This is a genomic window from Pseudomonas sp. RIT357 (genome assembly GCF_000632245.1).
In the GTDB taxonomy this organism is placed as follows: Bacteria; Pseudomonadota; Gammaproteobacteria; order Pseudomonadales; family Pseudomonadaceae; genus Aquipseudomonas; species Aquipseudomonas sivasensis.
The window spans coordinates 1-57671 of record NZ_JFYX01000016.1 but is presented as its reverse complement, the minus strand read 5'-3'; the positions used below and the strand labels follow the sequence as shown (position 1 = coordinate 57671).

Below are 57671 nucleotides of genomic sequence, written 5' to 3'. Positions count from 1 at the left end.
ACCTGGTGTTCGAAGTGGCGTCGTGCGGCCTGCTGTTTTCACCCGGCCGCCTGCTGGTGATCGCCACCGATGAGACCCCACTGAGTGGCCTGGGCCAGCGCCGGCCGTTGCACACGCCGCTGGACGTATTGCTCGACCTGTTGCTCAACAACATCCACCACTACCTGGGCCACCTCAAGGTGATCAAGCTGGTTGCACGGGAGTTGCAGCAGCAGTTCAACGCGTCCATGAGCAATCATCACCTGATGCAGATGTTCAGCCTCAGCGAAAGCCTGATTTATTACATCAACGCGCTGCACAGCAACGGCGCCGTGCTGTCGCGGCTGCGTAACCATGGGGAAAAGGAGCACTTCAGTGCTGAAATTCTCGGCCTTATCGATGACCTGATCATCGAGAACCACCAGTGCTACAAACAGGCGGAGATCTATTCCAACGTGTTTTCCGGCCTGATCGATGCGCGCGGCAACCTGATGAACAACAGCATGAACAACCTGTTGCGCAAGCTGACGCTGATCAACGTGGTGTTCTTGCCGCTCAACCTGATCGCCAGCATTGGCGGTATGTCGGAGTTCAGCATGATGACCGCGGGTACGCCGTGGTGGGTGTCGTACCCATTGTTCCTGGCAGCGATGGGGTTGGGCGCCGGCTTGATGGTACTGGCGCTCAAACGGATGGCGGGCGCGACGATGTAAGGGTGGCGAGGGAGTACTTCTTCGACAAGCCCGCTCACCACCGTTTATTCGCCTGGCTGTGTTTGCAAGGTCAGCACTTCAAAGCCATCCGCCGTCACCGCCACCGTGTGCTCCCACTGCGCCGACAGGCTGTTGTCCTTGGTCACCACCGTCCAGCCGTCTTTCAGGCTGCGCACTTTGGAACTGCCCTGGTTGAGCATCGGTTCGATGGTAAACACCATGCCTTCGCGCAGTTCCAGCCCGGTGCCGGGTCGGCCGAAGTGCAGGATTTGCGGTTCTTCATGCATCTGCTTGCCGATACCGTGGCCGCAGTATTCACGCACCACGCTGTAGCCGTTGGCCTGGGCGTGGCTCTGGATCGCGTGGCCGATATCACCGAGGCGTGCGCCGGGCTTGACCTGGCGGATCCCGGCCCACATCGCCTCAAAGGTCATTTCCACCAGGCGCCGCGCCTTAGGGGCGACGTTGCCAATCATGTACATCTTGCTGGAGTCGGCGATAAAGCCACCTTTTTCCAGGGTGATGTCGATGTTGATGATGTCGCCGTCCTTGAGGATCTCCTTGGGGCTGGGCATCCCATGGCACACCACTTCGTTGATTGAGGTGTTGATGGAGAAGGGGTAGTCGTATTGCCCGAGGCTGGCGGGACGGGCTTTAAGGTCGTTACGAATGAAGGCTTCGACGGCGGCGTCCAGCTCCAGGGTGGAGCGGCCGGCGGCGACAAACCCGTCGAGCATGTCAAACACTTGAGCCAGCAGGCGCCCGGATTCGCGCATCACAGCCAGTTGAGCGGCAGTCTTGATCATCAGCTGCGCCCCCGGATCAGGTCGGGCTTGTCCAGCAACAGTTTGTTGATCAGCTCGTTGTACGGCAGGTTGGGGTTGAGTTCGGCGAGCAGGCCGATCTTGATCCAGAACTCGGCCTGGGCGTTGATGGAGCGGTCCATGGCCGCGCTGGCCAGGCGGAGTTGTTCATGCAGTTGGTCGGTGATTTTGACGATGCCCATGGGGTTCACTGTTTAAAAATTGATATACAAAGCGTATATGTTTCGTATATCCATCGTAAACCCCCAAACGCTAAATGGCGCTTGGCCATTGACTTGCCCGGTGACGCCCGGTTAATTTCGTGACATGACATTTCAAACCTTCCGCAGCCAGCCAAGCATTATTACCGCCATTCCTCATTTGGCGGGATAGCACACGGCTGCACCCAAACCCGCCTTAGAGGCGGGTTTTGTTTTTCCGTCTCCAGGGCCCTTGAAAACCAGGAGACACCCATGAGCACGTGCCCCGTCCCCCACACCGCTGATACGGCATTGCTTGAACACTATGTAAAAAAGATCCTCGCTGCCCCGGTCTATGACCTGGCGTTGCGTACGCCCCTGCAAGCCGCGCCGGCATTGTCGGCGCTGCTGGGTAACCAGGTGCTGCTCAAGCGCGAAGACCTGCAACCGACCTTTTCCTTCAAGATTCGCGGCGCCTACAACAAGCTGGTGCAGCTCACCGCCGAGCAAAAGGCGCGCGGTGTGGTGACCGCATCGGCGGGGAACCATGCACAAGGCGTGGCACTGGCGGCGAAGGAGTTGGGGATCAAGGCGCGGATTGTCATGCCGTGCAGCACGCCCGAGTTGAAGGTGTTGGGCGTGCGCTCCCGAGGCGCCGAAGCGGTGTTGCACGGGGAGAGCTTCCCGTTTGCCCTGGCCCATGCGCTGCAACTGGCCGAGACATCCGGATGCACGTTCGTTTCGCCCTTCGATGATCCGGACGTGATCGCCGGCCAGGGCACCGTGGCCATGGAAATCCTGCGCCAGCAACAGGGCCCGTTGGACGCCATCTTCGTGCCGGTGGGTGGCGGCGGTCTGATCGCAGGTATCGCGGCCTACGTCAAATACCTGCGGCCTGAGGTGCGCATCGTCGGTGTCGAGCCCGAAGGCTCCAGTTGCCTGCTGGCCGCCCTGCGTGCCGGTGAGCGGGTGGTGTTGCCGAGCGTCGACGGGTTTGCCGACGGTACCGCCGTAGCGCAGATCGGCGCCTACGGTTTTGAAATCTGCCGGGAGTGGGTGGACGAAGTGATCACCGTGAGCAATGACGAACTGTGCAGCGCCATCAAGCTGATCTACGACGACACCCGTTCCATCACCGAACCCTCTGGCGCGTTGGCGGTGGCGGGCATTCGCAAGTACGTGGCGCAACGAGGCGTGCATGGGCAGACACTGGTGGCGGTGAATTCCGGGGCGAATATTAACTTTGATAGTTTGCGACATGTTGCTGAAAGAGTGACGGCATACGCACACGAAGTGCAGGGTTAAACGTTTAATCGTGGCTGTTCGACGATGTTATAAACACTACGGACGGGGACCTGTTTAAGTTATATAAACTTTCGCGTTCCTTATGAGGAATGGTTACAACGCAAGCGTATTTTGCCGAGTAGGCTGGTAGTTGAAACGTCTTCCAAGGTCGGCAAGACGCGGCAGGCAGGCGTCTGCCACACCCATAAGACTCTGTTGGCAGTCTCAAAAAAGGAGAGGTTGGCCATGCTTTCGGAATTAGAGCTTCGCAGCATTATTGAAGGAAGTTTCCTGCCCAAACGGTGCGAATGCACCAAAGCCGAAGATGCTTCGCTGACGATCAAGATCTATGACGATCGCGACCGTGACCGGGTGGATTTGGAGGTCAAAGGCATCAAGACGGACAAACTCGACAGCAGTCGAGCGATTTGCAACCTGATCGCCGGGTTGCGTGAAGATCTGAAAAATACCCATGCACCCGCCCTGCAAAGAGCGGGAGGTCGAGCCTATTACTAGGCAGAAGCCTGAGGGTGAACCACCGAAGACCTGTGGGCTTGGATAAACGCCAGGCCCAATACGGTTTCGGTCGCCACGGCCAGGAAGATCCCCGGCCCGGCGTTGCCATTGAACCACTCACTCAAGCCCAGCACAGCCAGCACCAGGCAACCGATGGCAAAGCCACTGGTCATGGCGCGACGCGTGTCCGAAGGCGGCGCATGGCGGGCCCGGTAAAACATGATGCCGATGGCCAGGAACAGCGCGGCGCTGCGGCGGGCGACCAGGCCTGTGGCGTCTGAAGAATTCACTCCCCACATACCGAGCAGCAGATCGGGGCGTGACCCCCAGACCAGTGCGAGGGCAAAGCACAGCAGGGCGGTTGTGGTGGCGAGGGTACGAAAACTGAACGGCATGGCGATTCCTTTCGGCCTTGGGACAAGCCCGCAAGAATACGCCTATCTACGCGGGCTTGCTGTGTGACAGTGCAACGCTCAATTCTGGAAGCTGCACGCGTCGGACAGCTTCCGATAGCCCACATCTTCGACTTTCCCAGCCTTGTCCACGAACTTGATATCGGCGTCGATGACTTTGCAGTCATTGGTCGGCGCTTCGTTCATGGCGATCACATGCTTGATGTTCAACGGCATGCCGTATTGGTAAGGCACGGGTTTCTGGTTGTCGGCCTGGGCCAGGCCCGAGACGGCTGCCAGTGCCAGCGCGCCGCCACACAGTAAAGTAAGTAGTTTCATGAAGGTGCTCCGCAAGTGGGTTCGACTTCACTGTCGGCTTGCGGGATTAACCATCGATTAATCGAGGCCTGGCTGACAAAACCTTCATGAAACCGGGTGTTCAGCCCAACTGTTTACGATACGGCAGGTCCGGGCCGGTTTTGGTGCAGGTCATTGCCGCCGCGCGAATCGCGAAGCCCAGCATGGCGTCAATCTGCGCGCGGGTGAGTTGTTGCAGGCCGTTGACCGAATCCAACTGCTGCTCGGTCAGCCAGGCAATCAACGCAGCCTGGAAGGTATCGCCGGCGCCCACGGTGTCGGCCATCAGCACCTTGACCGCAGGTTGCGACCAGGTGCCATGTTGGCGGCTGAACACACTGGCGCCGTCGCCGCCACGGGTGAGGAATACCAACTGGCAGCGGTGTTGCAACCAGCCTTGCAGCACGCTTTCCGGCGACTGGTCGGGGTACAGCAGGTGCAGGTCTTCATCGCTGACCTTGATCAGGTCGGCATGTTTGACCAGCTCGGCGACGCGGTCACGCCACAGCTGGATGTCGGGTTGCGGGTTGAGGCGCACGTTGGGGTCGAGGCTGATCAGGCGCTTGCCGCTTTCGCGCTGTACCAGGGCCAGCAGGGTGTCGCCAATCGGTTGCACCACCAGGGAGAACGAGCCGATATGCAGCCCACGCACGTCATCACCGAGTACCGGCAAATGCTCGGCTTGCAGCAGCCGGTCCGCACAGCCCTCACCCCGGAAGTTGTACTGCGGTGAACCATTGGCACCCACGGCGACCATGGACAGGGTGGTCGGCGCGGCGAATTCCACCAGGAACTGCTCGCTGACGCCTTCATCTTTCAGCACCTGCAATAAGCGTCGGCCGAGGAAATCGGTGGACAGGCCGCCGAACAACCCGGCCTCGATGCCCAGGCGGCGTAACCCCACCGCGACGTTGAACGGTGAGCCACCCGCAATCGCCTTGTAGTTGACCTTGGAGGCCTGCCCGCTGGCATCTTCCTCGCTGAAAAAATCGAACAGCGCTTCACCACACACCAGATACATAGTCGTTCGCTCTTAAAGGGTTGCCACGTGCTGTTGATAGCGTTCGTAAGCCAGTTGATAGGCGCTGACATGGGCCGCCACCGGCAGGGTACGGCTGGCCGGGTCAACGCTCACGCATTTGTCGCAGAGGCTGGCCAGGGATTCGCCGGACTGGCTCCACGCAGCCTGGATCGCCGCGCCGAGGGCGGCGGCTTCGCTTTGTTCGGTGCAGATCACTTCGGTGTTCATGATATCGGCGACCATCTGCCGCCACACGGGGCTTTTCGAGCCGCCGCCGATCAGGCGGATACTCTGGCTTTGCAGGCCGGTCTGGCGCAGCAGGTCCAGCCCGTAGCGCAGGCCGAAGGTGGTGCCTTCAACCACGGCGCGGCACAGGTTGGCGCGTGTCAGGTTGGTCATGGTCAGGCCGTGCAGGCTGCCAGTGGCGTGGGGCAGGGCGGGTACGCGTTCGCCGTTGAGGAACGGCAGCATGCTGACGCCGTCGGCGCCAATCGGCGCTTGCTCCACCAGGCTGTTGAACGCGTTGAGGTCGAGTTCGAACAGCTCGCGTATCACGCCTGTGGCGTTGGTCAGGTTCATCGTGCAGATCAACGGCAACCAGCCGCCGCTGGATGAGCAGAATGTGGCGACCGACGCTTGGGGGCTGACGTTGGGTTGGTCCGAAAACGCATAGACGGTACCCGATGAGCCCAGGCTCATGGTGATCACGCCGGGCGCGATATTACCGGTGCCGATCGCGCCCATCATGTTATCGCCGCCGCCGCTGGCGACGATGGCGTTGGGGTTGATGCCCAGGCGCTCGGCGATGGCAGGCAGGATGCTGCCCACGGTTTGATCGGCTTCGATCAGTTGCGGTAAGGCTTGTTCCAGGCGACCACTGGGGTCGATGTGCTTGAGCAGTGCCACATCCCAGTCACGGCTGCGCACGTTGAAGTAGCCGGTGCCGGACGCATCGCCGTATTCTGCGACGGCACGGCCGGTGAGCCAGTAATTGAGGTAGTCGTGGGGCAGCAGGATATGGGCGATTTGCTTGAAGATGTCCGGGTGTTGTTCGCGCGTCCATAGTAGCTTGGACACGGTGTAGCCCGGTGCGATGGCCACGCCCAGCCGTTCGAGTGAACCGCTTTCGCCGCCCAGATGTTGCAGCAGGCGGTCGTTCTCCGGCGCGGTTTCGGTGTCGCACCACAGCTTGGCCGGGCGCAAGACCTGGCCTTGGTCATCCAGCAGTACCAGCCCGTGCTGCTGGCCGGAAACCCCGATACCAAGGATGTCCTGGCCGTCCACGCCAGCCTGTTGCAGGGCGCGGTGGGTGGCTTCGGTAAAGGCGTCCAGCCACTCCTGGGTGTGCTGTTCGCGACGGCCATTGGCGCCGCTGATCAACGTGTGCGCGGCGGCGCCCAGGCCCAGCACCTTGCCGCTGGAGGCGTCGAGGACGATGGCTTTGGTGCCTTGGGTGCCGCAGTCGATGCCGAGGAACAGGTTTTGCTGGGTCATGATGGTGTGCTCAGCAGTGTTATTTTTTTTGGATTGGCAACCCGGTCCAGTGTGGGAGGGGGCTTGCTCCCGATGGCCGTGGGTCAGTGAAAGATATTTGACTGACACACCCTCATCGGGGGCAAGCCCCTTCTCACATTTAAACCGGTTTCTTCAGGAGGTGCTTCAGGGTAGTGGTGACGCCGTTATCACGCAGACTCTCATAGCACCGCTCGAACGCTGCCACAAACGCCGGCGAGTTGGGAATAGCCGTGCCAAAAATCTCTTCTACACCCAGTAGGCGTTTGCTGATCAGCGCATCGTCAGTCACCAACCCCTGGCAGAATTCCGCCCGCGGATCGGGGATTTTGTAGCTCACCCCATTCTCATCCACACCCTTCAAATACAAGGCCCAGGCTGCGACGACCAGCGCCGCGCGCTCTGTTTCACGCCCATCGGCAATCAGATGATTGATGGTCGGCACGGTGAACTTGGGAAACTTCGACGAGCCGTCCGAACACACGCGCTCCAACTGGTCGGCAATCGCCTGGTTGGAGAAGCGATCCACCAGCGTCTGCTTGTAGTCGGTCAGGTCGATGCCCGGTACCGGCGCGAGGTTTGGCGTGACGTCGAGGTCCATGTAGGCACGCATGTAGGCTACGAACAGCGGGTCGTTCATGGTCTCGTGCACAAACCGATAACCCTTGAGAAACCCCAGGTAGGTCAGGGCCAGGTGGCTGCCGTTGAGCAAACCGATCTTCATCTCTTCATAGGGCGTCACATCGTCGGTGAACTGCACGCCGACCTTTTCCCACGCCGGGCGGCCGTTGACGAATTTGTCTTCCAGCACCCACTGCACGAAGGGTTCGCACACCACTGGCCAGGCATCGTCAATGCCGTGTTCATCGTGCAATTGCAGGCGGTGGGCGGTGCTGGTCATGGGAGTGATGCGGTCGACCATGGCATTCGGGAAGCTCACATTGGCCTCGATCCAGTCATGCAACTCGGCATTGTGCAGGGCGGCAAACGCCAGCAATGCCTTGCGCGTGACGGCGCCGTTGTGGGGCAGGTTATCGCAGGACATCACGGTGAACGCGGGAATGCCGGCGGCGCGGCGTTGGGTCAGCGCCGCGCAGATAAAACCGAACACGGTTTTCGGCGCCGTGGGGTGCGCCAGGTCGTGCTGGATCTGCGGCAGGTGGGCCATGAACTCGCCGTTGCTGTCGTCGATGCAGTAACCGCCCTCGGTGATGGTCAGCGAGACGATGCGGATTTCAGGGCTGGCGAGCTTGTCGATCAGGGCTTGGGCGCTGTCTTCGGCCAGCAGCATGTCGCTGATGGCACCGATTACGCGCACTTCGGTGTCGTCGGTGTCGCCCAGTTCATACAGGGTGAACAGGTAGTCCTGGCCGGCCAGATCGTCGCGGGCCTTGCGGTCCTCGGCCCGCAGTCCGACGCCGCAGATGCTCCAGTCCAGGCCTTCACCGGTGTTCATCAGCGCATCGGTGTAATACGCCTGATGCGCGCGGTGGAAGCCGCCGACGCCGATATGGGCGATGCCCTGACGGGTGTCGGCAATGGCGTAGGCCGGGATTTTCACCTGCTCAGCCAGTTGCGTGAGGTTCTGTGTGTTCAATTTCATAACGTAATACTCGCGAAATCAGGCGGCAGCGCGCAGTGGACGGGCCACGGCCACGCCATCGGTGTCGAACAGATGGCAGTGCGCCGGGTCCAGGTGCAGGTGCAGGGTTTCACCGTACTGGCTGGCCATGTCGCCGCGGATGCGCATGGTCAACGGCTCGCCGTTGGCGGTGTTGACGTGGCAGAAGGTGTCACTGCCCAGGCGTTCGCCGACGTCGGCGGTGACGGTCAGGGTGGTTTGGCCAGGCGACGCGATTTCCAGGTGCTCCGGACGAATGCCCAGGGTGACCGCGCTGCCGACGCTCAAGGTCGGACCACTGAGCGGCAGGTTGATCAAGGTGCCGGCGTCCAGTTGCACTTCGCAGGTCTGGGACTCGACACGCGTGACCTTGCCCTTGAGGAAACCCATTTTCGGCGTGCCAAGAAAGCCCGCCACAAACAGGTTCGCGGGTTGGTGATACAGCTCCAGCGGCGAACCTACCTGCTCGATACGGCCGCTGTTGAGCACCACCACCTTGTCAGCCAGGGTCATGGCCTCGACCTGGTCGTGGGTCACGTAGATCATGGTCGCCTGCAGTTCTTTATGCAGGCGCGCCAGCTCCAGGCGCATTTGCACACGCAGGGCGGCGTCGAGGTTGGACAGCGGTTCGTCGAACAGGAAGATCTTCGGGTTGCGCACAATGGCGCGGCCAATCGCTACGCGCTGACGCTGGCCACCGGAGAGTTGCTTGGGCTTGCGCTCCAGCAGCGGGCCCAGTTCGAGGATGCGCGCCGCTTCGTTGACCTTCCTCTCCACCAGCTTCTTGTCGACGCCGGCCAGGTCCAGGGCAAACGACATGTTTTTGCGCACGCTCATATGCGGATACAGCGCGTAAGTCTGGAACACCATCGCCAGGTCGCGCTTGGCCGGGGTCACTTCGGTGATGTCGCGGCCATCGAGTTCGATGGTGCCTTCGGTAACTTCTTCCAGGCCGGCGATCAAGCGCAGCAGGGTGGACTTACCGCAGCCCGACGGGCCGACGAAGACCACGAACTCCTTGTCGTTCACTTCCAGGTCGATGCCTTTGATGATCGAGAAACCTTCGAAGCCTTTTTGCAAATTCTTGATTTTGAGGTTGGCCATGATGGGCCCTCCGCTAGAAATTATTATTTAACTGCGCCGAAGGACAAACCGCGCACCAGCTGTTTCTGGCTGATCCAGCCAAAGATCAGGATCGGCGCACAGGCGAGGGTCGAGACGGCCGACAATTTGGCCCAGAACAAACCTTCGGGGCTGGAGTAGGAGGCGATCAGCGCGGTCAACGGCGCCGCGTTCGATGAGGTCAGGTTCAGCGACCAGAACGCCTCGTTCCAACACAGGATCAGCGACAGCAACACCGTGGAAGCGAGGCCGCCCTTGGCGATCGGCAGCAGTACCCGGACCATTTCCTGCCAGAGGGTGGCGCCGTCCAGGCGTGCGGCTTCGAGGATGTCTTTGGGGATGTCTTTGAAGTAGGTGTAAACCATCCAGACCACGATCGGCAGGTTGATCAGGGTGTAGATGATGATCAGCGCAATGCGCGTATCCAGCAGGCCAAAACTCTTGGCCAGCAGGTAGATCGGCATCAGCACGCCTACCGGCGGCAGCATCTTGGTGGACAGCATCCACAGCAGCGTGCCCTTGGTGCGCTTGGTTTCGTAGAACGCCATGGAGTAGGCCGCCGGCACCGAGATCAGCAGGCACAGGGCGGTAGCGCTGAAGGAAATCAGCACCGAGTTCCAGGCATAGCTGAAGTAGTTGCTGCGCTCGTTGATGTGCAGGTAGTTCTCCAGCGTCGGCGTGAAGATGAACTGCGGCGGCGTGGCGAACGCGTCGATTTCGGTCTTGAAGCTGGTCAGCACCATCCAGAAGATCGGGAAGAAAATCAGGATCGCGATGGCCCAGGCCAACGTGCCGAGCAACAGGCTTTGCAGGCGGCGGGATTGTTGAAGCGTCATGGCGCGGCCCTCAAGGCTTGTCAGTCAGGTTTTTGCCGATCATCCGCACCAGGATGATCGCCGCGATATTGGCGATGACCACGGCAATCAAGCCGCCGGCCGAGGCCATGCCCACGTCGAATTGCACCAGCGCCTGGTTGTAGATCAGGTAGGCGAGGTTGGTCGACGCGTAGCCGGGGCCACCGTTGGTGGTGGTGAAGATTTCGGCGAATACCGAGAGCAGGAAGATCGTTTCGATCATCACCACCACGGCAATCGGGCGGGCCAGGTGGGGCAGGGTCAGGTGCCAGAAAATCGCAATGGCGCCGGCACCGTCCAGACGTGCCGCTTCCTTTTGTTCCTGGTCGAGGGACTGCATGGCGGTCATCAGCAGCAGGATCGCGAAGGGCAGCCATTGCCACGACACAATGATGATGATCGACAGCAGCGGGTAGTGCGCCAGCCAGTCAACAGGTTCTGCGCCAAAGAACTTCCACACGGCAGCGAGGATTCCCGACACCGGGTGAAAAATCAGGTTCTTCCAGATCAGCGCACCGACGGTGGGCATGATGAAGAACGGAGAAATCAGCAACACCCGCACCAGGCCGCGACCGAAGAATTCACTGGCTTCCAGCAGCGCGCTGATCAACACGCCGAACACCACGCTGATCAGCAATACGCTACCTACCAGCAACAGGGTGTTGGAGGCACCGGGCAAGAAGCCCGAGTCGGTGATGAAGTAGGTGAAGTTCTCCAGCCCCACGAATTGGTTTTCGCCGGGGTAGAGCAGGTTGTAGCGGATCAGGGAAAAGTACAGGGTCATGCCCAGGGGCACGATCATCCAAAGCAACAGCATGGCGACCGAGGGCGTGACGAGGAACCAGCCGGGGTTGGCCAGGCGGTTTTTGGGTGCTGTATTCATGATAATCAAGGCCATTGCGAAGCAAGGATCGGAATGCGGTCAGGATGGGAGAGGGCTTGCCCCCGATAGCGGTGTATCAGTCACTGAATCATCAACTGGTAGATGGCTATCGGGAGCAAGCCCCCTCCCACATTTGACTGTGGTGAGACCCGGGTTATTTGGGGTAACCCGCCCGCTTCATTTCACGCTCGGTGGTGGTCTGCGCGGCGGTCAGTGCAGCATCGACCGTTTGCTGACCGGTCAGTGCACCGGAGAAGAACTTGCCGACCTGGGTACCAATCGCCTGGAACTCAGGAATGGTCACCAACTGGATACCGATATACGGCACCGGCTTGAGCGTCGGTTTGGTCGGGTCGGCGACTTTCAGCGATTCCAAGGTCACCTTGGCGAATGGTGCAGCCTTCATGTACTCGTCGCTGTAGGTCGACTTGCGTGTGCCAGGCGGTACGTTGGCCACGCCGTCGGTCTTGGCGACCAATGCGCCATATTCCTTGGAGGTTGCCCAACTGGTGAACACCTTGGCGGCGTCCTTGGCCTTGGAGCTGGTCGGGATCGCCAGGGACCAGGAGTACAGCCACGAAGTGCCTTTGTCGGTCTTCTCGTGGGGCGCGAAGGTGAAGCCTACGCTGTCGGCCACCTTGCTTTGGGACTTGTCGGTGACAAACGAGCCGGCCACGCTGGCGTCGACCCAAATTGCACACTTGCCGCTGTTGAACAGCGCCAGGTTTTCGTTGAAACCGTTGCTGGACGCACCCGGCGGGCCGGATTTCTTCATGTTGTCGACGTAAAAGTTAAGCGCGTCTTTCCATTCGGGGCCGTTGAATTCAGGCTGCCACTTTTCATCGAACCACCGCGCGCCATAGCCGTTGGCCAGGGTGGTGATCAGCGCCATGTTTTCACCCCAACCGGCTTTGCCGCGCAGGCACAGGCCGTATTGCTCTTTGGTTTTGTCGGTGAGTTTGGCCGCGAATTCGCCGATCTGGGTCCAGGTCGGATGCTCGGGCATGGTCAGCCCGGCGTCCTTGAACAGGTCGGTGCGGTAATACGTGATCGAGCTTTCAGCGTAGAACGGCAGGGCGTACAGCGAGCCTTTGACGGACAAACCGTCACGCACAGAAGGGAAAACGTCGTCGAGGTCGTAGGAAGCCGGAAGATCCTTCATCGGTTCCAGCCAGCCTTTGGCGCCCCAGAGTGCGGCTTCGTACATGCCAATGGTCAGCACGTCGAACTGTCCGCCTTGGGTGGCGATGTCGGTGGTCAGGCGTTGGCGCAGCACGTTTTCTTCGAGCACCACCCAATTCAGCTTGATCTCTGGATGCTCGGCCTCGAAGGTCTTCGAGAGCTTTTGCATGCGGATCATGTCGCTGTTGTTGACGGTGGCAATGGTCAGGGTCTGCGCGCCAAAGCTGACGGCGCTGAGGGTCATGCAGGTTGTCATGCAGGTGGAGACAAGCAGTGCTTTTGCTGTGAACTTCATCGCGCACTCCATTTCCGCGCCCAGGGGCTACAGAAGGACAGTTATTGTTGTTGTGTCTTCCTACGAGGAGTCAGGAAGAGTGTGCGTTGATTACAGCCTTCAAATGGGGTTGTGACAAATCCTTGGGAGCACTTGGACTGATACTTTTTTGCACTCGGTCACACAGCCTTTGAAACCTTCAAGCCAGGTTCTGCTCGGTCAGCCGTTGCACCGCCAGGCGCCGGTAGTGGGAAGGGGTCATGCCTTTAAGCTGCTGAAAACGTCGGTTGAAGTTGGAGATATTGTTGAAACCCGACTCAAAGCACACATCGGTGACGGCCTTGTCGCCATCTGCCAGTAACTCGCATGACTTGCTGATGCGCAGTCTGTTGACGAATTCGATAAATGTGCGCCCGGTGGCCTGCTTGAACACCCGGGAAAAATACGTGGGCTTCATGCCCAAGTGTTCCGCCACTTCCTCCAGCGGCAACTCCCGCGCGTAGTGGGCGAAGATGTAATCCACCGCCCGGTTGGTGCGGTCGATGCTGTGTTCATCGGCCAGTTGCGGCGTGGTCACGCCGGACAGCAGTTGGTAGTCCTCACAGGTACTCAAGACTTCCAGCAAGATAAAGAAGTGCCCCAGGCGCGCCATACCCTGGGCGTCCTCGATGCGTTGCATCAGGGTCATGGCTTGGGCAATGGTCTTTCTGCAACGAAACTCGATGCCGTACTGGGCGCGTTCCAGCAGTGGGGTGAGGGTTTTCAGCTCGGTGAAGATATGGCTGCCGTTTTCCAGTAATTCTTCGGTGAAGTTCACCAGCATGTCGCGCTTGGGCACCACCTCGTCTTCTTCCACCTGGCTGATCCAGTTATGGGGCAGGTTGGGGCCGGTGAGGAAGAGGCTTTCAGGGTAGAAATTACCGATGTAGTCGCCGATAAACACCTTGCCCGAGCTGGCGACGATCAGGTGCAGTTCGTATTCCTTGTGGAAATGCCAGCGCACCAGCGGACAGGGGAAACCATGCTGGCGATAGATGATGGACAGACCGTTGTGATCGTCCATCAGTTCGTAGGAAGGGTCGGTGATTCGCGCTGCTCGGGTCATGCTGCCGTCGCTTTTATTGTTGGTTGCGACCCGAATAATGCCCCCTTGTGCGCGCCCCTGCCAGCGTCGGTGTTTACAGCACGCGGTTTTTTGCCTCGATCCACTGGGACATGTACTGGGTACTTTTGTGGGCGTGATGGCGCAGCATGCTGCCGGTAAAGTTGTCGCGGCGATGGGCGGCGAGGTGGCGACGGCAGTGCTCCAGGCATTCCATCAGCGCAGGCCCGTGGACGTTCTGGTCATAGCGGCGGGCAATCAACTGGCGGCCGTCTTCCTGGGCCTGGGTCCAGCGCTCGCGGTCCTGGTACAAAGCCACGGCAGCGGCGGCCAAGGCAGGCGCGCTGGTTTCGATCATGCCGGGCCATGGTTGCTCATCGCCCATGGCCTCGGCGCCGATCGGCGTGCTGATGCTCGGCGTACCGCACAGCATCGCGTCCGCCAGTTTGCCCTTGATGCCCGCGCCGAAGCGCAGGGGGGCCAGGCAGATGCGTGCAGCGCTCATTACCTGTAGCGCGTCTTCAGCCCAGTTCATCATATGAAAGCCCTGGGCCGGGTTATGCAGGGCGGTGGCCTTGGGTGGGGTGTAAGCGCCATAGATATGCAGCTGCGCGCCGGGTAATTGTTGTCGAATCAGCGGCCACAGGCTGTTCTTCATCCACAGCACAGCGTCCCAATTGGGCGCGTGACGGAAGTTGCCGATGCTGAGGAAATGCGCGCGGTCGTCAAACGGGACGAAGTTTTCGGTCACGGGCTCCAGCATCAGCGGGCACCAGTGGAGCAGGGCGGCCGGCACCTTGAACTGCTCGGTCAGGAGGCGCATTTCCACGTCGGAGATCATCAGGTTGATGTCACAGCGGTAAATCGCCGCGATCTCGCGCTTGGCCACGTCGGTGTCGGCCATCAGTTGGAACTCATCTTCCAGGGCGGGCGCAAACAGAGCGCTGAAGTCGTCGCTGTCGGGATGGGTCTTAAGGTGGTTCTTGAGCCGTTGCTGGCGGGCGTCGCGCAGGCTTTGCAGGTCGCAGGTTTCCAGCACGCGCAATGCGTCGGGGCAACACTTCTCCACGCGCCAGCCGAACTGCTCTTCCATCATAAAACGGTCGAACAGCACGATATTCGGAGCGAGCTCGCGGATAAAATCGTCGAAACTGCTGTTATTGAGCTCGATGGCGCATTCGGCAATGCCGAGGGCGAGCAGGTCGGCTTTGTGCTCGCCGAGTGCAGCAGGGCTGCTGAAGGTAATGTCCCAACCTTGTGTAAGAAAGGTCTCAAGAATCTGCATCATATGCCCGCCAGCGGCCGAAGAACGCGGCTCCGGCCAGACATAACCAATGACCAGAACTTTGGTGGCAGGCGGATTCATCGACGACGGTTTCCTTTAAGGGCAGGCGAAAAGCGCGCAATTAAACCACAACCTGTGGACATGACAATTTGTGTCTGGCGGTAGGTAGGCACGGCACTTTGTGGTTAACTTCCGCCTCTCGAATTCGTTTAACTAAACCCAGCATAAGGATTCTGTTCATGGCTCAAGTCACCCTTAAAGGCAACGCGGTCAAGGTTGAAGGCGAATTGCCGCAAGTCGGCACCCAGGCTCCAGACTTCATCCTGACTGCCAACGACCTGTCGGACGCCACCCTGGCGACCTTCGCCGGCAAGCGCAAAGTGCTGAACATCTTCCCAAGCGTTGATACCCCGACTTGCGCGGCGTCGGTTCGCAAGTTCAACGCCCAGGCCAACGAACTGAACAACACCGTTGTACTGTGCATCTCCACCGACCTGCCATTCGCCCAAGCACGCTTCTGCGGCTCCGAAGGCCTGGAAAACGTGAAGAACCTGTCGGATTTCCGCGATCCTGCTTTCGCTCAGGACTTTGGCGTGGCAATCGCTGATGGCCCGCTGCGCGGCCTGACCGCCCGCGCCGTGGTGGTTCTGGACGAAAACAACAACGTCCTGCACACCCAACTGGTTTCTGAAATCGCTGAAGAACCAAACTACGAAGCCGTTCTGGCTGTTCTGAAGTAACTGTTTGCGTGGATGCTGTCGTTTTGCAGTAACACGCGTGATACATGATTGCGGCCTGGCCTAGTCCAGGCCGTTTTCATTTGTGCTTCAGACGTTTAGGCAAATAGCCGACGGACTAGACCCAGACGTTAAAAGTTGTAAGCCCAAGGTAAATAGCCGGTAAAGGCGCTTTTCTTAATGCGCCCCAGTGCTTATCTTTCAGCCTCCCAAAGAAGAAGCTCTCGCGCCCAATGGTTGATCATTCCATGCAATCCTCCCCCCGCAACTCCCGTCGCTGGCTGTTCGGCCTGCTTGTGCTGCTGGTTATCGCCGGTCTGTGCTGGAAATTCTGGCCCGGCGGCGCGGCCCAAAAAGACGCACCGGCCGGGCACACCAGCAAAACCGGCATGGCACGCCCTGGTTTCGGCGGTTCCACGGGCCCGATACCGGTGCGCGTGGCGCCGGCGGTGTTGGGAGAGTTTCCGGTGTACTACAAGGCATTGGGCACTGTTACTGCGCTCAACACCATTAATGTACGCAGCCGGGTGGGCGGGGAATTGATGAAGATCGCCTTTGAAGAAGGGCAGATGGTCAAGGCCGGTGATCTGCTGGCCGAGATTGACCCGCGCAGCTACCAGAACGCCTTGCTCCAGGCCCAGGGCACGCTGATGCAGAACCAGGCCCAGCTGAAAAATGCCCAGGTCGATGTGGAACGCTATCGTGGGTTGTATGCCCAGGACAGTATCGCCAAGCAGACCCTGGACACCGCCGAAGCGCTGGTCCTGCAATACCAAGGCACGGTCAAGACCAATCAGGGCGCGGTCGACGACGCCAAGCTCAACCTTGAATTCACCAAGATCCGCGCGCCGATCGCCGGTCGCGTCGGCTTGCGCCAGCTCGACGTCGGCAACCTGGTGGCCGCCAACGACACCACCGCCCTGGCCGTGATCACCCAGACCCAGCCGATCAGCGTGGCCTTTACCCTGCCGGAAAACACCCTGGAAACCGTGCTCGCCCGTTACCACGCTGGCAACAAACTGCCCGTGGAAGCCTGGGACCGTGGCGACGTGAAACAGCAGGCCGTCGGCGTGTTGCAGAGCCTGGACAACCAGATCGACGTCACCACCGGCACTCTGAAATTCAAGGCGCGTTTCGATAACAAGGACAAAGCGCTGTTCCCCAACCAGTTCGTCAACGTGCACCTGCTGGCCGACACCCTGCACAACGTGGTGCTGGCGCCGTCCGCCGCGATTCAGTTCGGCAATGCTGGCACCTTTGTCTACAAGCTTGATGGCGACAAGAAGGTCAAGGTACAGCCCCTTGTGGTCGGTGATACCGACGGTGAAAACACCGTGATCAAGGAAGGCTTGGTCGCTGGCGACCGTGTGGTGCTGGAAGGCACCGACCGCCTCAAGGAAGGCAGCGAAATCGAAGTGGTCAACGACAGCACTGAAGTCCCGACCACCCCGACTGAGCACCTGCAAGGCAAACCAGCAGCGAAAGGGGAGACCGGCGCTGACGCTGGCAAGGCGCAAAAGGTCGGCGCATGAACCTGTCGCGGCTGTTTATCCTTCGCCCGGTCGCCACCACGCTGAGCATGCTGGCCATTGTCCTGGCCGGCATCATCGCGTACCGCTTGCTGCCGGTCTCGGCTTTGCCCCAGGTGGATTACCCGACCATTCGGGTGATGACCCTCTACCCCGGCGCCAGCCCCGACGTGATGACCAGCGCGGTTACCGCGCCCCTTGAGCGCCAGTTCGGGCAGATGCCCGGCTTGACCCAGATGGCGTCCACCAGTTCCGGCGGCGCTTCGGTACTGACCCTGCGTTTTAACCTCGACATTAATATGGATGTCGCCGAGCAACAGGTGCAGGCCGCGATCAACGCCGCCACCAATTTGCTGCCCAAGGACCTGCCGGCGCCGCCGGTGTACAACAAGGTCAACCCGGCGGATACCCCGGTGCTGACCCTGGCTATCAGCTCCAAGACCATGTTGCTGCCCAAGCTCAATGACTTGGTCGACACGCGCATGGCGCAGAAAATTGCCCAGATCAGTGGCGTCGGCATGGTCAGCATCGCTGGTGGCCAGCGTCAGGCCGTGCGTATCAAGGTCAACCCCGAAGCCCTGGCGGCTAATGGCCTGAACTTGTCGGATGTGCGGACCTTGATCGCGGCGTCCAACGTCAACCAACCCAAGGGTAACTTCGACGGCCCGACCCGGGTGTCGATGCTCGACGCCAACGACCAGTTGGTCTCGCCCCAGCAATACGCCGAACTGATCCTGGCCTACAACAATGGCGCGCCGTTGCGCCTTAAAGATGTGGCGCAGATCGTCGACGGCGCCGAAAACGAGCGCCTCGCGGCTTGGGCCAATGAAAACCAGGCGGTGCTGCTGAACATCCAGCGCCAGCCGGGTGCCAACGTCATTGAGGTGGTGGACCGCATCAAGGCGTTGCTGCCGAGCATCACCGACAATCTGCCTGCCGGCCTCGACGTCACCGTCCTCACCGACCGCACCCAGACCATCCGCGCCTCGGTCAAGGACGTACAACATGAATTGCTGATCGCCATTGCCCTGGTGGTGATGGTGACCTTCCTGTTCCTGCGCCGGGTCAGCGCCACGATTATTCCGTCCATCGCCGTACCGTTGTCTCTGGTGGGCACCTTCGGCGTGATGTACCTGGCTGGGTTCTCCATCAACAACCTCACGCTGATGGCCTTGACCATCGCCACCGGGTTTGTGGTGGACGATGCCATCGTGATGCTGGAGAACATCTCCCGTTACATCGAAGAAGGCGAGACCCCCCTGGCCGCCGCCCTCAAGGGCGCCAAGCAGATTGGTTTCACCCTGATTTCCCTGACCCTTTCGCTGATCGCGGTGCTGATTCCGCTGCTGTTCATGGCCGACGTGGTGGGGCGCCTGTTCCGCGAATTTGCCATCACCCTGGCGGTGGCGATCCTGATTTCCCTGGTGGTGTCCCTGACCCTCACTCCGATGATGTGCGCGCGGTTGCTCAAGCGTGAGCCGAAAGAGGCAGAACAGGGCCGCTTCTACAAGGCCAGTGGCGCCTGGATCGACTGGATGATCGAAGCCTACGGGCGCAAGTTACAGTGGGTGCTCAAGCACCAGCCGCTGACCCTGCTGGTGGCCATCGCCACGTTGGGTCTTACCGTGGTGCTGTACCTGGTGGTGCCCAAGGGCTTTTTCCCGGTGCAGGACACGGGGGTGATCCAGGGTATTTCCGAGGCGCCGCAGTCGATTTCCTTTGCGGCCATGAGTCAGCGCCAGCAGGCGTTGGCCAAAATCATCCTGGCGGATCCGGCGGTGGAAAGCCTGTCGTCCTACATCGGTGTGGATGGCGATAACGCGACCCTCAACAGCGGACGCTTGCTGATCAACCTCAAGGCCCACGGCCAGCGCGACTTGAGCGCAGCCCAGGTAATCACGCGTCTGCAACCGGAAATCGACAAGTTGGTGGGTATCCGCCTGTTTATGCAGCCGGTGCAGGACCTGACCATCGAAGACCGTGTGAGCCGCACCCAGTACCAATTCAGCATGTCCTCCCCGGACTCTGAGTTGCTGGCGCTGTGGAGTGACAAGCTGGTGCACGCCCTCGGCCAGTTGCCGGAGCTTACCGACGTCGCCAGCGACCTGCAGGACAAAGGCCTGCAGGTGTACTTGGTGATCGACCGCGATGCGGCCTCGCGCCTGGGCGTCAGTGTGTCGACCATCACCGACGCGCTGTACGACGCCTTCGGCCAACGCCAGATTTCCACCATCTACACCCAGGCCAGCCAATACCGCGTGGTGTTGCAGGCCCAGTCCGGTGAGACCCTCGGCCCGGATGCACTGAACCAGATCCATGTGAAAACCACCGACGGCGGCCAAGTGCGGCTGTCGAGCCTGGCCCGTGTGGAACAGCGTCAGGCGCAGTTGGCCATTGCCCATATCGGCCAGTTTCCGGCCGTGATGATGTCGTTCAACCTAGCCCCCGGCGTGGCGCTGGGCAAGGGCGTGGAGCTGATCAACCAGGCGCAGAAAGACATCGGCATGCCCGTGGGCGTGCAGACCCAGTTCCAGGGCGCAGCCCAGGCGTTCGAAGCCTCGCTGTCGAGCACCTTGCTGCTGATCCTGGCGGCGGTGGTCACCATGTACATCGTGCTCGGCGTGCTCTACGAGAGCTATATCCACCCGATCACCATCCTGTCGACCTTGCCTTCGGCGGCGGTGGGGGCATTGCTGGCCCTGCTGCTCAGTGGTAATGACCTGGGCATGATCGCGATCATCGGCATCATCCTGCTGATCGGTATCGTGAAAAAGAACGCGATCATGATGATCGACTTCGCCCTCGACGCCGAACGCAACCAGGGTCTCGACCCGCAGACCGCGATCTACCAGGCCGCGCTGTTGCGCTTCCGGCCAATCCTAATGACCACCCTGGCCGCGCTGTTCGGTGCGGTTCCGCTGATGCTGGCCACCGGCTCCGGTGCTGAATTGCGCCAGCCGCTGGGTTTGGTGATGGTCGGCGGTCTGCTGGTGAGCCAGGTGTTGACGCTGTTCACCACGCCGGTGATCTACCTGTATTTCGATCGCCTGGGTCGTCGCTGGCGCAAAGAGCCGCAAAGCCTGGAGCCGGTTGAGTCATGAACCTGTCCGGACCTTTCATCCGCCGACCGGTAGCGACCCTGCTGCTGAGCCTGGCGATCATGCTGCTGGGCGGGGTGAGCTTTAACCTGTTGCCGGTGTCGCCGCTGCCGCAGATCGACTTCCCGGTGATCGTGGTCTCGGCCAGCTTGCCGGGTGCCAGCCCCGAGGTGATGGCCTCGACCGTGGCCACGCCGCTGGAGCGCTCCTTTGGCGCGATTGCCGGCATCACCACCATGAGCAGTTCGTCGAGCCAGGGCTCTACCCGAGTGATCCTGGCGTTTGACTCCGACCGTGATATCAACGGCGCGGCGCGTGAAGTGCAGGCGGCGATCAACGCGTCACGCAACCTGCTGCCCAGCGGCATGCGCAGCATGCCCACCTACAAGAAAATCAACCCGTCCCAGGCGCCGATCATGGTGCTGTCGCTGACCTCGGACGTGTTGCAAAAGGGCCAGCTCTACGACCTGGCCTCGACCATCCTGTCCCAAAGCCTGTCCCAAGTGCCGGGTGTGGGCGAAGTGCAGATCGGCGGCAGTTCCCTGCCAGCGGTGCGCATCGAGCTGGAGCCCAAGGCCCTCGACCAGTACGGCGTGGCTCTGGACGATGTGCGCAACACCATTGCCAACGCCAACCAGCGGCGGCCCAAGGGCTCGCTGGAAGACAGCGAGCGCAACTGGCAGATCCAGGCCAATGACCAGTTGGAAAAAGCCAAGGACTACGAGCCGCTGCTGATTCGCTACCAGAATGGCGCGGCCTTGCGCCTGTCGGATGTGGCGAAGATTAGCGACGGCGTTGAAGACCGCTACAACAGCGGCTTCTTCAACAACGAGCCGGCGGTGCTGTTGGTGATCAACCGCCAGTCCGGCGCCAACATCATCGAGACCGTCCGACAGATCAAGGCTCAACTGCCGGCGTTGCAGGCGGTGCTGCCGTCCAGCGTCAAGCTCAGCCTGGCCATGGACCGCTCGCCGGTCATCACCGCCACCTTGCACGAAGCCGAGATGACCCTGCTGATTGCCGTGGGGCTGGTGATTCTGGTGGTTTACCTGTTCCTCGGTAACTTCCGCGCCTCGCTGATCCCGACCCTGGCGGTGCCGGTGTCGCTGGTGGGCACTTTCGCGGTGATGTACTTGTACGGGTTCTCGCTGAACAACTTTTCGCTGATGGCGTTGATCCTGGCCACCGGCCTGGTGGTGGACGATGCCATTGTGGTGCTGGAGAACATTTCCCGGCATATCGACGATGGTGTGCCGCCCATGAAGGCGGCGTACTTGGGCGCCCAGGAAGTCGGCTTTACCTTGCTGTCGATGAACGTGTCGCTGGTGGCGGTGTTCTTGTCCATTCTGTTTATGGGCGGGATTGTCACCAACCTGTTCCGCGAGTTTTCCATCACCTTGTCCGCAGCGATCATTGTGTCGTTGATTGTCTCGCTGACCTTGACCCCCATGCTCTGCGCTCGCTGGCTCAAGCCCCACGTCAAAGACCGGATGACCGGTTTGCAGCGCTGGAGCCAGAGGATCAACGACCGGATGGTTGCCGGTTATGCCACCAGTCTGGACTGGGTACTGCGCCATCGACGCCTGACCTTGCTCAGCTTGTTGCTGACCATCGGCATGAACGTGGCGTTGTACGTGGTGGTGCCGAAAACCTTTATGCCCCAGCAGGACACCGGCCAGTTAATCGGCTTTGTGCGCGGCGATGACGGGCTGTCGTTCAGCGTGATGCAGCCGAAGATGGAGACTTTCCGCAAGGCGGTGCTCAAGGACCCGGCGGTGCTCAGCGTGGCGGGCTTTATCGGCGGCAACAACGGCACCAACAACGCGGTAATGCTGGTACGCCTCAAGCCCATCAGCGAACGCAAGATTTCTGCCCAGGCGGTGATTGAGCGCCTGCGCAAGGAAGTGCCGCTGGTGCCGGGCGGGCGCCTGTTCCTGATGGCTGACCAAGACCTGCAATTTGGCGGCAGCCGCGACCAGACCAGCGCGCAGTACTCCTACATCCTGCAAAGCGGTGATCTGGCCGCATTGCGCCTGTGGTACCCGAAAGTCGTCGCTGCGTTGCGTGAACTGCCGCAACTCACCGCCATCGACGCCCGTGAAGGCCGGGGCGCAGCCCAGGTCACGCTGATAGTCGACCGCGACCAGGCCAAGCGCCTGGGCATCGACATGGACATGGTCACCGGAGTGTTGAACAACGCCTACAGCCAACGGCAGATTTCTACGATCTACGACAGCCTTAACCAGTATCAGGTGGTCATGGAGGTCAACCCCAAATACGCCCAGGACCCGATCACCCTCAACCAGATGCAGGTGATTACTGCCGATGGCGCGCGGGTGCCGTTGTCGACCATTGCCCATTACGAGAACAGCCTGGCCGATGACCGGGTCAGTCACGAAGGCCAGTTCGCCTCGGAAAACATCGCCTTCGACATGGCCGAAGGGGTGACGGTGGAGCAGGGCACGGCCGCCATCGAACGGGCGATTGCCAAGGTCGGTTTGCCCGAAGACGTGATCGCCAAGATGGCCGGCACTGCCGATGCCTTCGCAGCCACCCAGAAAGGCCAGCCGTTCATGATCCTCGGCGCGCTCGTGGCGGTGTACCTGGTGTTGGGCATTCTGTATGAGAGCTACATTCACCCGCTGACGATCCTCTCGACCCTGCCGTCGGCCGGCGTCGGCGCCATGCTCGCGATCTACCTGACAGGGGGCGAGTTCAGCCTGATCTCCTTGCTGGGGCTGTTCCTGCTGATCGGCGTGGTGAAGAAAAACGCAATCCTGATGATCGACCTGGCCCTGCAACTGGAGCGTAACGACGGCTTGGGCCCCTTGGAATCGATTCGCAGCGCTTGCCTGTTGCGTCTGCGGCCGATCCTGATGACCACGCTGGCGGCCATCCTCGGTGCCTTGCCCTTGCTGCTCGGCGCTGGCGACGGCGCCGAAATGCGTCGCCCCCTGGGCCTGACCATCATTGGCGGCCTGGTCTTCAGCCAGGTCCTGACCCTTTACACCACCCCGGTGGTTTACCTTTATCTCGACCGCGCGCGCCATCGTTTCAATAAATGGCGCGGCGTGCGTACCGATGCTGCCCTGGACACTGCGCTATGACCGATTCAACCTTTGCCAAATTGGCCATGACCCGCGGTTCCCGTGTCGCGAGCCTGGTGCTTTGCGGCGTATTGCTCAGCGCCTGCGCCGTCGGCCCGGACTACAAGCGCCCGGATGTTATCGAACCCGTGCAATTCAAGGAGGCCCAGGGCTGGCGTCAGGCCACGCCGAGTGATTCCTTGGCCCGTGGCGCTTGGTGGGAGTTGTACGGCGACCGCCAGCTCAACGACCTGGTGGTGCGCCTGAATACGGCTAACCAGACGGTGGCACAGGCCGAGGCGCGTTTTCGCCAGGCCCAGGCACTGGTGCGCAGTTCGCGCGGGGCGTTTTACCCGACGGTCGACCTGAGCGCCGGTAAAACCCGCGCCAGCCAGGGCACCGGCAGCAGCAGTGCGAGCCTCAGCAGTTCCAGCAGTGGTATCCGCGACACCCTCAACGCGCAATTGGGCGTGAGCTGGGAAGCCGACATCTGGGGCAAATTGCGCCGTGGTCTGGAAGCCAATGAAGCCAGCGCCGAAGCCAGCTCGGCGGACTTGGCGGCCATGCGCTTGAGCCAGCAATCGGAACTGGTGCAGAGCTACCTGCAATTGCGCGTGATGGACGAACAGACCCGCTTGCTGCAAGCCACGCTGGACACTTACCAGCGCTCCCTGCAAATGACCGAAAACCAATACCGCGCTGGTGTCTCCGGCAAAGATGCGGTGGCCCAGGCGCAAACCCAGCTCAAGAGCACCCAGGCGAGTCTGATCGACCTGATCTGGCAGCGTGCGCAGCTGGAAAACGCCATTGCAGTGTTGATCGGTGAAGCGCCGGCCAACTTCAACCTGGCCGTGAGCAAGGACATCCCGGCACTGCCACAGATTCCGGTGAGCCTGCCGTCGCAGTTGCTGGAGCGCCGCCCGGACATCGCCTCGGCCGAGCGCTCGGTGATCGCTGCCAACGCCAATATTGGCGTGGCCAAGGCCGCCTACTACCCAGACTTGAGCCTGAGCCTGGCCGGTGGTTATTCCAGCAGCACGTACGCTGACTGGATCAGCCTGCCAAACCGCTTCTGGTCAGTGGGCCCGAAGCTGGCCATGACCTTGTTCGACGGCGGCCAGCGCTCGGCGGAAGTCGACCGCACTGTGGCGTCCTACGACGAAACCGTGGCCAAGTATCGCCAGACGGTGCTCGACGGCTTCCGTGAAGTGGAAAACTACATGGTGCAACTCAAGGTGCTGGAAGACGAGGCGGTGGTCAGTAACGAAGCGCTGGAAGCGGCGCGCGAATCCCTGCGCTTGACTCAGAACCAGTACAAGGCGGGGTTGATTGCCTACCTGGATGTGGTGACGGTACAGGCGACCGCACTCAGCAATGAACGCACGGTGTTAACGCTGCTGCAGAGCCGGTTGGTAGCCAGCGTGCAACTGATTGCCGCGTTGGGGGGCGGTTGGGATGGGCAGACGTCAATAGCCGAGTAGGCGTGAGGGGGAATAATGCTACGTGGTCAGGACTCGTTGCGCGCACTTGGTGCGGTCTTAGCCAATTGAGTCTGTAGTTGCTGAGCGAAGATCAACAGGCCAACGCGCGATAGCCGAACGAAAGGGCTCTTTGTTCGGCTCACTCATCATTGTTTGCCAACCTGAGTTAAATGGCTCTGAGAGATATTAAATCAGCAAATTTGTATGACTTGGAGTTGTTCTCAACATGCAGCTCTAAAGAGTCTTGGTTATACGATATCAAACTCCCAAATTCTGTTGTAGAGCGACCTTTGTATTCCAGAATTATTTTTGTGTACCGTTGTAGGTATTTTAGAATTTGGTCAACTTTACAAGCGACTCGAAATTTCAATACTCGGTTATCTCCGTCGGTTAATTGGTATTCTTTTCCACCGGGAAAATGATAGGTAATGACCGTGTCCTCGAAAGCGTCGATTCTCCCCCAGACTTCATATATTTTTTGTTTTTCATAACATATTTGTTTGTCATAACATAGATGAGTGCTTACTACGTACTCGCCATCGTCAATGGGGAAAGTGCCGCGTTCAGCAATTTTTCGCTCTACATAGGGTGTTATATCGGTCACTGCTTGAGCATCTCCGATGTTTTCGATTCTATAAGACTTGATTTCGCCGCCTTTGTCTCGAATACATTGAGTGCCTTTCAGGTGGCCAGTGTTCTCAGTGTTATTAGGGTATAGAAGTGCGATGATGGCCATTTCTGAAACTCCGAATGTCATGTGGAGTAAAGTTTATCGCTCTCAGCATGAAAGTCACCTGTAAGATATGACAGTTTTATATATCCTTACGGAATAAAAATTTTATTTTTATGGAGTGCAGGATGCTGGGAGTTTGTGTTAAACCCGATTTCTAAATACGGGCGTCTATACTGGAAAAGGGGTAACAATCCTCTAAAATTTTTAGTTTTTGTTATCCCGAGACCCGCCAACACTGAAGCGACACACTGCCTTTGATACGCAGGTGACGTCGCACACGAGCTATAGACCACTCCGGACCTGGCCAGTAGTTTGACGTCAAATTACAGGTGATGGCCCTATGATAATTAATCACCTGCACCAGAATTAATCTCGCTACAATCGCGCGCTTTGCCACCCTGGCACGGACGTCTCAAAACTGTTGCCCGCGAGAAATCCCATGCTCATCGGTAGTTATTCAACCTCCCTCGTCGTGATCTCCCTGTGCGTTGCGATCCTGGCCTCTTATACCGCGCTGGACCTGACCGGCCGCATTGCGACCGCCAAGGGCCGCGCGGTTTATTTGTGGATGGCCGGCGGGGCATTGGCCATGGGCGTGGGCGTCTGGTCGATGCACTTCATCGGCATGTTGGCCCTGCGCCTGCCGTTTGCCTTGGGCTTCGATATCGGCATTACCGCGCTGTCGTTGTTGATCGCGGTGATGTCCAGCGGCTTTGCCTTATGGCTGGTCAGCCAACCGCGCTTGCCCGCCTGGCAATTGGTGTTTGGTGCGCTGGTCATGGGCACCGGCATTGCCACCATGCATTACACCGGCATGGCCGCGATGCGCATGACCCCCGGTATCGACTACGACCCCACCTTGTTTGGAGCTTCTCTGTTAATAGCGATGGTGGCCTCGGGCGCCGCTTTGCAGATAGCTTTCAACCTGCGGCGCAACACGCCGTATGTACGCCTGGCACGCGGCGGGGCGGCGGTGGTGATGGGGTTTGCTATCGTCGGTATGCATTACACCGGAATGGCCGCAGCACGCTTTGCCGATGAAAGCTACTGCGCTGCCGCGTTGGACGGCTTGACCGGTAAGGGCCTGGATAACCTGGTGCTGGTCACCACCCTGGCGGTGCTTGCCATCGCGTTGCTGACCTCGTTGCTCGACGCGCGGCTGGAGGCCCGCACCGCTGTGCTCGCCGACTCCCTCAGCCTGGCCAATCAGGAACTGACCCACCTGGCCCTGCATGACATGCTCACCGGTCTGCCTAACCGCACGTTGCTGGCCGACCGGATTCAACAGGCCATACAGGCCGTTAACGAGCAGGGCGGTTGCTTCGCCTTGATGTTTATCGACCTGGATGGCTTCAAGCCAGTCAACGATGCCTTTGGCCATCACATGGGCGACCAGTTGCTGCGCGAAGTCGGCCTGCGCCTGCGCGAAGACTTGCGCGGCCACGACACCCTGGCGCGCATCGGCGGTGATGAATTTGTGCTGTTGGTGCAACTGAGCCAGCCAGACGATGCCCTGCGCTTGGCCGAGCGGCAGGTCGGGCTGATCAACCGCTCATTCCAGGTGGCCGAGCATGAGCTGAAAATCTCGGCCAGTATCGGCATCGCTGTGTTCCCAGGTAACGGTGGCAACCCCCAGGAATTGTTGATGAACGCCGACGCCGCGATGTACCACGCCAAGGGCATGGGCAAGAACGGCTACAGCTTTTTCGACGTGTCGATGAACACCAATGCGCGCAAGCAATTGCAGTTGTTGCAGGACCTGCGCAACGCCCTCGACCAAGAGCAATTTCGCTTGTACTACCAACCCAAGTTCGATGCGGTCAGTGGTATTGCGGTGGGCGCCGAAGCGCTGGTGCGCTGGGAGCATCCGCAGCAGGGTCTGTTGTTGCCGGCCACCTTTATCGAACTGGCGGAAAAGACTGGCTTGATCATTCCCATCGGCGAGTGGGTGCTTAATGAAGCCTGCCGTCAGATGAGCGTGTGGTACGCGCTGGGTTATGAGCATTGGCGCATCGCCGTGAACCTGTCGGCGTTGCAGTTCTGCCATGCGGGGCTGGTCAAGAGTGTGGCCGACGCCCTTGATCGTCATCAGTTGCCGGCCAACAGCCTGACCCTGGAGATCACCGAAACCACCGCCATGAGCGATGCCGACGCGAGTATGACGGTGTTGCAGCAGCTCTCGGACATGGGCGTCGACCTGTCCATCGATGACTTCGGCACCGGCTATTCCAGCCTGATGTACCTCAAGCGCCTGCCGGCCAACGAGTTGAAGATCGACCGCGGTTTTGTGCGCGACCTTGAGCACGACAGCGATGACGCCGCCATCGTTTCGGCCATCGTTGCCCTCGGCCAGGCCTTGGGATTGCGGATTGTCGCCGAAGGCGTGGAAACGGACGTGCAGCAGAGTTTCCTCACGCGGCTGGGCTGTAACTCCCTGCAGGGTTACTTGCTGGGGCATCCGCTGCCGGCCGATGGTTTCATGGCGGATATTCTGCGGGCCGAGGACGCACAGGCGCCTGACAAAAACAGTGCCTGACGGTTAGTATCGGATCCAACCCTAACGCCAGGTTGGATCAGGAGACCGTACGCATGGACAAAGTTGTCATCATCACCGGGGGCAGTCGCGGTATTGGCGCCGAAACGGCACTGCTGGCGGCGCGCGAAGGCTATCGCATCTGCATCAACTACCGCTCCGATGAAAAAGCGGCCCTGGGCGTTCTGGAACAGGTCCGTGGCCTGGGTGCCCAGGCGATTGCTGTGCGGGCTGATGTCAGCATCGAAGATGAAGTGATTGCGTTGTTTCATCGCGTCGACGCCGAGTTGGGCCGCGTGACCGCCCTGGTCAACAATGCCGGCACCGTGGCGCACAAGTCGCGGGTCGATGAGATGTCCGAATTCCGCATCCTTAACATCATGAGGACCAATGTGCTGGGGCCGATCCTGTGTGCCAAGCACGCGGTGTTGCGCATGTCGCCCAAACATGGCGGGCAGGGTGGCAGCATCGTCAACGTGTCCTCGGTGGCGGCGCGCCTGGGTTCGCCGGGTGAATACGTGGACTATGCAGCCTCCAAGGGCGCCCTCGACACTTTCACCATCGGCCTGTCCAAAGAAGTGGCAGGTGAGGGTATTCGCGTCAACGCAGTACGCCCCGGCTATATCTTTACCGACTTCCACGCCCTCAGCGGCGACCCGGATCGGGTCAGCAAGCTGGAGTCCGGCATTCCCATGGCCCGTGGAGGGCGGCCGGATGAAGTGGCGGAAGCGATTATCTGGTTGTTATCGGATAAGGCGTCGTATGCCACCGGGACTTTTTTAGATTTGGGTGGCGGCCGTTGAGTCGGTAGCGTCTGTGCGGGCGCCATCGGGAGCAAGCCCCCTCCCACATTTTGATCGGGTTCACACAGTCCAAGTGTGGGAGGGGGCTTGCTCCCGATGCCGTCAGAAAGAGCAACCCCACTCCCTCAAAACGACCGCACAATCCGCCCCAACGTCTCCATCGCCTTCTCCGAGGCCTCGGTCCACGGGCTGCCATAGTTCAGGCGAATACAGTTTCTGAAGCGCTGGGTCGCCGAAAAAATCGGCCCCGGTGCAATGCTGATGCCTTGCGCCAGCGCCATCTGGAACAACTTCAATGAGTCCGTTTGTTCCGGCAATTCCAGCCACAGGAAATACCCTCCGGCCGGCTGGCTGACGCGGGTCTGCGCCGGGAAATACCGAGCGATGGCGGCGAGCATGGCGCTTTGTTGTTCTTCCAGGGCATAACGCAATTTGCGCAGGTGGCGGTCATAGCCGCCATGTTGCAGGTAGTCGGCAATCGCCGCCTGGGCTGGCATCGACGGGCACAGCGAGGTCATCAGCTTGAGACGTTCGACCTTTTGCGCATAGCGCCCGGCGGCGACCCAGCCGACGCGGTAGCCGGGCGCCAGGCTCTTGGCAAAGGAACCGCAGTGCATCACCAGTCCTTCGGTGTCGAAGGCTTTGGCCGGCTTGGGCGCCTGTTGCCCGTAATACAGCTCGGCGTAAACATCGTCCTCAATCAGCGGCACCTGGTGACTGCGCAACAGCTCAACCAGTGCCTGCTTCTTTTCTTCCGGCAACGTTGCGCCCATGGGGTTCTGGAAACTGGTCATGGTCCAGCAGGCCTTGATCGGATAGCGCGCAAGGGCTTGCGCCAGGGCGCCGAGGTCGATGCCGTCGCGCGGGTGCACCGGAATTTCCACCGCCTTGAGCTTCAGGCGTTCCAGCACTTGCAGGCAGGCATAGAACGCCGGGGCCTCGATGGCCACCAGATCGCCCGGTTCCGTCACGGCTTGCAGGCACAGGTTCAGGGCTTCCAGGGCGCCATTGGTGATCAGCAGTTCTTCCATCGGCAGCATCAGGCCGCCGACCATGTAGCGCAGGGCAATTTGTCGACGCAACTGCGGATTGCCCGGCGACATGTCGGTGACCACCAGGCGCGGGTCCATTTCACGGCTGGCGCTGGCCAGGGATCGGGCCAGGCGCTGCAACGGGAACAGCATCGGGCTGGGGAACGCCGAGCCGAAGGGCACTGTATTGGGGTCTTTGATCGAGTCGAGCACGGAAAACACCAACTCGCTGACATCCACCTCGGTGGACTCGTGCACCTGCTCGCTCACCGCCGGCTCAGAGAACGGGCTCGGTGCATGGGTGTTGACGAAGTAGCCGGAACGCGGCCGCGCACGGATCAGGCCACGGCGTTCCAGCAGGTAATAGGCCTGGAACACCGTGGACGGGCTGACGCCGTAGGTTTGGCTGGCGTAGCGCACCGACGGCACACGTTGGCCAGGCCCCAGGACGCCAGAGCGGATCAGTTCGGCAATGTCTTCGGCGAATTTTTCGTAGCGTTTCATAGGGGCCTTAACAATGTTTATACGAGCGCAGATCCAATCCGGGAGGGGGTAAGCCGCTCCCACATTGGATTCTCACTGATTTAGATAGATCTCAGCGGTTCAACGGCGCCACAAAGCGGCTGTCGGCAACGCTATGGATCCCTGGCTCATCTACATCCATCACTTTGAAGCGCAACGTCTGGGAACTGCTCGCGGGTTTCTCCGCGAGCAATGCCACCGACACCGGCACATCTATGATTTCCCCCGGCGCCAGGCTGATCTCGGTCTTGCCTTGCAGTTGGAAACCGTCGGCCTCCACGAGCTCCACCCGATAATCCTGGCGTTGCTGGGTCTTGTTGATGACCTTGAGGCTGTAGATATTTTCGATCTGGCCCTGGGCGTTCTCGCGGAACATGCCACGGTCTTTGGTCACGTCCAGCGACACCATCGGCCGCTCCACCAGTGCTACTACCAGCGCGGCAATCATCACCAGCAGCACCGCACTGTAGCCGATCAGACGGGGCCGTAGCAGACGGGTTTTGCCGCCTTGCAGTTGATGCTCGCTGGTATAGCTCACCAGACCACGGGCATAACCCATTTTGTCCATGATCGAATCACAGGCGTCGATGCAGGCCGCGCAGCCGATGCATTCCATTTGCAGGCCATCGCGGATATCAATGCCGGTGGGGCAGACCTGCACGCACAGGTGGCAGTCAATGCAGTCACCCAGGCCGACATCGGCCGGCTTGACCTCGCGTTTGCGCGGGCCACGGTTCTCGCCACGGGCGCTGTCGTAGGAAATGGTCAGGGTGTCTTTATCGAACATCACGCTCTGGAACCGCGCATACGGACACATGTGCATGCACACCGCCTCACGCAGCCAACCGGCATTGATGTAGGTCGCGGCGGTGAAAAACAGCACCCAGAAAAGGCTCACGCCCCCCATTTGCCAAGTCAGCAGTTCCTCGGCCAACGGGCGGATAGGCGTGAAGTAGCCGACAAAGGTCAGCCCAGTCAGCACGCTGATGCCCAGCCACAGCGTGTGCTTGGCCGAGCGCCTTGCCAGTTTGTTGAGGCTCCAGGGCGCGGCTTGCAGCTTGATGCGTTGGTTACGCTCGCCCTCAGTGACCTTTTCGCACCACATAAACAACCACGTGAACGAGCTTTGCGGGCAGGTATAGCCGCACCACACGCGGCCGGCGAACACGGTGATCGCGAACAGGCCGAAGGCGCAGATAATCAGCAGCGCCGACAGCAGGATGAAATCCTGGGGCCAGAACGTCGCGCCAAAAATATGGAATTTGCTTTCCGCCAGATCCCACAGCACGGCTTGGCGCCCGCCCCAGTTCAGCCACACGGTGCCGAAAAACGCCAGGAACAGAAAGCCGGCACCGGCTACGCGCAAGGTGCGGAACAGTCCGGTGAAGCTGCGGGTATGGATCAGGGTGTCGCTGGATTTGGCCTTCACCTTCTTTGGGTGTATGGGCTCAAAGGCTTCCACGGTTGGGATTCGTTCGCTCATGGTCGTTCGCTCATCAGCCTCCATCAGGCGGATGAACTATGGGCCGGGGACTGTTTGCATAACAGACTCAGCTAGCGCGATAAAAAGCGGATCAGATGGTCGGTGTGGTGAGCTCTGCGACAATCTGCTGCACCCCGGCGCGCCTGGGGTGCAGGGGCATTTCAGCGGTAATGATACAGATCAATCAAATCAGCGAACCAGGCTCCGTGGCCTTCACATGGTTGCGTCCGTCTGTCGCGCCTTCGACGGTCAAGGCGTCTGCTTCAGCTTCGGTGATGTAGGTGCGCTCGCCCGCAAGTTCTACGTAGGACATGGACTTGTCATCGTCCGTCAATATCTTCACTCGGGTGGCGGGGACGCTCTGTTCCTGGCCATTGTCGTCGAGCGTGAAATAGCACAGGTGGTTTTCAATACGCAGGGTCATGTCGAACTCCTTTCTCATCGGCTATGAACCTTAGGGCATGGTGCCGTGGCGTGGTTCAAGGCAACTGACTGGCGGTAGGCGCTGTCCATGACTTAACCGCTTCTTTAAAGGACAGGATCCATGGACGCTTGGTGGCATGAAGTGTGGCAAACCCTGCAGGCCGAGTTCGCCGATATCGGCGATGCCAAACAACTGACCCAGATCACCGTGCGCCTGCTGATCGCCGCCGTACTCGGCGGCATCCTGGGTTTTGAGCGCGAGAGCAAGGGCAAGGCCGCCGGGGTACGGACCCACATGCTGGTGGCGTTGGGCGCCGCGCTGTTTGTGATGGTGCCGCAGATGTCAGGTAATCAGGCGGATGCTATGAGTCGCGTCGTGCAGGGCGTTATCGCGGGGATCGGCTTTCTCGGCGCAGGCACGATCATCAAAGGCAAGGATGATGAAGAGGGGCATGTCAAAGGCCTGACCACCGCCGCCGGCCTGTGGATGACCGCTGCGATTGGGGTCTCGGCCGGGTTGGGCCGGGAATCGACAGCGGTCCTGAGTACGTTGCTGGCGTTGGCGGTGTTCAGTGTGATGCCGAAAATCGTCAAGCGTTTCGAGAAGGACTGACGATCACAGGGGGCATGGTTGTCGGCGGCTCTTCCACCGGTGGTGGCTCATTTTCGGGCGGCTCTTTTTCTGGAATCGGCTCCGGTTCGGTGGGCGGCAGGGTCGGATTGTCGATATTAGGATCAGGGGTTTCAGCCGGGATCGGGATATTCATCGGTGTGGCCTCCTTTGTGCTTTGCTCTACCGGTGGACAACCGCCCGGGCGATTTGATTCCCCGCTCAATGGCGGAACATCCACCTGAACTTTTGACCAAGCCTCAGGCTCGGACCTATTACGGCCTTGCTCAGGGAGAGCGTCGCCGTCTCAGAATTCGGATCAAGCAAAGAGCGTCCACAGGGCGTAAGGGGAAGATGCTCGATGACTGCTGAAACTCAGGTTCCAGATGTTTCCTTATTGCCGCTGTCCCAGGCGCTGTTGCTGCCCAGGATTGCAATCGAAAGCACCATGCCTGTGATTGATGGCGGTGAATTCGCCGTTAAGGCCGCAGTGGGCCAGCGGGTCACCGTGACCAGCAAGGTGTTCGCCGATGGCCACGACAAACTCGCCGTATTGATCCGCTGGCGCCCGCTGCAGGACGAAAGCTGGCACAGCGTGGTGATGGCGGATGTGGGCAACAACGGTTGGGAGGGCGCGTTTACCGTCACCGATCAGGGCCCTCACGAATACTGCATCGAAGCCTGGATCGATACCTTCGCCAGCTTTTGCTACGAGCTGCGCAAAAAGCAAGAGGCCGGTGTGCCGGTCAGCCTGGAGTTGCAGGAAGGCCGCAGCCTGGTGTTGCAGGCCGCGGAACGCAGTGACAACGAACTGCGCGATCGCTTGATGCTGCTGCACCACGAACTGTCCGGCCTGCTGGAAACCGAGCAGGTCGCACTGTTTCTGCACGAAGACAGTGCACATTTGATGACTCAGGCCGATCACCGCGCCTATTTGAGCATCAGTGCCGTATACCCGATCGATGTGGAGCGTGAAGCGGCGCAATTCGCCAGTTGGTACGAGCTGTTTCCGCGCTCGATCACTGATGATCCGGCCCGTCACGGCACCTTCAACGATGTGCACGCACGCCTGCCGATGATCCATGACATGGGCTTCGACGTGCTGTACTTCCCGCCGATCCACCCCATCGGCCGCAGCCACCGCAAGGGCAAGAACAATTCCCTCACCGCCGGCCCTGACGATCCGGGCAGCCCGTACGCCATTGGCAGTGAGGAGGGCGGCCACGAAGCCATCCACCCGCAACTGGGCAGTCGCGATGATTTCCGCCGCCTGGTCCAGGCTGCCGCCGATCATGGCCTGGAAATCGCCTTGGACTTTGCCATCCAGTGCTCCCAGGATCACCCGTGGCTCAAGCAGCATCCGGGTTGGTTCAACTGGCGTCCGGACGGGACGATCAAATACGCGGAAAACCCGCCGAAAAAGTACCAGGACATCGTTAACGTCGACTTCTATGCGGCGGACGCGATTCCCAGTCTCTGGACGGAGTTGCGCGACATCGTAGTGGGCTGGGTGGAAGAGGGCGTTAAGACCTTTCGCGTCGACAACCCCCACACCAAACCGCTGCCGTTCTGGCAATGGCTGATCAGCGATGTGCGTTCAAAGTACCCCGAGGTGATCTTCCTGGCTGAAGCCTTCACCACGCCTGCGATGATGGCGCGGCTGGGCAAGGTCGGTTATTCCCAGAGCTACACCTACTTCACCTGGCGCAATACCAAGGCTGAACTGAGCGAGTACTTCACTCAGTTGAACCAGTCGCCGTGGCGCGAGTGCTACCGGCCGAACTTCTTCGTCAATACGCCGGACATTAACCCAGCCTTCCTGCACGAGTCCGGCCGCCCAGGCTTTTTGATCCGGGCCGCGCTGGCGACCATGGGCTCGGGCCTGTGGGGCATGTATTCCGGTTTTGAATTGTGTGAATCAGCGCCGGTGCCGGGCAAAGAGGAATACCTGGACTCGGAGAAATATGAAATCCGCCCACGGGACTTCACCGCGCCCGGCAACATCATTGCCGAGATTGCCCAGCTCAACCGTATCCGCCGGCAAAATCCGGCGTTGCAGACGCATCTGGGGTTGAAGCTCTACACCGCCTGGAACGACAACATCCTGTACTTCGGCAAGCGCAGTGAGGATGGCAGTAACTTCATTCTGGTGGCGATCAACCTCGATCCATTCAACGCCCAGGAAGCGCATTTTGAGTTGCCGCTGTGGGAACTGGGGCTGCCGGATGATGCGCAGACCCAAGGCGAAGACCTGATGAACGGCCATCGCTGGACCTGGTATGGCAAGACCCAATGGACACGCCTTGATCCGCAGATGCCGTTTGGAATCTGGCGCATCACGGTTGCCTAAGTCTTGCGCAGATCCATTGTGGGAGGGGGCTTGCCCACTCCCACAACGATCGCATCGCGTCCGCAGAATTTAAGTCATTCAGGAGTTTCCAATGGCGAAGAAACCTAACCCTGCCACCTTTATCAAAGACCCGCTCTGGTACAAGGACGCGGTGATCTACCAGGTTCACGTCAAATCCTTTTTTGACTCCAACAACGACGGCATCGGTGACTTCCCCGGGCTGATCGCCAAGCTCGATTACATCGCCGACCTCGGCGTGAATACCATTTGGTTATTGCCGTTTTATCCCTCGCCTCGCCGCGATGACGGCTATGACATCGCCGAATACCGTGGCGTACACAGCGACTACGGCACCCTGGCCGACGCCAAGCGCTTTATCGCCGAGGCCCATAAGCGTGGATTGCGGGTGATTACTGAGCTGGTGATCAACCACACCTCCGACCAGCACCCGTGGTTCCAGCGTGCCCGCAAGGCCAAGCCTGGTTCGGCGGCGCGGGACTTCTATGTGTGGTCCGATGACGACCAGAAGTACGATGGCACGCGCATCATTTTCCTCGACACCGAGAAGTCCAACTGGACTTGGGACCCGGTCGCCGGCCAGTACTTCTGGCACCGTTTCTATTCTCACCAGCCCGACCTCAACTTCGACAACCCGCAGGTGATGAAGGCCGTGCTGTCGGTGATGCGTTACTGGCTGGACATGGGCATTGACGGCCTGCGCCTGGACGCCATCCCGTACTTGATCGAGCGCGACGGCACCAACAACGAGAACCTTCCCGAAACCCACGATGTGCTCAAGCAGATCCGCGCCGAAATCGACGCCAACTACCCGGACCGCATGTTGCTCGCCGAAGCCAACCAATGGCCGGAAGACACTCAGCTGTATTTCGGTGACAAAAAGGGCGACGACGGCGATGAATGCCACATGGCGTTCCACTTCCCGCTGATGCCGCGCATGTACATGGCCCTGGCCCAGGAAGATCGCTTCCCCATCACCGATATTCTGCGCCAGACCCCGGAGATTCCCGCCAACTGCCAATGGGCGATCTTCCTGCGCAACCACGATGAGTTGACCCTTGAAATGGTCACCGATAAAGAGCGCGATTACCTGTGGAATTACTACGCCGCAGATCGGCGCGCGCGCATCAACCTGGGGATTCGTCGCCGTCTGGCACCGTTGCTGGAGCGGGATCGCCGTCGCGTGGAATTGCTTAACAGCCTGCTGCTGTCGATGCCCGGTACGCCGACGTTGTATTACGGCGATGAAATCGGCATGGGCGATAACATCTACCTCGGCGACCGCGACGGTGTGCGCACGCCGATGCAGTGGTCCATCGACCGTAACGGCGGCTTCTCCCGCGCCGATCCGGCCAGCCTGGTGCTGCCGCCGATCATGGATCCGCTGTACGGCTACCAGTCGGTCAATGTCGAAACCCAGACTCAAGACCCGCACTCACTGCTCAACTGGAATCGGCGCATGTTGGCGGTGCGCAAGCAATCCAAGGCATTTGGTCGGGGCAGTTTGAAAATGCTCTCGCCGAGCAATCGCCGCATCCTGGCCTATACCCGTGAATACACCGGGGAAGACGGCCGTACGGAAATTATCCTGTGTGTGGCCAACGTGTCCCGCAGCGCCCAGGCGGCGGAATTGGACCTCTCTGCCTTCGCGGGAATGGTGCCGGTGGAGATGCTTGGCGGAAACGCTTTCCCGCCCATTGGCCAGTTGAATTTCCTGCTGACGCTGGCGCCCTACGGCTTCTATTGGTTTGTACTGGCGGCGGAAAACCAGATGCCCAGTTGGCATGTGGAACCGGCGCAGAGCATCCCTGACTTCACCACTCTGGTACTGAAAAAACGCATGGAAGAATTGCTCGAAGAACCTTGTCGCACCACCCTGGAGCAGACCTCGTTGCCGGCCTGGCTGCCCAAGCGGCGCTGGTTCGCCGGTAAGGACACCGCCATCGACAGCGTGAACATCGCTTACGGCGTGCGGTTTGGCGACCCGGAGCATCCGGTGTTGCTCAGTGAAATTGACGTCACCAGCGGCGGCCAAGTCAGTCGCTATCAACTGCCCTTTGGCTTCCTGGGTGAAGACCAGTTCACCAGTGCCTTGCCGCAACAATTGGCCCTGGCTCGTGTGCGGCGTACGCGGCAGGTGGGGCTGGTCACCGATGCCTTCAGCCTGGAGCACTTCATCCGCGCGGTGATCCAGGGTCTGCAGGCGGGTACGGTGCTCACTTCCAGCGAAGGCGATTTACGTTTTGAAGCTACGCCGCACCTGGCCCCGCTGCAACTGACGGACGACGCCCAAGTACGCTACTTGTCCGCCGAGCAGTCCAACAGTTCGGTGGTAGTGGGCGAGAGCCTGGTGCTCAAGTTGATCCGCAAAGTCAGCGCCGGCGTACACCCGGAGCTGGAAATGAGCGCCTACCTCACCGCTGCCGATTACCCGAATATCTCGCCGCTGCTGGGCTCGATGATTCGTCGCGACGCCGATGGCCAGGACAACCTGCTGATGATTGCCCAGGGTTACTTGAGCAATCAGGGCGACGCCTGGAGCTGGACCCAGAACAATCTGGAACGCGCGATTCGCGATGAACTGGCGCAGGCCATTTCCGAGCAGGAACAGCACTACAACGCCTTGGGTGAACTGGCGGACTTTGCCGGGTTGCTCGGCCAGCGCTTGGGGGAAATGCACCTGGTGCTAGGCGCGAAGACTGACAACAAGGACTTCAAACCCGAAGTCACTACGGCCAAGGACACTCAGGCCTGGGCCAAGGACGTGGGCGCACAGCTTGACCGCGCGCTGCAATTGCTCAAGTTGCATCAACACACATTGAACCCGGCGGATCAGGCACTGGTCAGTGACTTGCTGGCGCAGAAAAAAGCCATCGGCGCCCATGTCCAGGCGTTGGCGAAAGCCACGTTGGGCGGGCTGCGTATTCGGGTTCACGGTGATTTACACCTGGGCCAGGTACTGGTGGTGAAGGGCGATGCTTACCTGATCGACTTTGAAGGCGAGCCAGCCAGGCCATTGCATGAGCGGCGTGGCAAGCACAGCCCGTATAAAGATGTGAGCGGCGTACTGCGCTCGTTTGATTACGCGGCGGCCATGGCCTTGAATGTGCAAGGTGTGGATCATTCGCCGCAAGCCGATCTGGCCCGCAGGCGCGTGACCGATCGCTATCTGAATGAAGCACGCGAGGCATTTATCCAGGCTTATCAGACAGCTACGTCTACACTGGCGCATGACTGGCAGGATGCCAAAGGCCAGGACGCCGCGCTGACCTTGTTCAGCCTGGAGAAGGCCGCGTACGAAGTGGCTTACGAAGCGGAGAATCGCCCGACCTGGCTACCGGTGCCCCTGCAAGGGCTGCACGGGTTGCTCAGCGGGCTAGCACCTCTATCTAAAACTGCACGCGGTGGGGAGACGTCATGAATTACACGCATAAAGAACCGCTGCAGCCCAAGTTGACTGCCATGCCGGCGTCCAAGGACGTCGAAGCGCTGGTGCGCGCCGAGCACCATGACCCGTTCTCGATCCTCGGGCCACATGATGACGAGCAGGGTGGGCAATTTATCCGCGCATTCCTGCCGGAAGCTCTGAGCGTCCAGGTGTTGGCGCAGGACAGTGGCGAGCCGATCGGCAGCCTGGACGCGACCCAGGTGCCGGGCTTGTTTGTCGGGCACTTCACCACGCGCCAGGCCTACCTGCTGAAGATCCAGTGGGCCGGCGGTGAGCAAATTACCGAAGACCCCTACAGTTTCAGCCAGTTGTTGCTGGGCGAAATGGACCTGTACCTGTTTGCCGAAGGCAACCATCGCGATCTCAGCAGCTGCCTGGGTGCACAGGTGACCAGCGTCGATGGCGTGCAGGGCGTGCGCTTTGCCGTGTGGGCGCCGAATGCGCGGCGGGTGTCGGTGGTGGGCGATTTCAATATCTGGGACGGTCGCCGCCATCCGATGCGCCTGCGCCATCCTTCGGGCGTATGGGAGTTGTTTATCCCGCGTCTGCAACCGGGTGCGGCCTACAAGTACGAGATCCTGGGTGCCAATGGGATTTTGCCGCTCAAGGCTGACCCCATGGCATTAGCCACTCAACTGCCGCCGGACACTGCGTCGAAAGTCGCTCCGCCGTTGCAGGTGGATTGGCAGGACCATGAGTGGATGCAGTCGCGCAGCGAAAAGCAGAAATCCTCCGCACCGCTGTCGATCTATGAGTTGCACGTGGGCTCCTGGCAATGCGAGCTGGACGAGGCCGGCGAAGTCGCCCGCCAATACGGCTGGCGTGAACTGACGGAACGGCTGATCCCGTACGTGCAGCAACTGGGTTTCACCCATATCGAACTGATGCCGATCATGGAGCACCCGTTTGGTGGCTCCTGGGGCTATCAAGCGTTGTCGCAGTTCGCCACGAGTGCGCGCTTTGGCTCGCCGGAAGATTTCGCCTATTTCGTCAATGCGCTGCACCAGGCCGATATCGGCGTGATCCTTGACTGGGTACCGGCGCATTTCCCCACCGATACCCACGGACTGGCACAGTTTGACGGCACGGCGCTGTACGAATACGCCAACCCGCTGGAAGGTTTCCACCAGGATTGGGACACGCTGATCTACAACTTGGGCCGCACCGAAGTTCACGGCTTTATGCTGGCGTCGGCCCTGCATTGGCTTAAACACTTCCATATCGACGGGCTGCGTGTGGATGCGGTGGCGTCGATGCTGTACCGCGATTACTCGCGCAAGGCTGGTGAATGGGTGCCCAACCGCCACGGCGGTCGTGAGAACCTGGAAGCCATCGACTTCCTGCGTCACCTGAACGACGTAGTGGCCTTGGAAGCTCCCGGCGCGTTGGTGATCGCCGAGGAATCCACCGCCTGGCCCGGTGTGAGCCAGCCGACCCAACAGGGCGGCCTGGGCTTCAACTACAAGTGGAACATGGGCTGGATGCACGATTCCCTGCATTACATCCAGCAAGACCCGGTGTATCGCGCCCATCACCACAACGAGCTGAGCTTTGGCCTGGTGTATGCCTGGTCCGAGCGTTTTATCCTGCCGATTTCCCACGATGAGGTGGTGCACGGCAAGCACTCGTTGATCGACAAGATGCCCGGCGACCGCTGGCAGAAATTTGCCAACCTGCGTGCCTATCTGGCGTTCATGTGGATGCATCCCGGCAAGAAGCTGTTGTTCATGGGCTGCGAATTCGGCCAGTGGCGCGAGTGGAACCACGACCAGCAACTGGACTGGTACTTGTTGCAGTACGCCGAGCACAAAGGCGTGCAGAAGCTGGTCGGCGACTTGAACCGTCTGTACCGCGAAGAGCCGGCCCTGCACGAGCAGGACGATGCGCCGCAAGGTTTCCAATGGCTGATCGGCGATGACGCGATCAACAGTGTCTACGCGTGGCTGCGCTGGAGCAAAGACGGCAAGCCCGTGCTGGTGGTGGCTAACTTCACACCGGTGCCGCGCGAGTCCTATTCCGTTGGTGTGCCGTTTGCCGGGCGCTGGAGTGAGGTGATCAACAGTGATGCGGACATGTATGCCGGTTCCAACTTCGGTAATGGCGGCGAAGTCTTTACCCAGGATGAACCGCGCCATGGGCAACCGGTGTCGCTGTCGCTGAATTTGCCGCCGCTGGGGGTGTTGATTCTGCGACCTGAAGGGGGTTAACCGCTCTGCCGCGCGGGATTCAGTTGTCCGCGGTGCTGGCAGGGTGCCACAATGGCGCCTTTGTCATGGCAGTCGAATCAGGCGAATTTCATGAATGGCCTTGGGCGTGAGCAGGACCAGGATTGCGTTATAGAGGAGCAGGTGCGGACTGACCGTCTGCACCAGCTGTTCCGGCAGTCATTTGCCGCCATTTTGGGCAGTTACCTGGCGGCTACCATGCTCTGCTGGCTGTGTTGGGATCGCTTCGACCACGACGTTATGCTGGTCTGGATGCTGTTGCTCACAGCGTCGTCGCTGCTGCGAGTGAAGATGTTCATGGACTGGTTTCGCTGCCCCAACAGCGAGCGCACGCCGGCTCGCTGGGAGCGCCGCTACTGGGTCACTCTCGTGCTCTCTGCCGGTATCTGGGGCGCCGGTGCGTTAGCGGTGATGCCAGCGGATGATCGGTTGTCCCAGGTGCTGGTGATGCTGTTCACCGTGGGCATGTCGGTCAGCGCGGTGTCGTGTTACTCGGCCTATCGCTACATGACGCTGGCGTCTATCGGTCTGGTATTGCTGCCGTGCACCTTCTGGCTGCTGTTCCAGCCGGCTCCCATGCAGGTGGGTGTTGCCATCGCGGTGCTGGTGTTCACCACCTTTGTCGCCAGCGCCACGCGCAAATTGTCCGATGCGCTGGAAAAGGCGTTTCGCCTGACTCGGCAAATGGAAAGAGCCCACAACATTTCAACCCGTGCCGCACAGACCGATGAGCTGACCGGGCTGATGAACCGTCGTGCATTCTTCGAACATGCCCATTCGCTGTACGCACAATGCCGACACAACCAACAGCCGCTGTGCGCGCTGATGCTGGACATGGACCACTTCAAGCACATCAACGACACCTATGGACACCAGGCCGGCGACCAAGTGTTGCGCCAGATTGGAGGAGTGATCAGTGCGTCGTTTCGCAAGTCTGATGTGTATGGCCGTCTGGGCGGTGAGGAGTTTGCGGTATTGCTGCCCAATACCTCGCTGGAAACCGCACGGGGTATTGCCGAGCAGTTGATCAAGGCGATTTCCGGATTGCCGGCTGAACCGGTCACCGGGCTTTCGGCCAGCTTGGGCGTTGCTTCGGCCCATGCGCTGGACGGGGACTTGCATGGCCTGATGAACACCGCCGACAAGGCGCTGTACCGGGCCAAGGCCCTGGGCCGCAACCAAGTGGCCGTGGCGGAGTAGGGCGACGCTCAGTCCTTGAGTGTTGCCTTGATCAATACCTGCGAAAGTTGTTCGGCCGAGTAAGGCTTGGGCAGAAACTCGAAGCCTTCATAGCCGCTGTCTGCCAGCTCCTCGCTGTAACCCGAGGTCAACACCACCGGCAGGTCGGCACGACGCTGGCGTAGCAGCTTGGCCATGGCGACGCCGGTGATACCGGGCATCACGACGTCGGAGAAGATGACGTCAAAGGCCATTCCATCCTGGCCGGCCAAGCTCAGGGCTTGTTCGGCATCGGTCGCCCAGGCGGTCTGATAGCCCAAGTCTTCAAGGATTTGGCGGGCAAACCGGCCGACCTCCAGGTTGTCTTCCACGATCAGCACCCGACACTGGGTTGTGTCGTGGGGCATGGCGAGCGTTCCCTGAGGGCTTTGGGGCGGCACATCCTGTGCTTCGACCTGGGGCAAATACAGGGTAAATACGCTGCCTTGGCCGGGCGTGCTGGACACATCGATATTGCCCCCCGACTGTTTGGCGAACCCGAAGACCTGCGACAGACCCAGGCCGGTGCCTTTTCCGACGGCCTTGGTGGTAAAGAACGGCTCGAAAATCCGCTCCACGGTGTCGGCGGCAATACCCGGCCCGGTATCAGCCATGGAGATGGCGATATACGGTTGGCGTGACCCCGCATCGCCACGGATACGTGGCAGCGGCTTGCGCCCGACCACCCGTAGGCTCAGCGTGCCCTGGCCGCCCATGGCGTCCCGGGCATTGAGGGCGATGTTGATCAGCGCGGTTTCAAACTGGCTCGCGTCGATGCGGGCGAAACAGGCCTGTGACGGCATCTCGACCTGCACCTGAATGCGTGCACCGGTGACGCTTTCCAGCATCTCGCCAATGTTCTGTACCCGCTGGCCTACGTCGAAGACCTCCGGGTTGAGCGGTTGTCGACGGGCAAAGGCGAGCAACTGGCTGGTCAGCTTGCTGGCCCGCTCCACGGTATCCGAAACGGCGCTCATGTAGCGCTGGCGGCGCTCTTCCGACAGGCCTGGCTGCCGCAAAAAATCCACCGAGGAGCGAATGATCGTGAGCAGGTTGTTGAAGTCATGGGCGACGCCGCCGGTCAGCTGTCCGATGGCTTCGAGTTTCTGGGATTGGTGCAACGCGGCTTCGGCTTGGGCCAGCGCCTGCGTGCGTTCCTCCACCCGCTGTTCCAGGTAGGTGTTCAGCTCGGCATACGCTGCCAGACCTTCACGGACCTCGGCATCGGCGCGCACGCGTTCGATATGGGCCCAGGAGCGCTCGGTGACTTCCCTCAACAAGGCCAGGTCGTAGGGTGACCATGGGCGTGGGGATTTGTCGTGGACGGCCATCAATGCAGTCAGGCGTCCGTTCTTGATCAGAGGCATGCAGATAGTCGCAGTCACCCCCAGGGACTGGAAGGCCGCAGACTCTTCGGGTGGCAGCTCGCGCAGGTTGTCGCAGATCACCAGAGGCTCGCCAGCCCGCAGGCAGTTGACGGCCGCCTCGCCGAACGCTGCCAGGCTGTAGCGACCGACAATGCTCGGCGAGCCGGGCGCGGTCCAGTTGTCGCGAATGGTAAAGCCGTCTTCATCGGCGTCCATGTCGGCGTAGGCGCAATTGCTCACTTGCAGGTGTTCGGCGAGCAACTGGGTAGTGCGGGTCATGATGGCTTCGGCATCGGCCGCATTGACCACGGCGTTGCCAATGGCATCCAGCACTTCCAGGCGTCTGGCGAGAAACACCGTGGCAGTGGTTTCGGTCACGGTGTCGAGCAAGCCGACCACGTGGCCTTGGGGATCACGGATCGGGCTGTAGCAGAAAGTGAAGTAGGCTTGTTCCCGCGCCTGGCCGCGTTCAACCACGAGGGGAAAGTTTTCGATATAGGTGGCATGCCCCTGGAACGCCGCGTCGGCGATATGGCTGACGTCAGCCCACACCTCGCGCCATATGTCACTGAACGGTCTACCCAAGGCATAGGGCTTATTGCCCAGTATCGGAATAAAGGCGTCGTTGTAGATCGTGATCAACTGGGGCCCCCAGACAATGGCCTGGGGAAAGCTCGACGCGAAACACAGCGCGACGGTGGTCTTCAGAACGTCCGGCCATTGCTCCAGCGGACCGAGAGGCGTGTTGGCCCAATCATGCTGAATTACCCGTTCAGCCATGTCGCTGCTGCTTTGCAGCCAATTCATCATTGGGGGAACACCTTGTTATCGAGAGTCTTCAGCGCGCCTTTCAGTGGGTGGCGCAAAGCTACAGACCCGGTTGAACGCTGCCAGTTCAGCGCAATTATCCGATAGATGGCGTTTTGATGCTTTACTCATTTGAGTCGTTTGGATCCGCCGAGGTTGGGCGCTTGCCCAACCTTCATTGCGTGCCGAACAAACCGGTCCAGTAAATGCCCGCATCACTCTTCGGGTCCATGGCGTAGGCCGCGCCCAGTTCTCGAAATTGCGGGTTCATCAGGTTGGCACAATGACCGGGGCTGGCGAGCCAGCCATCGACCACCTTGCGCGGGGTGTCCAGGCCGGCGGCGATGTTTTCGCCGATGTTTTTGGCGATGTAACCGGCCAGCTCGGCGCGGTCGCCGGGCGTGCGGCCGTCGTGGTCCAGATGGTCGAAGAAATTGCCGTTGGCCATGTTGCGCGTGTGGCTGTTGGCGGCGCTGGCCAGGGTGTCGTTCCACGACAACGGGGTGGTCGCGGTAAATGCCTGGGTGCCGCATTGGCGAGGTTGTGTACGGGCGGCGTTGATCAAGTCCAGCAGTTTCCGGCCTTCAGTCTGCCAATCCCCCAGGCCGCTGGACAGTAAGGGCCGGGCCAGCACGATGCGCCAGTCCTGACCGCTGTTGCTCACGCCGATGTCGATAAATTGCGGATCCAGCACCACCCGGCAGAAGCTCTCGCGCACCGCCTTCATCGCGGACTGAGCATCCTTGGGACCGGACAGGCTGATGGCCTGCACGTTCACCATCGGATACGCGGCCCGGGCCAGCGCCTGCTGAAGGTCGCCGACGTTAGTGGCCGGCAGCACCAGCCGTGTGTCGCTCGCCAGTGGCGGCAGTTCCTGGGAACCCTGGTCACCGCAGCGCTGCACTTGGCTGCGGTACTCGTTGATCTGTTGCACCAGCTGACTTTCTTCATTCGCCATCGCGCTGGCGCAGAACACCGTACTGGCGGCCAGCGTCGTAAGACCCATCATCAATGACAGAACGCGCATGGACGTTACCCTTGAGCTTGAAAGTGCCCATGATGCGCGATGTAACCCCATCTGGCGCAACGCCTTTTTTGTTTTTTTGCCTCAGTGGGGGTTATGAAGGCCGTTCACGGCGCGGTTGCGGCCCGATGCCATCACCGCGGCCAGGAGGATCAAGCCGCACGCGACGGCGAAGGTTGCGTGCAGGCCATTCGCCAGTGATTGTGGGGTGGCGTGGGTTATATCGGGTGCAGTCCAGGCGAATACGGCGCTGAGTGCCCAAGCACCGACAATCAGGCCGAGGTTGCGCGACAGGTTCAATAGGCCCGAGACCGTGCCGCGCCGAATCGCAGCGACATTGCGCATCACGGCGGTATTGTTCGCCGCCTGGAAGAGGCTGTAGCCCGCCGTCAAAACAATCAGCGCGCCCAGGTAGGTGAACAACTCCGAAGCCAACGTCAGCAGCAGGGCACCGCACAGCAGAATGCCGAGCCCGCTGCAGGTCATGCGTTGGCTGCCCAGGCGGTCGGTCAGGCGGCCCGCCGGTATGCCGGTGATTGCTGCGACACAGGGCCCGACCGCCATGGCCAGGCCCATCGAGGCTGGGTCGAGCCCCAAACCACGGGACAGGTAAAACGGCCCGACAACAAAGGTGGCCATGATCACCGCCGCTACCAGCGCGCTCATCGCCAAGCCCGTGCGCAATGACGAATCCTTTAACAACGCCCAGATACCCAGGTCGCTGGATGCCGGCGTGTGTCGCTGATCCACCGGCAGAAAACGCCAGGCAAGGGCGACGGCCAGCAGGCCCAGCGGCACGCCCACCAGAAACAATGCACGCCAGCCCCACAGGCTCAGCAATACGCCTCCGACGCTGGGGCCCATAGCGGTTCCGACCGCCGACATGGTGCCCAGCAAACCCATCACCCGGCCGGTGCGGCCCTGGGGCACGGTATCGCCGACCATGCCCAAGGCCATGGCCATCATGATGGCTGCACCAAGGCCTTGCAGGCTGCGCGCGGCAATCAGCGCGTTGAGCGAGGACGCGCCGCCGCACAGCCCGCAGGCCAGGCTGAACAGCAGCAAGCCGCCTATTAGCAACCGACGTCGCCCCAGGCGATCACCCAGGCGGCCGGCGCTGAGGATCACCGCCGTGATCGCCAGCAGATACGCCAGCACCACCCACTGCACGGCGTGGAAGGATGCGTCGAACGCCTGCGTCAGGCTGGGCAGGCCCACATTGGCGATGCTGGTGCCGAGCGAGGCCAGCAGCATGGACAGCGACAGGCTGATGAGGCTGCCGCGCGGGGACGTAGACATGGGCAATTCCTTGAATGAAGGCAACTGTCACAAATCTACGGCGTCGCCTAACATGGCGGAAGACGCAGGAGTTGCAGTGAATACCTGCACCAAACGCCTGATGAGAGCCTCTTATGCCTGATCTGAATTTGCTGATCACCCTGGATGTGCTGCTCGCCGAAGGCAGCGTCGCCGGCGCGGCCAAGCGCCTGGGTTTGAGCCCCTCGGCCATGAGTCGCGCCTTGGCCCGCCTGCGTGAAACCACCGGCGACCCCTTGCTGGTGCGCGCCGGTCGCGGCCTGGTGCCCACGCCACGGGCGGTGGAGCTGCGTGAACAGGTCAGTGATTTGGTTCAGGCTGCCCACGCGGCGCTGCGGCCTGCGCAGTCTGTGGACATGGCGGTGGTGGCGCGTACCTTCACCTTGCGCACTAGTGAAGAGTTCGTCGAAAACTTTGGCCCGGCGCTGCTGGCACGCATCGCCCGAGAGGCGCCCGGCGTGCGCCTGCGTTTTATCAATAAAAACGACAAGGACAGCACGATGCTGCGCGACGGCAGTGTCTATCTGGAAACCGGCGTAGTCGATCCCACCGCCAGCCCTGAAGTGCTGACCCAAGCGTTGTTCCGCGACCGCTTGATTGGCGTAGTGCGCAACGGCCATCCCCTGAGCCGCGGTGAAATCAGCGTCGCGCGTTATGCCGAGGGCCAGCACGTCTATGTCTCGCGGCGTGGGCAGGCGCGCGGTCAGATCGACGATGCGCTTGAAACCTTGGGCTTCACGCGGCAGATCACCAGCATCGTCGCGGGTTTCTCCACTGCCATCTCCCTGGCCCGCGACACCGACCTGATCGCCAGTGTGCCGGAACGCTACACCGCCCACCGTCGCGACCTGTTTTGCTTTGCTCTGCCGCTCACGTTGCCGACCTTTACTGTTGCGATGCTCTGGCACCCACGGCTGGACGCGGACTTGGCGCACCGCTGGCTGCGCGGGTGCCTGCGTGAGGTCTGCGGGCAATAGACCGTGCGCAACAGGTACAATCCCCGCTGCCTAGACGTGAACCCCCAGGAATTTGCATGTTCAGCCTTACCCGCTACACCACACCATGCCCCGAGCCCATCAATGGCCAGATCCTGCAGATGGTGGTAGACAACCTCACTGACATCAGCAGCGTCGCGTTGCCGCCGAGCAACCTGCTCTACAACATCTACCAGTATGCGGTTGGCTTTGAAGTGCACCTTTACCTGCAGGCGCTGAATGGGGAGAAGGGCATTGACGTCGAACTGATCGTGGCTACCGACGCCGAGGACTCGGAGACCGTCATCGGTTTTTTGCTCTGCTTGCCGGTGAAGGATGATCCCGAAGCCTGTGGCATTGCCTTCATGGCTGTAAAAGCCGGTTTGCGCCGCCAGGGCGTGGCACGGGGGATGATGCAAGACGTGCTGGCGCGCTATCCCCATGCCGAATTGGCGTGTGCCGTGGAAAAGGTGCCTGCGTTCGAAGCCCTCGGCTTTCAAGTACGCGCCGCACGTGGCACCCAGGTGCTGATGAACACTCGCGACTACGGCACGGATGGCCTGATGGGCGTGCTGGACGTAGCCGCGATCTATAGCTCCCTCGAAGTGCGGCAGATCCATACCTACCTGCTGCAAAAACACGGCAAGCGGGCGATGGTCGACGCGGAGAAGCAGCGGGATCGGCATCTTGACCAATTGACGCGCAAAGTCCGGTTGTTCGTGCAGGAGCGGGGCTGAAACAGAGCGCCAACCACCGATCCCCTGTAGGCGCTCCCGAGCTTTAGCGAGGCAGCGATTGCAGTGGGTCAGGCGACAAAACAGGCGCGCGGTTAACCATCGCCAATAGGATCGCCAACAATTCGTGCTGGGCTTCTTCTCGGCTGATTTCGCCGTCGGCCGCTGCGTGGGACAAGGCTTCCGCCGCGCCCAGCATGGCCCGCAGGCCGGCTTGTGACAGCGTGCCGTTGAGGGCGAAGGGCGCCAGGGCGTCACGGCATTTGTCGAGAAAAATGGCCTCGTATTTGCGCTTCAGCGCTTCCAGCTCCGGTGAACCGCTCAACGCGGCGGTCACGCCCGGAATTTCCCGGCCCTGCAATAACACGCAGTCCACGTAGGACGCGGCGATGACCCAGGCGCGGTCTTGCAGGGTTGCACTGCTGGCCTCGATGGCATCGGCGAAGGCTTGGTTCTGACGCCCGTCGAAGTCTTCATACAGCGCGGCCAACAACCCCGCACGGGTGACGAAATGGTCGTAGACCACCGGTTTGGTCACGCCCGCCAGTTCCGCCAGGCGGCCCAGGGTCAGGGCGTCGGTGCCTTCCTCGCGCACCAGTTGCCAGGCCACTTCCAACAATTGATGCAGGCGATCCTCACGGGACAAACGACGACGTGGGGCAGGGGATTCATTGCTTGACATGCTTATATACCAAAAGTAACTTATTTGAATTAACTTACCAAAAGTAACTAAGCCCAGCCTAAACCGAAAGAGAGTCAATGTCATGCACGCACTGATCGTTGTTGCTCATCACGACCCACAATCCCTCACCCACAGCATCGCCACGCAAGTCGCCGCAGGCCTCAGCAGTTGCGGCCACACCTACGAAATCGCCGACCTCGCCGCCGAAGGTTTCGACCCGCGCTACACCGCCGCCGACCACCGCGTACACCGTAACCACGCCACGCCACCGGCCGATGTGCTCGCTGAACAGGCGCGGCTCGACCGCGCCGACGCCTTGGTGCTCGCTTTCCCTATCTACTGGTGGTCGCTGCCGGGGCTGCTCAAGGGGTGGGTCGATCGGGTGTTCGTCAATGGCTGGGCGATCGACTATGGCCCGGATACCCCAGTGGTGAAAAAACTGCGGCATTTGCAGGTGCACCTGTTGGCCCTCGGCGCTGCGGATGCCGGCGCGTTTGACCGCCACGGCTATGCCACGGCGATGCGCACGCAGATCGACTACGGCATCTTTGATTACTGTGGGGCGAAGGTGGTGACGTCCGAGTTGTTGCTGGACTCGGAAGGCGGCGCGGCCGAGGCGCATCTGAAAACGGCAAAGGCCGTCGGGCAGCGGCTGTTCGAAGCCGAGACAGTCGCCGGTTGAGTCAACCTTCGCGAAACAGGTCGTGGGCATCCAGCAAGCGGTAGGCGATTTCAGGGCGTTTCTCAAGGCCTCGGCGAATCGCCGCCGGGATCGATTGCCGAGTCTTGCGGCACATGCCCGGTAGTTCGTCGATAACGATCTGGATCCCGCGCATGCTTTTGACCTCGGTGTGTCCCGGCGCGATATGCACGCGAATGCCCAATTGCTGGTACATCAGCTGTTGCATGCGCTCCAGGTCTTGCAGGCTCTTGAGGTCTTCGAGGCGGTCGAGCAGTCGTTTTTCTTCCTGGCGCGTGAGGTTGAGGATGCGCAGGTCGGCGCCGGGGGCTTCAAGCAATTGCTCGCGGTCGCAGACACAGGCGCCGGGTGGGCAGGGTTGGCGAATTGTCATGTGCATTCCCTCCCCATTTCGGCGCCGCTGACTCAGTAGCTCAGCGCGACCCCAAGACTGCCCAGGGCCTTCCAGTACTCAGGATAGGTCTTGGCCACGCAGTCCGGATCCTGGATGCGGATACCCGACACTTTCAAACCAGCCAGGGCAAAGCACATGGCGATGCGGTGGTCGGCGTGGGTGTCGATGAGCGCGTTGCACGATGTACCGGCCAGTCCAGGATCAGCGGCCACCAGCAGGTCATCGCCTTCGATGGTCGCCAGGCCCGGACGGATTTCATTGAGGCCGTCATGCAGTGCCTGCACGCGATCACATTCCTTGACCCGAAGGTTGGCCAGCTCTGTGAAGCGCACCGGGGTGTTGTTGAACGCGGCCAGCACGGCCAGCGTCGGGATCGCGTCCTGCATCTGCGAGCCGACCACGGTGGCCTGCATGTTCGGGAACTGGGCGATCACGGCCTGGGCCTTGGCGTCCGGTTGGGTGAAGTCCTGCGCGGCCACGCCGATGTCGATACGGCCACCGGTCAACACTTCAGCAGCCCACAGGTACGTGGCAGCGGACGCGTCGGGTTCGATCAAGTAGTCATGGGCGGTGTAGCCAGTGGGGGCTACACGCCAGGTGGTGTCGTTGACCTCATCAACCTGCGCCCCGAAGGCACGCATGCAGTCCAGGGTCAGGTCCACGTAGCCACGGGCGCCGATGTCCTTGCCGGTCAACGCCACCTCAATCGGAGCTTCACCGCACGCGGCCAGCATCAACAGGGCCGAGACATATTGGCTGGACAAACCGCCGTCGATCTCAAAACGCTTGGCCTGGACCTTGCCCACGCCGTGCACGGTCACCGGTGGGCAACCGGTCGGGCTGTCGACCTGGATGCCGTTCTCGCTGAGGGTGGTCAGCAGCGGGCCGATCGGGCGCTTCTGCATATAGTGGTCGCCGTCCAGCACCACGGCGCCTTCGACGGTGGCGACGGCGGCGGTGAGAAAGCGCATCGCCGTGCCGGCATTGCCCAGGAACAGCGGTTGCGCAGGCAATTGAAGCTTGCCGCTGCCTGTGACGACAAAGGTGGTGTCATCCGGCTCATCGATGGTGACGCCCATTTGGCGCAGGGCCACCGACATGTGGCGGGTGTCGTCGCTTTTCAGCGCGCCACTGAGGCGGCTGGTGCCCTTGGCCAGGGCGGCCAGCAGCAGGGCGCGGTTGGTAATGGACTTGGAGCCGGGCGGTGCGACCTTGCCGTTCAGGGGGAAGTTGGGCGGTGTAACGGTCACGGTTTTCTGCGAACTCAAGGTACAAGGCTCCTGATCAAGGCAAGGTGGGACGGAGTGGCCGACGGGCGGACCCGAATAATCGGCCAAAGGTGCAGTGCTTGTCGAGGTTTAGCGCCGGCTCAACCAGTAATCATGCAGGGCCCGCGCGGCCGGTTCGATCTCGCTGACGCGTTGCTGGTGAGCCTGCACATCCAGGTCGGCCGGCAACTCGAAGTTGTCCTGCTCGGCGCACCAGGAGATTTTCTCCAACTGCGCGGCCTGTTCGGCAGGCAGTTGCGGCCAGTTGCCGATGGCTGCGCCTCGGATATAGCCAAAGCACCATTCTTCCGCGAGGGTTACGGTTTGGCCTTGATGTTCGGTGTCGTCGAAGCGTGCTTTGAAGCCTTGTGCGTCGGTCGCCAGTTGGGCGGCCAGGGTGTTGCTGTGACGTACGCACAACTCCAGAAAGCGCTGGGCGTCGTCCATGCTGTCCCATTCAGGGTTCTGACCACCCCAGATTGCCGGGAACCACTCGGCTACATCCACCTGTGCCGGGCTGGACACCAATGCGGTGAAGTAACCGTCGAGCTCCGCCAGGTTCAGCACCGAATGGTCATCGCCGTACTTGAGCAGGGTTTCTTCGATGAAGTCGAAATCGGCGGGGGCAAGGGGTTGGGCGTGCATGGCATTTCCTTAAAACGTCGAGCGCCGCACAGAAGGCGGCTTAAAGCGCCAAGGATGGCGCCTGGCAGGGTTTTTTGCCAGTCCCGCTTTTGGCCGATGCGCCGTGGTGGACCCTTGTTATAGTTCGGGCCTTATCACTCGCCAGTCAGGGATCACTGCCATGTCCGAATACCAAGCGTTCGTCGTCGAAGTCACTGGCAACGTTGCCCATGTGCAGATCAACCGCCCGGAAAAGATCAACGCGATGAACGCGGTGTTCTGGACCGAGATCATCGACATTTTCCAATGGGTCGAAGACACCGACGCCGTGCGTGCCGTGGTGCTCAGCGGCGCCGGCAAGCATTTCTCGTCCGGTATCGACCTGATGATGTTGGCCTCCGTGGCCAACGCCTTTGGCAAGGACGTGGGCCGCAACGCGCGGCTGCTGCGCCGCAAAATCCTGGAGCTGCAAGCCTCGTTCAACGCGGTCGACAACTGCCGCAAGCCGGTATTGGCGGCGATCCACGGCTATTGCATCGGCGGCGCCATCGACCTGATCAGCGCCTGCGACATGCGCTACGCGGCTGAAGACGCACAGTTTTCCATCAAGGAAATCGACATCGGCATGGCTGCCGACGTCGGCACCCTGCAACGCCTGCCACGCATCATCGGTGACGGCATGCTGCGTGAGCTGGCCTATACCGGTCGCCAATTCGGTGCCGAGGAAGCGCGCAGCATTGGCCTGGTGAACCGCGTTTATCCCGATCACGAGCAACTGCTGGCCGGCGTACTGGAAATCGCCCATCAGATCGCCGCCAAGTCGCCGATTGCTGTGACCGGCACCAAGGCCATGATCAGTTATATGCGTGACCATACGGTCAATGATGGTCTCGAATACGTTGCCACCTGGAACTCGGCTATGTTGCAATCCAACGACCTGCGCGTGGCCATCGCGGCCCATATGAGTAAGCAGAAACCCGAATTCGTGGATTGACTGACATGACCCAAGGCTGGATTACCACAACGTTGCTGGACAACGACACTCCCGGCGGCTGGGCCGTCGCCCGCAGCCGCGACGGCTTTTTACATGACACCAATGGCCCGCTGTTCCCTCGGGAATGGCTCAAGCGCCAGGACTTGTCGGTGTTCGCCGAGCACGGTATCGGACACCTCGACGGGGAGCCGGTGTACTTGCTGGAACTGAACTCCGCCGCTGACGTGCCGGGCTGCGGCTGGCAAGGCCTGCGCGGCTTTATGCTGCAAGGCGATCACACCCTGTACAAAGTGCTCGGATACGCCGCCCAGATCGGCACCTGGGCGCGGGAGCATCGTTTTTGCGGCAGTTGCGGCCAGGCCATGGTCCAGGTGCCGCGGGAGCGAGCGATGTTCTGCCAGGCCTGCGACCTGCGCAGTTACCCGCGGATCTCGCCGAGCATGATCGTGCTGGTGACCCGCGGCGACGAGATTCTGTTGGCGCGTTCACCGCGTTTTGTCACTGGCGTGTACAGCACGCTGGCGGGGTTTGCCGAGCCGGGCGAGTCGGCCGAGGACTGCCTGATTCGCGAGGTGCGCGAGGAAGTGCAGGTGGAGGTCAAGAACATTCAGTACATGGGCAGCCAGTGCTGGCCGTTCCCCCATTCGATGATGCTGGGCTTTCACGCCGAGTACGCCGGTGGCGATATCGTGCCCCAGGCTGACGAGATCGAGGACGCGCAGTGGTTCAACATCCACGATCTGCCGCCGTTGCCCGCTTCACGTTCGATTGCGCGCTACCTGATCGACCTCTACCTGGCCCGTCGCTTAGGCCACGCTGAACCAGTGCTGCCAGGCTAGGCGCACCGTCAGGCCCAGGACTACGGTGATAAACACCGGGCGAATGAATTTGGCGCCGCCGCTGATTGCGCTGCGTGCGCCAAAGAATGCGCCACACATCACCGACACGCCCATCGCCAGCCCGACTATCCAGTCCACTGACCCGTTGAAGATAAACACCGACAGCGCTGCCGCGTTGCTGACGAAGTTCATGCTGCGCGCTACGCCGCTGGCCTTCACCAGGTCAATGGGGTGCAGCAACATGGTGCTGACCGTCCAGAACGCGCCGGTACCGGGGCCGGCCACGCCATCGTAGAAACCCAGGCCGAAGCCTTGGGTGGACTGCCATTTCTTCTTGATCGGCGCGTCGTTATCCAGCGCTGCCTTGGGCGTTCCGCCAAACAGTAGGTACAGGCCGCAACCGAAGACGATCACCGGGAGCATTTTGTTCAGGGTTTCGGCGGGCAGGTAGTGGGCGACGACCGCGCCGGTCAATGCACCGATCAATGTGCCGACGATGGCATGAACCCACTGGCGTGGGTGGAACAGCTTGCGGCGGTAGAAGGTAAAGCTGGCGGTGGCGGAACCGAAGGTGGAGCTGAGCTTGTTGGTGCCCAATACCAAGTGCGGTGGCATGCCTGCGGTGAGCAGGGCGGGCGTGGTCAGCAGGCCGCCGCCACCGGCGATGGCGTCGATGAAACCGGCGACAAAGGCCACGACGGCGAGAATGGCGAGGGTGGTGAGGTCTACGCTAAGTTCGAAAGGCATTGGGCAGGGCTTATGGTTGGCAGTGCGCAGCAAAGCGCTGTGCGAAGGGCCGCCATCTTACCTCCCAGAGGGACGCAGAACCAAATGTGGGAGGGGGCTTGTCCCCGATTGCGGTGTGCCAGTCAGCTTATCTGTCACTGATGCACCGTCATCGGGGGCAAGCCCCCTCCCACATGTTTTACCGTGTCCGGTTGGCTATTTGTGGGTGCCCAACCACTCCAGCGCCGTGCGCCAGATGCAAATCCCCAGGAAATACGCCGACATCACCGACCACAACCCGAACGTCCACGGGTTGGTATTGGGATAATCCACCACCATCAAAAAGCTGCACAGCAACCAGATCGTGGTCACGGCGATATTGATAGGCATGAAGCGCTTGACCCGGAACGGGTGCAGGAACTTCATTGGCGTCACAGTCAGCAGGGCCAGGCCGATCACGGTCAGCAGCGTGACCCAGGCCTCCGGCTGGATGATGTATACGCACAGGGCAACCACGTTCCAGGCGGCGGGGAAACCGACGAAGTAGTTGTCCTTGCTCTTCATGTTGACGTTGCAGAAGCAGAACAGCGACGAGACCAGGATCACCGACACCGTGAACAGATGGGTGAATTCCGGCAGGTCGATGTAGCGGTAGATGAACAGTGCCGGAATGAACACATAGGTGAGGTAGTCGATCACCAGGTCCAGTACCGAGCCGTCAAAGCTGGGCAGTACCGTGCTGACATTCAACCGTCGCGCCAGGGAACCGTCGACGCCGTCCACCACCAGCGCCAGGCCCAGCCACAGCAGGCAGGCCTTGGGTGAGTTCTCCAGCAGCGCCAGAGTTGCCAAAAACGCCAGCACCACGCCGGTGGCAGTGAAGCCGTGGGCGCCCCAGGCTTTGATTCTGGCTACATGCAGGGTCGATATCACGGGCGGTTCTCCAAAGGGTGAAACGGGGCAGCCGACAACGTGACGCCGTCGAGTCTGGCCGGGGAATGCAGGTATCGACCGGGAAGGGGGTCATAAGGTTCACCGCCCGGCGTATCACTTAGCGTAGCAAGCGTAGGACGTTTCGGCATCAGCCTTGACGGAACACCAGGGCCTTGAGGCCACTTTGCGCGTCAATATCCGGAAATTCCGGCGGGTTTTCCAGGCGTTCTATATATCGCAGGCCTGGAGCCTCGCGGGTCACGCCGTCGATCAGGAAGTCTTCGCCAAAGGCCGGGTCGTTCATGCAGGCGAGCACCGTGCCCTGCGCCGTGAGCAAATCCGGCAGGCGGCGTAGTACTCGCTGGTAGTCCTTGGTCAGCAGGAAGCTGCCTTTCTGAAAGGACGGCGGGTCGATGATCACCAGGTCGTAGGGACCGCTGTTGGTGACCTTGGCCCAAGACTTGAACAAGTCGTGGCCCAAGAAGGTGACGTTGCTCAAGTCATGACCGTTCAGGCGATGGTTGTCACGGCCGCGGCTCAGGGCGCCACGGGCCATGTCGAGGTTAACCACGTGGTCGGCGCCGCCTTCGATGGCTGCCACTGAGAAACCGCAGGTATAGGCAAACAGATTGAGCACGCGCTGGCCCTTGGCTTGTTCGCGCACCCAGTTGCGACCGTAGCGCATGTCGAGGAATAGCCCACTGTTCTGCTTTTTGCCCAAGTCAATCAGGTAGCGCAGGCCGTCTTCGGTGATGGTCAATTCGTCGATGGCCTCGCCCACCAGCCATTCGGTGGTGCTTTGCGGCAGGTAGCGGTGTTGCAGCGCGACGGTGTGGGCGCCGAATCGAGCCCAGTCGAAGTCGATCAGCAGCTGTTGCAACGCCTGCAGGTGCGCCGGCTCGGGCTCCTTGAACAGCGCGACCAGAATAACCCCTTGCAGCCAGTCCACCGTCAACTGTTCCAGCCCAGGCCAGCAGCGGCCACGGCCATGGAAAAGGCGTCGGGTTTCAGCCGGAGCGCTGGCCAGGGCGGTAAGCAGGTGGGCGTGCAGAGTGGCAAGTGCGTCTGGGGTCATCGTTGAGCGTCGGTCGTTGAGCGGGCGGCATTTTAACCACAATTGAGGGTTTAAAAGGCAGCGATCAACGGTGGACCAAATGCCTCGCGGATAAAACCCGGGGCGATATACCGCTCGTAATGCGCTTCTGACAGCAGAAAAAACTCGCGGTCGATCGCATCGCGCAAATCCGCCAGGTGTCGCTCACGAAACTCCGGCAACAACGCCAACCCGTAAGCGTCCAGCTTGGAAATCACCCGCGCACCCCGGGCAATTAGCTGGTAAGCCCAGCAATACGGCGACTGATGCGGCATGAACCGAATCTTGCGGTCTTCGAGTTGCTGGCGCAGGCGCTGCGGATCGAACACTTCCAGCTTGCTGGTCATCACTTGCACCAGCAACTGCTCAAGGCGCAGCCATACCGCCTGCTTTTCCTCGGCGTTGTAGCCATTCCACTGGATCACTTCATGGTGATAACGCTTGCAGCCTCGGCAGACCAGGTCACCGTAAACGGTGGAGCACAGGCCGACGCACGGGGTTTTAATGGTTTGGTTGGGCATAAAAGGCAATTTGCAAAGTTTATGGAACACCGCGTTCCCAATGTAGGAGGGGGCTTGCTCCCGAATGCGGTGTATCAGTCAAAGGTGTTTTAACTGAGCCACTGCTATCGGGAGCAAGCCCCCTCCCACACATTGGATCTGTGCTGTTAATTAGTCCCAGCTCAGCGCGCCGCCAGTCTGATACTCGATCACACGGGTTTCGAAGAAGTTTTTCTCTTTCTTCAAGTCCATGATTTCGCTCATCCA

The 57671-nt window shown here is 60.6% G+C and carries 50 protein-coding genes (1 of these 50 running past the window's edge); 20 read left to right on the top strand and 30 right to left on the bottom strand.

Going from position 1 to position 57671, the window contains the following annotated elements:
• Positions 1 to 692 carry the 3' portion of a magnesium transporter CorA family protein gene (locus BW43_RS14385; protein ID WP_032886884.1) on the top strand. It extends 241 nt beyond the left edge of the window, so 692 of the gene's 933 nt are visible here — the last part of the coding sequence; the start codon falls outside the window, past its left edge; the stop codon is at positions 690 to 692.
• 44 nt (positions 693 to 736) lie between these two features.
• Here BW43_RS14385 and map read toward each other — a convergent pair whose 3' ends face one another.
• Positions 737 to 1498, bottom strand: coding sequence for a type I methionyl aminopeptidase (map, locus tag BW43_RS14390; RefSeq protein WP_032886882.1), 762 nt, complete (start codon positions 1496 to 1498; stop codon positions 737 to 739).
• On the bottom strand, positions 1498 to 1698 hold the full coding sequence (locus BW43_RS14395) for a ParD-like family protein (protein ID WP_025855286.1): 201 nt from the start codon (positions 1696 to 1698) through the stop codon (positions 1498 to 1500). The genes map and BW43_RS14395 overlap by 1 nt, the downstream gene beginning before the upstream one ends.
• A 270-nt stretch (positions 1699 to 1968) precedes the next feature.
• Between BW43_RS14395 and ilvA the strand changes: the two genes are divergently transcribed.
• On the top strand, positions 1969 to 3000 hold the full coding sequence (gene ilvA / locus BW43_RS14400; RefSeq protein ID WP_081797707.1) for a threonine ammonia-lyase, biosynthetic: 1032 nt from the start codon (positions 1969 to 1971) through the stop codon (positions 2998 to 3000).
• Positions 3001 to 3225: 225 nt separating this feature from the next.
• Entirely contained in the window at positions 3226 to 3495 is a 270-nt protein-coding gene (locus BW43_RS14405) for a DUF1652 domain-containing protein (RefSeq protein ID WP_032886880.1), read from the top strand.
• Here the strand turns inward: BW43_RS14405 and BW43_RS14410 are convergent.
• From BW43_RS14410 to BW43_RS14460, 11 genes are all read right to left on the bottom strand, one after another.
• Positions 3492 to 3890 carry a hypothetical protein gene (locus BW43_RS14410; RefSeq protein WP_032886879.1) on the bottom strand — a complete coding sequence of 133 codons (399 nt, stop codon included), beginning with the start codon at positions 3888 to 3890 and terminating at the stop codon, positions 3492 to 3494. The two genes, BW43_RS14405 and BW43_RS14410, sit on opposite strands and share 4 nt — an antisense overlap.
• Positions 3891 to 3968: 78 nt before the next feature.
• A complete protein-coding gene (locus BW43_RS14415) occupies positions 3969 to 4226 on the bottom strand; it encodes a DUF2790 domain-containing protein (protein ID WP_032886878.1) in 258 nt (85 codons plus the stop codon).
• Between the two features lie 100 nt (positions 4227 to 4326).
• A complete protein-coding gene (locus BW43_RS14420; RefSeq protein WP_032886876.1) occupies positions 4327 to 5265 on the bottom strand; it encodes a carbohydrate kinase in 939 nt (312 codons plus the stop codon).
• 12 nt (positions 5266 to 5277) lie between these two features.
• Entirely contained in the window at positions 5278 to 6759 is a 1482-nt protein-coding gene (gene xylB / locus BW43_RS14425) for a xylulokinase (RefSeq protein WP_032886875.1), read from the bottom strand.
• A gap of 139 nt (positions 6760 to 6898) precedes the next feature.
• Positions 6899 to 8380: a mannitol dehydrogenase family protein gene (locus tag BW43_RS14430; RefSeq protein ID WP_032886874.1), complete on the bottom strand. Its 1482-nt coding sequence runs from the start codon at positions 8378 to 8380 to the stop codon at positions 6899 to 6901.
• An 18-nt stretch (positions 8381 to 8398) separates the two neighbouring features.
• Entirely contained in the window at positions 8399 to 9502 is a 1104-nt protein-coding gene (locus BW43_RS14435; RefSeq protein ID WP_032886873.1) for an ABC transporter ATP-binding protein, read from the bottom strand.
• A gap of 23 nt (positions 9503 to 9525) precedes the next feature.
• Complete coding sequence (locus tag BW43_RS14440) at positions 9526 to 10356, bottom strand: carbohydrate ABC transporter permease (RefSeq protein ID WP_032886872.1); 831 nt, start codon at positions 10354 to 10356, stop codon at positions 9526 to 9528.
• 10 nt (positions 10357 to 10366) lie between these two features.
• The gene (locus tag BW43_RS14445; protein ID WP_050442832.1) at positions 10367 to 11257 is read right to left on the bottom strand and encodes a carbohydrate ABC transporter permease; all 891 of its coding nucleotides are present in this window, start codon (positions 11255 to 11257) and stop codon (positions 10367 to 10369) included.
• 154 nt (positions 11258 to 11411) lie between these two features.
• On the bottom strand, positions 11412 to 12695 hold the full coding sequence (locus BW43_RS14450; RefSeq protein ID WP_371260725.1) for a sugar ABC transporter substrate-binding protein: 1284 nt from the start codon (positions 12693 to 12695) through the stop codon (positions 11412 to 11414).
• Positions 12696 to 12912: 217 nt separating this feature from the next.
• The gene (locus BW43_RS14455) at positions 12913 to 13818 is read right to left on the bottom strand and encodes an AraC family transcriptional regulator (protein ID WP_032886868.1); all 906 of its coding nucleotides are present in this window, start codon (positions 13816 to 13818) and stop codon (positions 12913 to 12915) included.
• A gap of 73 nt (positions 13819 to 13891) precedes the next feature.
• Positions 13892 to 15181 carry a glycosyltransferase gene (locus BW43_RS14460; protein ID WP_032886867.1) on the bottom strand — a complete coding sequence of 430 codons (1290 nt, stop codon included), beginning with the start codon at positions 15179 to 15181 and terminating at the stop codon, positions 13892 to 13894.
• A 158-nt stretch (positions 15182 to 15339) separates the two neighbouring features.
• Between BW43_RS14460 and tpx the strand changes: the two genes are divergently transcribed.
• From tpx to BW43_RS14485, 5 genes are all read left to right on the top strand, one after another.
• On the top strand, positions 15340 to 15840 hold the full coding sequence (gene tpx / locus BW43_RS14465; protein ID WP_032886866.1) for a thiol peroxidase: 501 nt from the start codon (positions 15340 to 15342) through the stop codon (positions 15838 to 15840).
• A gap of 230 nt (positions 15841 to 16070) precedes the next feature.
• Positions 16071 to 17369, top strand: coding sequence for an MdtA/MuxA family multidrug efflux RND transporter periplasmic adaptor subunit (locus BW43_RS14470; RefSeq protein WP_032886865.1), 1299 nt, complete (start codon positions 16071 to 16073; stop codon positions 17367 to 17369).
• A complete protein-coding gene (locus BW43_RS14475) occupies positions 17366 to 20467 on the top strand; it encodes an MdtB/MuxB family multidrug efflux RND transporter permease subunit (protein ID WP_032886863.1) in 3102 nt (1033 codons plus the stop codon). The genes BW43_RS14470 and BW43_RS14475 overlap by 4 nt, the downstream gene beginning before the upstream one ends.
• Positions 20464 to 23571, top strand: coding sequence for an efflux RND transporter permease subunit (locus BW43_RS14480; RefSeq protein ID WP_032886862.1), 3108 nt, complete (start codon positions 20464 to 20466; stop codon positions 23569 to 23571). The genes BW43_RS14475 and BW43_RS14480 overlap by 4 nt, the downstream gene beginning before the upstream one ends.
• Positions 23568 to 25031, top strand: a complete 1464-nt coding sequence (locus BW43_RS14485; protein WP_032886861.1) for an efflux transporter outer membrane subunit — start codon at positions 23568 to 23570, stop codon at positions 25029 to 25031. Before BW43_RS14480 ends, BW43_RS14485 begins: the two co-directional genes overlap by 4 nt.
• Positions 25032 to 25197: 166 nt before the next feature.
• Here the strand turns inward: BW43_RS14485 and BW43_RS14490 are convergent, their stop codons facing one another.
• The gene (locus BW43_RS14490; RefSeq protein WP_032886860.1) at positions 25198 to 25767 is read right to left on the bottom strand and encodes a hypothetical protein; all 570 of its coding nucleotides are present in this window, start codon (positions 25765 to 25767) and stop codon (positions 25198 to 25200) included.
• A gap of 436 nt (positions 25768 to 26203) precedes the next feature.
• Here BW43_RS14490 and BW43_RS14495 point away from each other — a divergent pair, with 436 nt between their 5' ends.
• Positions 26204 to 28300: a bifunctional diguanylate cyclase/phosphodiesterase gene (locus BW43_RS14495; RefSeq protein WP_032886858.1), complete on the top strand. Its 2097-nt coding sequence runs from the start codon at positions 26204 to 26206 to the stop codon at positions 28298 to 28300.
• Between the two features lie 53 nt (positions 28301 to 28353).
• The gene (locus BW43_RS14500; RefSeq protein ID WP_032886857.1) at positions 28354 to 29100 is read left to right on the top strand and encodes an SDR family oxidoreductase; all 747 of its coding nucleotides are present in this window, start codon (positions 28354 to 28356) and stop codon (positions 29098 to 29100) included.
• Positions 29101 to 29225: 125 nt separating this feature from the next.
• Here the strand turns inward: BW43_RS14500 and mapR are convergent, their stop codons facing one another.
• The 3 genes from mapR to BW43_RS14515 form a co-directional block, all read right to left on the bottom strand.
• Complete coding sequence (gene mapR / locus BW43_RS14505) at positions 29226 to 30635, bottom strand: GntR family transcriptional regulator MpaR (protein WP_032886855.1); 1410 nt, start codon at positions 30633 to 30635, stop codon at positions 29226 to 29228.
• A 91-nt stretch (positions 30636 to 30726) separates the two neighbouring features.
• On the bottom strand, positions 30727 to 32136 hold the full coding sequence (gene ccoG, locus BW43_RS14510) for a cytochrome c oxidase accessory protein CcoG (protein ID WP_032886854.1): 1410 nt from the start codon (positions 32134 to 32136) through the stop codon (positions 30727 to 30729).
• Positions 32137 to 32320: 184 nt separating this feature from the next.
• A complete protein-coding gene (locus BW43_RS14515) occupies positions 32321 to 32560 on the bottom strand; it encodes a DUF3203 family protein (RefSeq protein WP_032886853.1) in 240 nt (79 codons plus the stop codon).
• A 120-nt stretch (positions 32561 to 32680) separates the two neighbouring features.
• On the opposite strand from BW43_RS14515, the gene BW43_RS14520 reads away from it, so the two are divergent.
• The gene (locus BW43_RS14520; RefSeq protein ID WP_032886852.1) at positions 32681 to 33172 is read left to right on the top strand and encodes an MgtC/SapB family protein; all 492 of its coding nucleotides are present in this window, start codon (positions 32681 to 32683) and stop codon (positions 33170 to 33172) included.
• On the opposite strand, the gene BW43_RS28945 is transcribed toward BW43_RS14520, so the two are convergent.
• Entirely contained in the window at positions 33150 to 33326 is a 177-nt protein-coding gene (locus BW43_RS28945) for a hypothetical protein (protein ID WP_163033259.1), read from the bottom strand. The genes BW43_RS14520 and BW43_RS28945 overlap by 23 nt on opposite strands.
• A gap of 204 nt (positions 33327 to 33530) precedes the next feature.
• Between BW43_RS28945 and BW43_RS14525 the strand changes: the two genes are divergently transcribed.
• The 4 genes from BW43_RS14525 (at position 33531) to BW43_RS14540 (ending at position 42410) form a co-directional block, all read left to right on the top strand.
• A complete protein-coding gene (locus BW43_RS14525) occupies positions 33531 to 35519 on the top strand; it encodes an alpha-1,4-glucan--maltose-1-phosphate maltosyltransferase (RefSeq protein ID WP_032886851.1) in 1989 nt (662 codons plus the stop codon).
• A 91-nt stretch (positions 35520 to 35610) separates the two neighbouring features.
• Positions 35611 to 38958 carry a maltose alpha-D-glucosyltransferase gene (treS, locus tag BW43_RS14530; RefSeq protein ID WP_032886850.1) on the top strand — a complete coding sequence of 1116 codons (3348 nt, stop codon included), beginning with the start codon at positions 35611 to 35613 and terminating at the stop codon, positions 38956 to 38958.
• Positions 38955 to 41192: a 1,4-alpha-glucan branching protein GlgB gene (gene glgB / locus BW43_RS14535; protein WP_032886849.1), complete on the top strand. Its 2238-nt coding sequence runs from the start codon at positions 38955 to 38957 to the stop codon at positions 41190 to 41192. Before treS ends, glgB begins: the two co-directional genes overlap by 4 nt.
• Positions 41193 to 41243: 51 nt before the next feature.
• Positions 41244 to 42410, top strand: a complete 1167-nt coding sequence (locus BW43_RS14540) for a diguanylate cyclase (RefSeq protein ID WP_032886848.1) — start codon at positions 41244 to 41246, stop codon at positions 42408 to 42410.
• 8 nt (positions 42411 to 42418) lie between these two features.
• Here the strand turns inward: BW43_RS14540 and BW43_RS14545 are convergent, their stop codons facing one another.
• From BW43_RS14545 to BW43_RS14555, 3 genes are all read right to left on the bottom strand, one after another.
• The gene (locus BW43_RS14545; protein WP_032886846.1) at positions 42419 to 44605 is read right to left on the bottom strand and encodes a GAF domain-containing protein; all 2187 of its coding nucleotides are present in this window, start codon (positions 44603 to 44605) and stop codon (positions 42419 to 42421) included.
• 172 nt (positions 44606 to 44777) lie between these two features.
• Positions 44778 to 45629: a CAP domain-containing protein gene (locus BW43_RS14550; protein ID WP_032886845.1), complete on the bottom strand. Its 852-nt coding sequence runs from the start codon at positions 45627 to 45629 to the stop codon at positions 44778 to 44780.
• An 81-nt stretch (positions 45630 to 45710) separates the two neighbouring features.
• Positions 45711 to 46925 carry an MFS transporter gene (locus tag BW43_RS14555; protein ID WP_032886843.1) on the bottom strand — a complete coding sequence of 405 codons (1215 nt, stop codon included), beginning with the start codon at positions 46923 to 46925 and terminating at the stop codon, positions 45711 to 45713.
• Positions 46926 to 47038: 113 nt separating this feature from the next.
• On the opposite strand from BW43_RS14555, the gene BW43_RS14560 reads away from it, so the two are divergent.
• Both BW43_RS14560 and BW43_RS14565 read left to right on the top strand, forming a co-directional pair.
• Positions 47039 to 47920 carry a LysR family transcriptional regulator gene (locus BW43_RS14560; RefSeq protein WP_032886841.1) on the top strand — a complete coding sequence of 294 codons (882 nt, stop codon included), beginning with the start codon at positions 47039 to 47041 and terminating at the stop codon, positions 47918 to 47920.
• A gap of 56 nt (positions 47921 to 47976) precedes the next feature.
• On the top strand, positions 47977 to 48654 hold the full coding sequence (locus BW43_RS14565) for a GNAT family N-acetyltransferase (protein WP_032886840.1): 678 nt from the start codon (positions 47977 to 47979) through the stop codon (positions 48652 to 48654).
• Between the two features lie 43 nt (positions 48655 to 48697).
• Here BW43_RS14565 and BW43_RS14570 read toward each other — a convergent pair whose 3' ends face one another.
• Positions 48698 to 49333 (bottom strand): TetR/AcrR family transcriptional regulator, encoded by a 636-nt coding sequence (locus BW43_RS14570; protein WP_050442831.1) that lies wholly within the window; start codon positions 49331 to 49333, stop codon positions 48698 to 48700.
• Positions 49334 to 49415: 82 nt separating this feature from the next.
• On the opposite strand from BW43_RS14570, the gene BW43_RS14575 reads away from it, so the two are divergent.
• Positions 49416 to 50015: an NAD(P)H-dependent oxidoreductase gene (locus BW43_RS14575; RefSeq protein WP_032886839.1), complete on the top strand. Its 600-nt coding sequence runs from the start codon at positions 49416 to 49418 to the stop codon at positions 50013 to 50015.
• Between the two features lies 1 nt (position 50016).
• On the opposite strand, the gene BW43_RS14580 is transcribed toward BW43_RS14575, so the two are convergent.
• The 3 genes from BW43_RS14580 to BW43_RS14590 all read right to left on the bottom strand — a co-directional run bounded on the left by BW43_RS14580 (position 50017) and on the right by BW43_RS14590 (position 52340).
• Entirely contained in the window at positions 50017 to 50406 is a 390-nt protein-coding gene (locus BW43_RS14580) for a hypothetical protein (RefSeq protein ID WP_032886837.1), read from the bottom strand.
• A 32-nt stretch (positions 50407 to 50438) separates the two neighbouring features.
• Complete coding sequence (locus BW43_RS14585; protein ID WP_032886836.1) at positions 50439 to 51695, bottom strand: 3-phosphoshikimate 1-carboxyvinyltransferase; 1257 nt, start codon at positions 51693 to 51695, stop codon at positions 50439 to 50441.
• A 90-nt stretch (positions 51696 to 51785) separates the two neighbouring features.
• Complete coding sequence (locus BW43_RS14590; RefSeq protein WP_032886834.1) at positions 51786 to 52340, bottom strand: UPF0149 family protein; 555 nt, start codon at positions 52338 to 52340, stop codon at positions 51786 to 51788.
• A 160-nt stretch (positions 52341 to 52500) separates the two neighbouring features.
• On the opposite strand from BW43_RS14590, the gene BW43_RS14595 reads away from it, so the two are divergent.
• Positions 52501 to 53313, top strand: a complete 813-nt coding sequence (locus tag BW43_RS14595; protein WP_032886833.1) for a crotonase/enoyl-CoA hydratase family protein — start codon at positions 52501 to 52503, stop codon at positions 53311 to 53313.
• A 5-nt stretch (positions 53314 to 53318) separates the two neighbouring features.
• Positions 53319 to 54152: an NAD(+) diphosphatase gene (nudC, locus tag BW43_RS14600; RefSeq protein WP_032886832.1), complete on the top strand. Its 834-nt coding sequence runs from the start codon at positions 53319 to 53321 to the stop codon at positions 54150 to 54152.
• On the opposite strand, the gene BW43_RS14605 is transcribed toward nudC, so the two are convergent.
• The 5 genes from BW43_RS14605 to BW43_RS29270 all read right to left on the bottom strand — a co-directional run.
• Positions 54120 to 54899, bottom strand: a complete 780-nt coding sequence (locus BW43_RS14605) for a TSUP family transporter (RefSeq protein ID WP_032886830.1) — start codon at positions 54897 to 54899, stop codon at positions 54120 to 54122. The two genes, nudC and BW43_RS14605, sit on opposite strands and share 33 nt — an antisense overlap.
• Before the next feature lie 195 nt (positions 54900 to 55094).
• Positions 55095 to 55811, bottom strand: a complete 717-nt coding sequence (pcsA, locus tag BW43_RS14610) for a phosphatidylcholine synthase (RefSeq protein ID WP_032886829.1) — start codon at positions 55809 to 55811, stop codon at positions 55095 to 55097.
• 148 nt (positions 55812 to 55959) lie between these two features.
• Entirely contained in the window at positions 55960 to 56886 is a 927-nt protein-coding gene (locus tag BW43_RS14615; protein WP_032886827.1) for a class I SAM-dependent methyltransferase, read from the bottom strand.
• A gap of 50 nt (positions 56887 to 56936) precedes the next feature.
• Positions 56937 to 57425 carry a DUF1289 domain-containing protein gene (locus BW43_RS14620; RefSeq protein WP_032886826.1) on the bottom strand — a complete coding sequence of 163 codons (489 nt, stop codon included), beginning with the start codon at positions 57423 to 57425 and terminating at the stop codon, positions 56937 to 56939.
• Positions 57426 to 57575: 150 nt separating this feature from the next.
• Positions 57576 to 57671 (bottom strand): hypothetical protein (locus BW43_RS29270; RefSeq protein WP_240462694.1); only part of this gene is annotated, 96 nt, incomplete at its 5' end.

Bases quoted from the DNA above. Each gene is read 5' to 3' on its own strand.
- BW43_RS14525 (WP_032886851.1), top strand. From the start codon at position 33,531: ATGACTGCTGAAACTCAGGTTCCAGATGTTTCCTTATTGCCGCTGTCC.
- xylB (WP_032886875.1), bottom strand. From the start codon at position 6,759: ATGACCCAGCAAAACCTGTTCCTCGGCATCGACTGCGGCACCCAAGGC.
- BW43_RS14460 (WP_032886867.1), bottom strand. From the start codon at position 15,181: ATGAATCCGCCTGCCACCAAAGTTCTGGTCATTGGTTATGTCTGGCCG.
- BW43_RS14490 (WP_032886860.1), bottom strand. From the start codon at position 25,767: ATGGCCATCATCGCACTTCTATACCCTAATAACACTGAGAACACTGGC.
- BW43_RS14605 (WP_032886830.1), bottom strand. From the start codon at position 54,899: ATGCCTTTCGAACTTAGCGTAGACCTCACCACCCTCGCCATTCTCGCC.
- BW43_RS14485 (WP_032886861.1), top strand. From the start codon at position 23,568: ATGACCGATTCAACCTTTGCCAAATTGGCCATGACCCGCGGTTCCCGT.
- BW43_RS14405 (WP_032886880.1), top strand. From the start codon at position 3,226: ATGCTTTCGGAATTAGAGCTTCGCAGCATTATTGAAGGAAGTTTCCTG.
- BW43_RS14475 (WP_032886863.1), top strand. From the start codon at position 17,366: ATGAACCTGTCGCGGCTGTTTATCCTTCGCCCGGTCGCCACCACGCTG.
- BW43_RS14520 (WP_032886852.1), top strand. From the start codon at position 32,681: ATGGACGCTTGGTGGCATGAAGTGTGGCAAACCCTGCAGGCCGAGTTC.
- BW43_RS14550 (WP_032886845.1), bottom strand. From the start codon at position 45,629: ATGCGCGTTCTGTCATTGATGATGGGTCTTACGACGCTGGCCGCCAGT.
- BW43_RS14440 (WP_032886872.1), bottom strand. From the start codon at position 10,356: ATGACGCTTCAACAATCCCGCCGCCTGCAAAGCCTGTTGCTCGGCACG.
- BW43_RS14410 (WP_032886879.1), bottom strand. From the start codon at position 3,890: ATGCCGTTCAGTTTTCGTACCCTCGCCACCACAACCGCCCTGCTGTGC.
- ilvA (WP_081797707.1), top strand. From the start codon at position 1,969: ATGAGCACGTGCCCCGTCCCCCACACCGCTGATACGGCATTGCTTGAA.
- BW43_RS14575 (WP_032886839.1), top strand. From the start codon at position 49,416: ATGCACGCACTGATCGTTGTTGCTCATCACGACCCACAATCCCTCACC.
- BW43_RS14445 (WP_050442832.1), bottom strand. From the start codon at position 11,257: ATGAATACAGCACCCAAAAACCGCCTGGCCAACCCCGGCTGGTTCCTC.
- BW43_RS14545 (WP_032886846.1), bottom strand. From the start codon at position 44,605: ATGATGAATTGGCTGCAAAGCAGCAGCGACATGGCTGAACGGGTAATT.
- BW43_RS28945 (WP_163033259.1), bottom strand. From the start codon at position 33,326: ATGAATATCCCGATCCCGGCTGAAACCCCTGATCCTAATATCGACAAT.
- BW43_RS14450 (WP_371260725.1), bottom strand. From the start codon at position 12,695: ATGACAACCTGCATGACCCTCAGCGCCGTCAGCTTTGGCGCGCAGACC.
- BW43_RS14620 (WP_032886826.1), bottom strand. From the start codon at position 57,425: ATGCCCAACCAAACCATTAAAACCCCGTGCGTCGGCCTGTGCTCCACC.
- BW43_RS14515 (WP_032886853.1), bottom strand. From the start codon at position 32,560: ATGACCCTGCGTATTGAAAACCACCTGTGCTATTTCACGCTCGACGAC.
- tpx (WP_032886866.1), top strand. From the start codon at position 15,340: ATGGCTCAAGTCACCCTTAAAGGCAACGCGGTCAAGGTTGAAGGCGAA.
- mapR (WP_032886855.1), bottom strand. From the start codon at position 30,635: ATGAAACGCTACGAAAAATTCGCCGAAGACATTGCCGAACTGATCCGC.
- BW43_RS14455 (WP_032886868.1), bottom strand. From the start codon at position 13,818: ATGACCCGAGCAGCGCGAATCACCGACCCTTCCTACGAACTGATGGAC.
- BW43_RS14435 (WP_032886873.1), bottom strand. From the start codon at position 9,502: ATGGCCAACCTCAAAATCAAGAATTTGCAAAAAGGCTTCGAAGGTTTC.
- BW43_RS14590 (WP_032886834.1), bottom strand. From the start codon at position 52,340: ATGCACGCCCAACCCCTTGCCCCCGCCGATTTCGACTTCATCGAAGAA.
- nudC (WP_032886832.1), top strand. From the start codon at position 53,319: ATGACCCAAGGCTGGATTACCACAACGTTGCTGGACAACGACACTCCC.
- BW43_RS14500 (WP_032886857.1), top strand. From the start codon at position 28,354: ATGGACAAAGTTGTCATCATCACCGGGGGCAGTCGCGGTATTGGCGCC.
- BW43_RS14555 (WP_032886843.1), bottom strand. From the start codon at position 46,925: ATGTCTACGTCCCCGCGCGGCAGCCTCATCAGCCTGTCGCTGTCCATG.
- map (WP_032886882.1), bottom strand. From the start codon at position 1,498: ATGATCAAGACTGCCGCTCAACTGGCTGTGATGCGCGAATCCGGGCGC.
- BW43_RS14560 (WP_032886841.1), top strand. From the start codon at position 47,039: ATGCCTGATCTGAATTTGCTGATCACCCTGGATGTGCTGCTCGCCGAA.
- BW43_RS14430 (WP_032886874.1), bottom strand. From the start codon at position 8,380: ATGAAATTGAACACACAGAACCTCACGCAACTGGCTGAGCAGGTGAAA.
- BW43_RS14415 (WP_032886878.1), bottom strand. From the start codon at position 4,226: ATGAAACTACTTACTTTACTGTGTGGCGGCGCGCTGGCACTGGCAGCC.
- BW43_RS14470 (WP_032886865.1), top strand. From the start codon at position 16,071: ATGGTTGATCATTCCATGCAATCCTCCCCCCGCAACTCCCGTCGCTGG.
- BW43_RS14565 (WP_032886840.1), top strand. From the start codon at position 47,977: ATGTTCAGCCTTACCCGCTACACCACACCATGCCCCGAGCCCATCAAT.
- BW43_RS14395 (WP_025855286.1), bottom strand. From the start codon at position 1,698: ATGGGCATCGTCAAAATCACCGACCAACTGCATGAACAACTCCGCCTG.
- ccoG (WP_032886854.1), bottom strand. From the start codon at position 32,136: ATGAGCGAACGAATCCCAACCGTGGAAGCCTTTGAGCCCATACACCCA.
- BW43_RS14540 (WP_032886848.1), top strand. From the start codon at position 41,244: ATGGCGCCTTTGTCATGGCAGTCGAATCAGGCGAATTTCATGAATGGC.
- BW43_RS14480 (WP_032886862.1), top strand. From the start codon at position 20,464: ATGAACCTGTCCGGACCTTTCATCCGCCGACCGGTAGCGACCCTGCTG.
- BW43_RS14495 (WP_032886858.1), top strand. From the start codon at position 26,204: ATGCTCATCGGTAGTTATTCAACCTCCCTCGTCGTGATCTCCCTGTGC.
- treS (WP_032886850.1), top strand. From the start codon at position 35,611: ATGGCGAAGAAACCTAACCCTGCCACCTTTATCAAAGACCCGCTCTGG.
- BW43_RS14615 (WP_032886827.1), bottom strand. From the start codon at position 56,886: ATGACCCCAGACGCACTTGCCACTCTGCACGCCCACCTGCTTACCGCC.
- BW43_RS14420 (WP_032886876.1), bottom strand. From the start codon at position 5,265: ATGTATCTGGTGTGTGGTGAAGCGCTGTTCGATTTTTTCAGCGAGGAA.
- BW43_RS14570 (WP_050442831.1), bottom strand. From the start codon at position 49,333: ATGTCAAGCAATGAATCCCCTGCCCCACGTCGTCGTTTGTCCCGTGAG.
- glgB (WP_032886849.1), top strand. From the start codon at position 38,955: ATGAATTACACGCATAAAGAACCGCTGCAGCCCAAGTTGACTGCCATG.
- BW43_RS14595 (WP_032886833.1), top strand. From the start codon at position 52,501: ATGTCCGAATACCAAGCGTTCGTCGTCGAAGTCACTGGCAACGTTGCC.
- BW43_RS14580 (WP_032886837.1), bottom strand. From the start codon at position 50,406: ATGACAATTCGCCAACCCTGCCCACCCGGCGCCTGTGTCTGCGACCGC.